The sequence below is a fragment of the Halorubrum halodurans genome (assembly GCF_002252985.1).
Lineage (GTDB): Archaea > Halobacteriota > Halobacteria > Halobacteriales > Haloferacaceae > Halorubrum > Halorubrum halodurans.
In genome coordinates this window covers 1-52277 of sequence record NZ_NHPJ01000107.1, presented here as the reverse complement: position 1 = coordinate 52277, position 52277 = coordinate 1, and the positions used below count along the sequence as shown (strand labels likewise).

The 52277-nt window shown below is 68.2% G+C and carries 56 protein-coding genes, 1 tRNA gene and 4 pseudogenes; 39 read left to right on the top strand and 22 right to left on the bottom strand.

Annotated features, from left to right (window positions below; translation table 11 throughout):
- The 5 genes from DJ70_RS12640 to DJ70_RS12620 form a co-directional block, all read right to left on the bottom strand.
- Nucleotides 1-1416 (bottom strand): bacterio-opsin activator domain-containing protein (locus DJ70_RS12640; protein WP_094533542.1); only part of this gene is annotated, 1416 nt, incomplete at its 3' end.
- 165 nt (nt 1417-1581) lie between these two features.
- Nucleotides 1582-1989 (bottom strand): PIN domain-containing protein, encoded by a 408-nt coding sequence (locus DJ70_RS12635; protein ID WP_094533540.1) that lies wholly within the window; start codon nt 1987-1989, stop codon nt 1582-1584.
- Nucleotides 1986-2216 carry an antitoxin VapB family protein gene (locus tag DJ70_RS12630; RefSeq protein ID WP_094533538.1) on the bottom strand — a complete coding sequence of 77 codons (231 nt, stop codon included), beginning with the start codon at nt 2214-2216 and terminating at the stop codon, nt 1986-1988. Before DJ70_RS12630 ends, DJ70_RS12635 begins: the two co-directional genes overlap by 4 nt.
- Before the next feature lie 63 nt (nt 2217-2279).
- The gene (gene acs / locus DJ70_RS12625) at nt 2280-4238 is read right to left on the bottom strand and encodes an acetate--CoA ligase (protein ID WP_094533536.1); all 1959 of its coding nucleotides are present in this window, start codon (nt 4236-4238) and stop codon (nt 2280-2282) included.
- Between the two features lie 102 nt (nt 4239-4340).
- A complete protein-coding gene (locus DJ70_RS12620; protein ID WP_094533534.1) occupies nt 4341-4805 on the bottom strand; it encodes an MGMT family protein in 465 nt (154 codons plus the stop codon).
- A gap of 119 nt (nt 4806-4924) precedes the next feature.
- On the opposite strand from DJ70_RS12620, the pseudogene trpC reads away from it, so the two are divergent.
- From trpC to DJ70_RS12585, 8 genes and pseudogenes are all read left to right on the top strand, one after another.
- Nucleotides 4925-5769 (top strand): annotated as a pseudogene (gene trpC, locus DJ70_RS12615) (indole-3-glycerol phosphate synthase).
- Nucleotides 5766-7070 (top strand): tryptophan synthase subunit beta, encoded by a 1305-nt coding sequence (trpB, locus tag DJ70_RS12610; RefSeq protein WP_094533532.1) that lies wholly within the window; start codon nt 5766-5768, stop codon nt 7068-7070. Before trpC ends, trpB begins: the two are co-directional and overlap by 4 nt.
- 1 nt (nt 7071) lies before the next feature.
- A complete protein-coding gene (trpA, locus tag DJ70_RS12605) occupies nt 7072-7998 on the top strand; it encodes a tryptophan synthase subunit alpha (protein ID WP_094533530.1) in 927 nt (308 codons plus the stop codon).
- 124 nt (nt 7999-8122) lie between these two features.
- Nucleotides 8123-8914, top strand: a complete 792-nt coding sequence (locus DJ70_RS12600) for a 2-amino-3,7-dideoxy-D-threo-hept-6-ulosonate synthase (protein WP_094533528.1) — start codon at nt 8123-8125, stop codon at nt 8912-8914.
- A gap of 92 nt (nt 8915-9006) precedes the next feature.
- A complete protein-coding gene (locus tag DJ70_RS12595; protein WP_094533526.1) occupies nt 9007-10179 on the top strand; it encodes a 3-dehydroquinate synthase II in 1173 nt (390 codons plus the stop codon).
- Nucleotides 10180-10273: 94 nt separating this feature from the next.
- On the top strand, nt 10274-10450 hold the full coding sequence (locus DJ70_RS17480) for a hypothetical protein (RefSeq protein ID WP_179234054.1): 177 nt from the start codon (nt 10274-10276) through the stop codon (nt 10448-10450).
- Between the two features lie 4 nt (nt 10451-10454).
- Nucleotides 10455-11270: a creatininase family protein gene (locus DJ70_RS12590; protein ID WP_245810843.1), complete on the top strand. Its 816-nt coding sequence runs from the start codon at nt 10455-10457 to the stop codon at nt 11268-11270.
- A gap of 28 nt (nt 11271-11298) precedes the next feature.
- Nucleotides 11299-12405 (top strand): NAD(P)/FAD-dependent oxidoreductase, encoded by a 1107-nt coding sequence (locus DJ70_RS12585; RefSeq protein ID WP_094533524.1) that lies wholly within the window; start codon nt 11299-11301, stop codon nt 12403-12405.
- Here the strand turns inward: DJ70_RS12585 and DJ70_RS12580 are convergent.
- The gene (locus DJ70_RS12580) at nt 12402-13928 is read right to left on the bottom strand and encodes a carboxypeptidase M32 (protein WP_094533522.1); all 1527 of its coding nucleotides are present in this window, start codon (nt 13926-13928) and stop codon (nt 12402-12404) included. The two genes, DJ70_RS12585 and DJ70_RS12580, sit on opposite strands and share 4 nt — an antisense overlap.
- Nucleotides 13929-14041: 113 nt before the next feature.
- Between DJ70_RS12580 and DJ70_RS12575 the strand changes: the two genes are divergently transcribed.
- Nucleotides 14042-15091, top strand: coding sequence for a threonine aldolase family protein (locus DJ70_RS12575; protein ID WP_094533520.1), 1050 nt, complete (start codon nt 14042-14044; stop codon nt 15089-15091).
- 21 nt (nt 15092-15112) lie between these two features.
- Here the strand turns inward: DJ70_RS12575 and DJ70_RS17970 are convergent.
- A pseudogene (locus tag DJ70_RS17970) lies at nt 15113-15518 on the bottom strand (hypothetical protein).
- 104 nt (nt 15519-15622) lie between these two features.
- Between DJ70_RS17970 and nth the strand changes: the two are divergent.
- The 6 genes from nth (at nt 15623) to DJ70_RS12540 (ending at nt 20059) form a co-directional block, all read left to right on the top strand.
- Nucleotides 15623-16306: an endonuclease III gene (nth, locus tag DJ70_RS12565; protein ID WP_094533518.1), complete on the top strand. Its 684-nt coding sequence runs from the start codon at nt 15623-15625 to the stop codon at nt 16304-16306.
- Between the two features lie 148 nt (nt 16307-16454).
- Complete coding sequence (locus tag DJ70_RS12560; RefSeq protein WP_094533552.1) at nt 16455-17009, top strand: DoxX family protein; 555 nt, start codon at nt 16455-16457, stop codon at nt 17007-17009.
- Between the two features lie 156 nt (nt 17010-17165).
- On the top strand, nt 17166-18278 hold the full coding sequence (locus tag DJ70_RS12555; RefSeq protein ID WP_094533516.1) for a glutamate--cysteine ligase: 1113 nt from the start codon (nt 17166-17168) through the stop codon (nt 18276-18278).
- Nucleotides 18279-18371: 93 nt separating this feature from the next.
- Nucleotides 18372-18974 carry a winged helix-turn-helix domain-containing protein gene (locus tag DJ70_RS12550; RefSeq protein WP_094533514.1) on the top strand — a complete coding sequence of 201 codons (603 nt, stop codon included), beginning with the start codon at nt 18372-18374 and terminating at the stop codon, nt 18972-18974.
- 84 nt (nt 18975-19058) lie between these two features.
- The gene (locus DJ70_RS12545; RefSeq protein ID WP_094533512.1) at nt 19059-19553 is read left to right on the top strand and encodes a phosphopantetheine adenylyltransferase; all 495 of its coding nucleotides are present in this window, start codon (nt 19059-19061) and stop codon (nt 19551-19553) included.
- Nucleotides 19550-20059 carry a hypothetical protein gene (locus tag DJ70_RS12540; RefSeq protein ID WP_094533510.1) on the top strand — a complete coding sequence of 170 codons (510 nt, stop codon included), beginning with the start codon at nt 19550-19552 and terminating at the stop codon, nt 20057-20059. The genes DJ70_RS12545 and DJ70_RS12540 overlap by 4 nt, the downstream gene beginning before the upstream one ends.
- A gap of 5 nt (nt 20060-20064) precedes the next feature.
- Here the strand turns inward: DJ70_RS12540 and DJ70_RS12535 are convergent, their stop codons facing one another.
- Together DJ70_RS12535 and DJ70_RS12530 are read right to left on the bottom strand one after the other, a co-directional pair.
- Nucleotides 20065-21492: an FAD-dependent oxidoreductase gene (locus DJ70_RS12535; RefSeq protein WP_094533508.1), complete on the bottom strand. Its 1428-nt coding sequence runs from the start codon at nt 21490-21492 to the stop codon at nt 20065-20067.
- Between the two features lie 84 nt (nt 21493-21576).
- Nucleotides 21577-23037, bottom strand: a complete 1461-nt coding sequence (locus tag DJ70_RS12530) for a DHH family phosphoesterase (RefSeq protein WP_094533506.1) — start codon at nt 23035-23037, stop codon at nt 21577-21579.
- 206 nt (nt 23038-23243) lie between these two features.
- On the opposite strand from DJ70_RS12530, the gene DJ70_RS12525 reads away from it, so the two are divergent.
- From DJ70_RS12525 to DJ70_RS12440, 17 genes and pseudogenes are all read left to right on the top strand, one after another.
- Nucleotides 23244-23317 (top strand) — tRNA-Lys (locus DJ70_RS12525).
- A gap of 73 nt (nt 23318-23390) precedes the next feature.
- The gene (locus tag DJ70_RS12520) at nt 23391-23732 is read left to right on the top strand and encodes a hypothetical protein (protein WP_094533504.1); all 342 of its coding nucleotides are present in this window, start codon (nt 23391-23393) and stop codon (nt 23730-23732) included.
- A gap of 100 nt (nt 23733-23832) precedes the next feature.
- Complete coding sequence (locus DJ70_RS12515) at nt 23833-24300, top strand: hypothetical protein (protein WP_094533502.1); 468 nt, start codon at nt 23833-23835, stop codon at nt 24298-24300.
- Between the two features lie 268 nt (nt 24301-24568).
- On the top strand, nt 24569-25081 hold the full coding sequence (locus tag DJ70_RS12510) for a hypothetical protein (RefSeq protein WP_094533550.1): 513 nt from the start codon (nt 24569-24571) through the stop codon (nt 25079-25081).
- Nucleotides 25078-25314: an AbrB/MazE/SpoVT family DNA-binding domain-containing protein gene (locus tag DJ70_RS12505; protein WP_094533500.1), complete on the top strand. Its 237-nt coding sequence runs from the start codon at nt 25078-25080 to the stop codon at nt 25312-25314. The genes DJ70_RS12510 and DJ70_RS12505 overlap by 4 nt, the downstream gene beginning before the upstream one ends.
- Complete coding sequence (locus tag DJ70_RS12500) at nt 25307-25669, top strand: hypothetical protein (protein ID WP_245810839.1); 363 nt, start codon at nt 25307-25309, stop codon at nt 25667-25669. Before DJ70_RS12505 ends, DJ70_RS12500 begins: the two co-directional genes overlap by 8 nt.
- Nucleotides 25669-26520: a hypothetical protein gene (locus tag DJ70_RS12495; RefSeq protein ID WP_094533498.1), complete on the top strand. Its 852-nt coding sequence runs from the start codon at nt 25669-25671 to the stop codon at nt 26518-26520. Before DJ70_RS12500 ends, DJ70_RS12495 begins: the two co-directional genes overlap by 1 nt.
- Before the next feature lie 7 nt (nt 26521-26527).
- The gene (locus DJ70_RS12490) at nt 26528-27049 is read left to right on the top strand and encodes an HNH endonuclease (protein ID WP_094533496.1); all 522 of its coding nucleotides are present in this window, start codon (nt 26528-26530) and stop codon (nt 27047-27049) included.
- 96 nt (nt 27050-27145) lie between these two features.
- Nucleotides 27146-27355 carry a hypothetical protein gene (locus DJ70_RS12485; protein WP_094533494.1) on the top strand — a complete coding sequence of 70 codons (210 nt, stop codon included), beginning with the start codon at nt 27146-27148 and terminating at the stop codon, nt 27353-27355.
- Between the two features lie 78 nt (nt 27356-27433).
- Complete coding sequence (locus DJ70_RS12480) at nt 27434-27712, top strand: hypothetical protein (RefSeq protein WP_094533492.1); 279 nt, start codon at nt 27434-27436, stop codon at nt 27710-27712.
- Nucleotides 27702-27929, top strand: coding sequence for a hypothetical protein (locus tag DJ70_RS12475; protein WP_094533490.1), 228 nt, complete (start codon nt 27702-27704; stop codon nt 27927-27929). Before DJ70_RS12480 ends, DJ70_RS12475 begins: the two co-directional genes overlap by 11 nt.
- Nucleotides 27926-28351, top strand: coding sequence for a hypothetical protein (locus DJ70_RS12470; protein WP_094533488.1), 426 nt, complete (start codon nt 27926-27928; stop codon nt 28349-28351). The genes DJ70_RS12475 and DJ70_RS12470 overlap by 4 nt, the downstream gene beginning before the upstream one ends.
- Before the next feature lie 110 nt (nt 28352-28461).
- Entirely contained in the window at nt 28462-29169 is a 708-nt protein-coding gene (locus DJ70_RS12465) for a DNA methyltransferase (protein WP_094533486.1), read from the top strand.
- 225 nt (nt 29170-29394) lie between these two features.
- Nucleotides 29395-30006, top strand: coding sequence for a tyrosine-type recombinase/integrase (locus DJ70_RS12460; RefSeq protein ID WP_094533484.1), 612 nt, complete (start codon nt 29395-29397; stop codon nt 30004-30006).
- A gap of 191 nt (nt 30007-30197) precedes the next feature.
- Nucleotides 30198-30449 carry a toxin-antitoxin system TumE family protein gene (locus tag DJ70_RS12455; protein ID WP_245810837.1) on the top strand — a complete coding sequence of 84 codons (252 nt, stop codon included), beginning with the start codon at nt 30198-30200 and terminating at the stop codon, nt 30447-30449.
- The gene (locus tag DJ70_RS12450; protein WP_094533480.1) at nt 30442-30903 is read left to right on the top strand and encodes an HVO_A0114 family putative DNA-binding protein; all 462 of its coding nucleotides are present in this window, start codon (nt 30442-30444) and stop codon (nt 30901-30903) included. Before DJ70_RS12455 ends, DJ70_RS12450 begins: the two co-directional genes overlap by 8 nt.
- Nucleotides 30904-31449: 546 nt before the next feature.
- A pseudogene (locus tag DJ70_RS12440) lies at nt 31450-31614 on the top strand (tyrosine-type recombinase/integrase); the annotation flags it as partial.
- A 176-nt stretch (nt 31615-31790) separates the two neighbouring features.
- Here DJ70_RS12440 and DJ70_RS12435 read toward each other — a convergent pair.
- Complete coding sequence (locus DJ70_RS12435) at nt 31791-32558, bottom strand: IclR family transcriptional regulator (RefSeq protein ID WP_094533478.1); 768 nt, start codon at nt 32556-32558, stop codon at nt 31791-31793.
- A gap of 236 nt (nt 32559-32794) precedes the next feature.
- Between DJ70_RS12435 and DJ70_RS12430 the strand changes: the two genes are divergently transcribed.
- From DJ70_RS12430 to DJ70_RS12420, 3 genes are all read left to right on the top strand, one after another.
- The gene (locus tag DJ70_RS12430; RefSeq protein WP_094533476.1) at nt 32795-33526 is read left to right on the top strand and encodes an acetoacetate decarboxylase family protein; all 732 of its coding nucleotides are present in this window, start codon (nt 32795-32797) and stop codon (nt 33524-33526) included.
- A gap of 138 nt (nt 33527-33664) precedes the next feature.
- Nucleotides 33665-35164: a sodium/proline symporter gene (locus tag DJ70_RS12425; protein WP_094533474.1), complete on the top strand. Its 1500-nt coding sequence runs from the start codon at nt 33665-33667 to the stop codon at nt 35162-35164.
- 368 nt (nt 35165-35532) lie between these two features.
- Nucleotides 35533-36399 carry a GIY-YIG nuclease family protein gene (locus tag DJ70_RS12420; RefSeq protein ID WP_179234053.1) on the top strand — a complete coding sequence of 289 codons (867 nt, stop codon included), beginning with the start codon at nt 35533-35535 and terminating at the stop codon, nt 36397-36399.
- A 484-nt stretch (nt 36400-36883) separates the two neighbouring features.
- Here the strand turns inward: DJ70_RS12420 and DJ70_RS12415 are convergent, their stop codons facing one another.
- A complete protein-coding gene (locus DJ70_RS12415) occupies nt 36884-37264 on the bottom strand; it encodes a RidA family protein (protein ID WP_394338458.1) in 381 nt (126 codons plus the stop codon).
- A 115-nt stretch (nt 37265-37379) separates the two neighbouring features.
- Nucleotides 37380-38516 carry a C45 family autoproteolytic acyltransferase/hydolase gene (locus tag DJ70_RS12410; RefSeq protein ID WP_094533472.1) on the bottom strand — a complete coding sequence of 379 codons (1137 nt, stop codon included), beginning with the start codon at nt 38514-38516 and terminating at the stop codon, nt 37380-37382.
- Between the two features lie 99 nt (nt 38517-38615).
- Here DJ70_RS12410 and DJ70_RS12405 point away from each other — a divergent pair, with 99 nt between their 5' ends.
- Complete coding sequence (locus DJ70_RS12405) at nt 38616-39485, top strand: aldo/keto reductase (protein WP_094533470.1); 870 nt, start codon at nt 38616-38618, stop codon at nt 39483-39485.
- A 73-nt stretch (nt 39486-39558) separates the two neighbouring features.
- Here DJ70_RS12405 and DJ70_RS12400 read toward each other — a convergent pair whose 3' ends face one another.
- Together DJ70_RS12400 and DJ70_RS12395 are read right to left on the bottom strand one after the other, a co-directional pair.
- Entirely contained in the window at nt 39559-40716 is a 1158-nt protein-coding gene (locus tag DJ70_RS12400) for a DUF63 family protein (protein WP_094533468.1), read from the bottom strand.
- Nucleotides 40717-40824: 108 nt separating this feature from the next.
- Nucleotides 40825-41274, bottom strand: a complete 450-nt coding sequence (locus DJ70_RS12395) for an Lrp/AsnC family transcriptional regulator (protein ID WP_094533466.1) — start codon at nt 41272-41274, stop codon at nt 40825-40827.
- A gap of 127 nt (nt 41275-41401) precedes the next feature.
- On the opposite strand from DJ70_RS12395, the gene DJ70_RS12390 reads away from it, so the two are divergent.
- Nucleotides 41402-42427, top strand: coding sequence for a hypothetical protein (locus tag DJ70_RS12390; protein ID WP_094533464.1), 1026 nt, complete (start codon nt 41402-41404; stop codon nt 42425-42427).
- A 24-nt stretch (nt 42428-42451) separates the two neighbouring features.
- Here DJ70_RS12390 and DJ70_RS12385 read toward each other — a convergent pair whose 3' ends face one another.
- Nucleotides 42452-43210 carry a 4-phosphopantoate--beta-alanine ligase gene (locus tag DJ70_RS12385; protein WP_094533462.1) on the bottom strand — a complete coding sequence of 253 codons (759 nt, stop codon included), beginning with the start codon at nt 43208-43210 and terminating at the stop codon, nt 42452-42454.
- A gap of 151 nt (nt 43211-43361) precedes the next feature.
- Here DJ70_RS12385 and DJ70_RS12380 point away from each other — a divergent pair, with 151 nt between their 5' ends.
- Both DJ70_RS12380 and DJ70_RS12375 read left to right on the top strand, forming a co-directional pair.
- A complete protein-coding gene (locus DJ70_RS12380; protein ID WP_094533460.1) occupies nt 43362-43598 on the top strand; it encodes a hypothetical protein in 237 nt (78 codons plus the stop codon).
- 48 nt (nt 43599-43646) lie between these two features.
- Nucleotides 43647-45287 carry a potassium channel family protein gene (locus tag DJ70_RS12375; protein ID WP_094533458.1) on the top strand — a complete coding sequence of 547 codons (1641 nt, stop codon included), beginning with the start codon at nt 43647-43649 and terminating at the stop codon, nt 45285-45287.
- Nucleotides 45288-45325: 38 nt separating this feature from the next.
- On the opposite strand, the gene DJ70_RS12370 is transcribed toward DJ70_RS12375, so the two are convergent.
- From DJ70_RS12370 to DJ70_RS17965, 7 genes and pseudogenes are all read right to left on the bottom strand, one after another.
- Entirely contained in the window at nt 45326-46168 is an 843-nt protein-coding gene (locus tag DJ70_RS12370) for a universal stress protein (RefSeq protein WP_094533456.1), read from the bottom strand.
- A gap of 86 nt (nt 46169-46254) precedes the next feature.
- Complete coding sequence (locus tag DJ70_RS12365) at nt 46255-46695, bottom strand: universal stress protein (RefSeq protein WP_094533454.1); 441 nt, start codon at nt 46693-46695, stop codon at nt 46255-46257.
- A gap of 62 nt (nt 46696-46757) precedes the next feature.
- Nucleotides 46758-48293, bottom strand: a complete 1536-nt coding sequence (locus DJ70_RS12360) for a TrkH family potassium uptake protein (RefSeq protein ID WP_094533452.1) — start codon at nt 48291-48293, stop codon at nt 46758-46760.
- A 93-nt stretch (nt 48294-48386) separates the two neighbouring features.
- Nucleotides 48387-49892, bottom strand: coding sequence for a TrkH family potassium uptake protein (locus DJ70_RS12355; RefSeq protein WP_094533450.1), 1506 nt, complete (start codon nt 49890-49892; stop codon nt 48387-48389).
- A 4-nt stretch (nt 49893-49896) separates the two neighbouring features.
- Nucleotides 49897-51234, bottom strand: a complete 1338-nt coding sequence (gene trkA, locus DJ70_RS12350; RefSeq protein ID WP_094533448.1) for a Trk system potassium transporter TrkA — start codon at nt 51232-51234, stop codon at nt 49897-49899.
- A 79-nt stretch (nt 51235-51313) separates the two neighbouring features.
- Complete coding sequence (locus DJ70_RS12345) at nt 51314-52192, bottom strand: mechanosensitive ion channel family protein (protein ID WP_094533446.1); 879 nt, start codon at nt 52190-52192, stop codon at nt 51314-51316.
- A pseudogene (locus tag DJ70_RS17965) lies at nt 52192-52277 on the bottom strand (YhbY family RNA-binding protein); the annotation flags it as partial. The gene DJ70_RS12345 and the pseudogene DJ70_RS17965, both read right to left, overlap by 1 nt.

The window sequence follows — 52277 nt, the reverse complement described above, 5'->3', positions numbered from 1 at the left end:
CTCCCGGAGGTCGTCGGCGATCGGCCGGACGTCGGTCCCGTCCGGCAGGTCGGCGACGACCCGCACCCGACCCTCCTCGGCCACCGCCTCCCGGACCGCCGCGCCGTGGCCCGTCAGCGCGCGGACGATCGACCCGCCGGTCGCGCGAGCCGACACCGCACAGCCGTCCTCGCGCGTCTCGATCACGCGCAGTTCGGCGACCCCGTCCGCGTCGTCGACCGCGTCCGCGACCGCCTGCGGACCCGTCCCCGTCACGGCCAGGTACCACCGCGAGGCCGATCCCGACACGGCGACCGTGGACTCGAGCTCGATCCGACAGTCGAGCGCGGCGCTCGCGGCCGCCAGGAACGCGTCGGTCGCCGCGGTGTGGAACTCGACCTCGGTGACCGCGTCCGAGTGGAGCAGGTCCCGCCAGCGCCCGGCCGTGACCGTCCAGCCCAGGCACCGGCCGAGCGCCTCCGCCTCCCGACGCTCCGTCGGGCGCGCCGGTTCGCCGTCGGCGAGCAGCCACAGCGTCCCGTAGGTGGTCTCGCGGTGACCGACGGGGACGGAGAGCCACGGGGCGTCCCCGTCGACGTCGTCCGGCCTCTCGGCGGACGACCCGCGGCGGATCCGCGCCTCCCGCCACCGATCGGCCTCGGCGATCCGGTCGACGACCGTCTCGAAGGCCGTCTCCCGGTCCGACGCCTCCGCCGCCGCCTCGAACGCGGGCACGAGCGTGAGGGCCGGCTCCCGCTCCTCGCGGTCGGCGGGCCCGTCACGCTCCGCGGTCGGGCGACCGCGGCCGCCGCCGTCGGGGTCCCCCTCGCCGCCGGACTCGCCCGCGACGGCCGCGGCGATGGCCTCCCCGTCGAGCGGGTCGAGATGGGCGTCCAGCGCGTCCAGCGTCTCCCAGCCGCCGGCCTCGCGGACGACGTGCGGGTCGACCCCGCGGTCGACGAGGAGCCGGCGGGCGAAGGTCCGCCGGAGCGTTCGCGGCGTGACCGACGACAGCGCCGGGTCGTCGCGGTGCTCCCGCGCCCGCTCCGCGGTCTCGCGCACCAGCATCTGGACGCGGCGCGGCGAGACGCCGACGAGGGGGTCGGCGGCGGCGAGCCCCTCGCTCTCCGCGTATCGTCGGAGGTCGGCCGCGAGCGACGCCGGAACGACCGTCTCGCGGTCGATCGGGACGGCGTCGTCCGCCGCGTCGATCTCCGTCTCCGCGCGTTCCGGTTCCGCGGCCCCCTCCGCCGGTACCGCGAGGAGGAACGTCCCCTCGGCCGCCGGCGACTCCCCGAGGTCGCACGGGCGGACGCGCGGGATCTCGGCGGTCCGCAGGCCGGCCTCTCCCGCCAGTCGGACGACGACCGCGGCGCGGTACGTCCCCGCCGCCGTCACGAGCGCGTCGTACGAGTCGGCGGGGAGCGCCTCGCTCATGGTTTCGTATTCGTTCGAAAACGCGAAACGTAGTTCTTGCGGTGGGGGTTGAAACGGCGAGTTTCGCGCCAGTACGGAGACGTCTCGACGACCATGTTTCGGTCTTTCTCGACGTACTCGTTCGATCTCGGGCCGTGTTTCGGATATTTTCGTGAAGACGAAACGCTATCGATACGTTTCGTGTGTGACGCCCGCGACGTCTCCGAAATGCCGGTCACCGGCGAGAACGGGCTCGTCACGCTCCAGCGCGGTCGCGGCGATCACCGCGTCGGCTTTTCCGATCCCCGACTCCTCGTCGCCGTCGGTATCGGCCATTTGCTCGCCGAGCAGCCGTCCGGCACGTCGGGAAATACTCGGGGTCAGATCCACGAGCGGGTAGGAGTCGAGCACGGCCTCCACCCTTCGACGCTCTTCGCGTGTGCCGGCGACCTTTCCGACGCCGATGTACAGTTCCAGCACGGTCATCGACGGCACGACGAGCGGAACGCCTTCCGCTTCGAGCTCGCGCTCCTTCATGACGGCCGCGTCGACGTCGTCGATGACGTCCAAAACGAAACTCGTGTCGACGATCATTCGAACCGCTCCGCAACGTCGCGAACTTCGTCGCGGTCGGTCCGGTCGGCCGCCTCGATGGCGTCCCGCATTTCGGTCACTTGGTCTTCGTCGAAGACGCCGCGAAGGTCTCGGAGCGATCGTCCACCGATCAGCCGTTTCACGGCGTCGCTGAATGATTCGTCGTCGCGTTTGTTGGCCTTGATCCGTTCGTACACGTCGTCGTCGAGGCGGATCTGGTGTGACATCCGTGTTGACGGCGTTGACGCTTCGACGGAATCAATATTTGGGTGGACCGCGTCGGAGGAACCTCACTCCTCGCGGACGGTCGACTCGATCTCGCCGACGACCTCGGGGTTCCGCAGCGCGCTCACGTCGCCGAACTCCTCGCCGCGGGCGATGTCCTCCAGCAGGCGGCGCATGATCTTCCCCGAGCGGGTCTTCGGGAGGTCGGGAGTGAAGACGATCCGGTCGGGGCGAGCGACCTCGGCGACGACGCCGGCGACCGCGGTCGTGATCGCCTCCCGCAGACCGGCGTCGGGCTCCACGTCGCTGCGGGTCGTCACGTACGCCACGACGCCGCCGTCGTCGTCGCCGACCACGGCCGCCTCGGTGACGCCGTCGACGGAGACGATCGCCGACTCCAGCTCGGCGGTGTTGAACCGGTGGGCCCGGACGTTGATCACGTCGTCGACGCGCCCCAGGATCGTCACGTAGCCGTCCTCGTCGACGGTCGCGCCGTCGCCGGTACGGTAGCGCCAGCCGTCCTCGCCCTCGATCCAGTACTCCCGGCGGTAGCGCTCGTCGCCCTCGCGCAGCCCCCGGAGCATCCCCGGCCACGGCGACGCGATCGTCAGGTAGCCGGTCTCGCCCGGCTCGACGGGGTCGCCGTCGCGGTCGACGACGCGGGCGTCGACCCCCGGCAGCGGCGGGCCGACCTTGCCGGGTTTCATCGGCGTGACGCCCGGCAGCGTCGCCAGCGTGATCGCGCCAGTCTCCGTCTGCCACCAGGTGTCGACGACGGGCGCGTCGCCCCCGCCGACGTGCTCGCGGTACCAGCGCCACGCCTTCGGGGTGATCGACTCGCCGACGGTCCCCAGGAGGCGGATCGACGAGAGGTCGTGGGCCGCCGGGTACTCCGCCCCCCACTTCATGAACGAGCGGATCGCGGTGGGGGAGGTGTAGAAGACGCTGACCGCGTTGCGCTCGATCAGGTCCCACACGCGGTCGCGGTCGGGGTAGTCGGGCGACCCCTCGTACAGCACCGTCGTCGTGCCGACCGAGAGCGGGCCGTACACCCCGTAGGAGTGGCCCGTGATCCAGCCGATGTCGGCGGCACACCAGTAGGTGTCGTCGGGGCGCACGTCGAGGACGTTCCGCGTCGTCCACGCGACGTGCGCGAGGTAGCCGCCGGTGGCGTGTTCGACCCCCTTCGGCCGGCCCGTCGTCCCCGAGGTGTACATCACGAAGAGGAGGTCGGTCGCGTCGCGGGCGACCGGCTCGACCGTCTCGCCGTCGTGGGCGTCGACCAGCGAGCCGTAGTCGTGCTCGTCCGCGCCGAGGGGCGTCTCGAGGGCGTCGCCGAGCCGGTCGACGACCACCGTCGCCTCGAGGTCGGCGTCGGCCCGGATCCGGGCGTTGTCGGCGCGCGACTTCTGGTTGAACGCGTCCTCCCGGCGGTAGTAGCCGTCGCAGGTGATCAGGTACGCCGAGTCGGCCGCGTCGATCCGGGTCGCGAGCGCCTCCGCGGAGAGCCCGGCGAAGACGACGTTGTGCGGCGCGCCGATGCGGGCGCACGCCAGCATCGCGACCGGCAGCTCCGGGACCATCGGGAGGTAGATCGTGACGACGTCGTCCTCGCCGACGCCCAGCTCCCGCAGGCCCGCCGCGGCGGCGTTCACCTCGCGGTGGAGGTCGGCGTAGGTGTACGACCGGCGCTCGCCGCGCTTGCCGAACCAGCGGATCGCGAGCTGGTTGCGTCGCTCCGCGAGGTGCCGGTCGAGGCAGTTGGCCGCGGCGTTGAGTCGACCGTCGGGGAACCACTCGTAGAAGGGCGGATCGTCGTCGTCGAGCACCGTCTCGGGGTAGCGGTCCCACTCGAGCAGGTCGGCGGCCACCCGCCACGCGTCGGGCCAGTCGGCCGCGAACGAGTCGTACACGTCCGGATCGGCGACGGCGGCCGACTCGCGGAACGCCTCCGGCGGGTCGATGGCGCGGTCGTCGCCGGACGTGCCGCCCGCGTGCCGGCCGTCGGCCCCGGCGTCGTCCATGGCCGTACTCCAGACCGGAGGACCGTATACTTTGTCCGACCGGCGGGACTCGCTCGTTGCCCCCTCCCCGCGCGCTCGGTCACGTCCCTTCCGCGCGTCGGATCACAGCCCCTCCGCCTCCCGGAGCCGCTCGCGCACCTCGGCGGGGGTCGCGTACGGACCGCCGGCCACGCGGTGGTCGGGGACCACGATCGGGAGCGGGTTCTCGCGCAGTGCCTCCTTCACCAGATCGAGGTCCTCGGCGTCGTCGTCGTCGAGCCCCGCCAGCCGCGTGAGCCGGCTCACCGACGACGACTCGCCGACGGGAAGCTCGCGGAGCGCCTCGAGCACCCGGCGCCGGTCGGTCGGGACGGTGAGCGCGATCTCGACGTCGTCGAACGACTCGGGCTCGCCGCGGAGCGCGTCGCCGATCCGATCGAGGAGGACGTGGTCGGCGTCCGCGTCGTCCGGGACCGTCGCCGGAAACGACACCGCGATCACCCGTCCGCCGGCGAAGCCGACCTCGACCGCCCGCCCGATCGCGTCGTACTCGCGCGCGAAGACGCCGGAAGTGCCGCTCGTGGCCATGTGCTCCGGTGCGTCCCCGCGACGGTTAAACGAACCGAGGGACCGGTCCGACGGGGAACCCGTCCGCTGCCGCCGGCCCCGCAAGTCTTATGTACAGATACGTTCATTAGTGTACAGTAATGGTCGATACAGCGGAGTTGGATCCGGCGGTACGGTCGATCCTGGCCGCGGCCCGTGACCGGGCGGGGGCGGCGGCGAGAGGGACGGCGGGGCGAACGGCGGCGGGCCGGGCGACGCGAACCGCGTCGCCGTCGACCCGCGCGACCTGCGCGCCGCGTTCGAGCGCGCGGCGGCCGACGGCCGGGTTCCGGTGATCGCGGAGGTCAAGCCGACCAGCCCGACCACGGCGGGTACCCGCGATGACGACCCGGTCGCGCTGGCCGAGTCGATGGTCGCCGGCGGGGCGGCCGCGCTGAGCGTGCTCACGGAACCCGAACACTTCGGCGGCAGCACGGAGACGCTCGAGCGCGTGCGGGAGGCGGTGGACGTGCCGGTCCTCCGCAAGGACTTCGTCGTGGCTGAGTCGCAGCTCGACGCCGTCGAGAGCGACGTCGTCCTGCTCATCGCCCGGTTCGTCGGCGACGACCTCCCCGACCTGCTCGCGGCCGCCCGCGACCGCGGATTCCAGGTCCTCGTGGAGGTCCACGACCGGGAAGAGCTCGCCGCCGCCGTCGACGCGGGCGCGACGACCGTCGGCGTGAACAACCGCGACCTCGCCGAGCTGACCGTCGACCTCTCGACCTTCGAGTCCGTTGCCCCGGCGGTCCCCGAGGACGTGACGCTGGTCGCCGAGAGCGGGATCGCCTCCCCCGCGGACGCCCGCCGGATGCGGGCGGCCGGCGCGGACGCCCTGCTCGTCGGCAGCGCGATCATGGACGGCGACGTCGAGGCGAACACGCGGGCGCTGACCCGAGCGGAAACCGACACCCACACCATCGACGACACCCCGGAGACACGTATATGAGCGAAACCGAACCCACGACGACCGACGCGCCGGAGCCCTCGCGCCGACCGGGTCGCGAGCGCGGCCGCGACGACGGGAAGTTCGGGCGCTACGGCGGCCAGTTCGTCCCCGAGGCGCTGATGCCCGCGATCGAGGAACTGACCGACGCCTACGAGCGCTACGTCCTCGGCAACGAGGACGGCTTCATGGACGAGTTCCGCGAGCGGCTCGCGGACTTCGGCGGCCGCCCGACCCCGCTTCAACGCGCCGACCGGCTCTCCGAGCGCTACGGCCGGGAGATCTACCTCAAACGCGAGGACCTCCTTCACGGCGGCGCCCACAAGCTGAACAACGCGCTCGGCCAGGTGCTGCTCGCGAAGTACATGGGGAAGGAGCGGATCGTCGCGGAGACGGGCGCGGGCCAGCACGGCACCGCGACCGCGATGGCGGCCGCTCACCTCGACATGCCCTGTGAGATCTACATGGGCGAGCGCGACATCAACCGCCAGCGCCCAAACGTCTTCCGGATGAAGCTCAACGGCGCGGAGGTGAACCCCGTCACCGCCGGCCGCGGCACGCTGAAGGAGGCCATCTCCGAGACGATGCGCGACTGGGCGACCACCGTCGAGAACACCCACTACGTGATCGGCAGCGTCGTGGGACCGCACCCGTTCCCGGTGATGGTCCGGGACTTCCAGGCGGTCATCTCGGAGGAGGCGCGCGCCCAGGCGATCGAGACGACGGGCGAGCTCCCGACCGACGTGGTCGCCTGCGCGGGCGGCGGCTCCAACACGATGGGGTCGTTCGCGGGGTTCGTCGACGACGACGGGGTCGCGCTCCACGCGATCGAGGCGGGCGGCTCCACGCTCGAGGTCGACGAGGAGGCGGGCGTCGCGCCCAACTCCGCGTCACTTTTCGCCGGCGAGGAGGGCGTGCTCCACGGCGCGCGCACCAAGCTGCTCCAGGACTCCCACGGCCAGATCATGGAGAGCCACTCCGTCTCCTCCGGGCTCGACTACGCCGGCGTCGGCCCCGAGCTCGCCTACCTCGTCGACGAGGGCCGGGTCACGCCGGTCGCGGTCGACGACGACGCCGCGCTCGAGGGGTTCCACCGGCTCTCGAACACGGAGGGGATCATCCCGGCGTTGGAAACCGCCCACGCCTTCGGCTACCTCGAGGAGCACGCCGAGGACCTCGGCGAGCGCGTGGTCGTGACCGTCTCCGGCCGCGGGGACAAGGACCTCGACGCCGCCATCGAGGAGACCGACAAGCGCGACGTCCCCGGCGCGCCCGAGATGTCGATGTTCACGGGGGGGATCTGAGATGGCGAGACGCACCGCGGGAGGGGACGGGACCGCGACGACCGGCAACAGCGAGGCGCTCGCGGCCGCGTTCGCGGACGGTCCCGCCTACGTCCCGTACCTCGCCGTCGGCGACCCCGACTACGAGTCGTCGCTCGCGTACGTCGAGGCGCTCGACCGCGGCGGCGCGGACGTGATCGAGCTGGGGCTTCCCTTCTCCGAGCCGATCGCCGAGGGGCCGACGATCCAGGGCGCGGTCGTGCGCTCGCTCGAGGGCGGGATGACGCCGGACCGCTTCTTCGAGTTCGTCGAGGACCTCGACGTGGACGCGCCGCTCGTCTGTATGACCTACTACAACCTCATATACCAGTACGGGGACGGCGAGGCGCGGAGCGCCTCGGAGACGAGCGACGATGCCGCGAGCGGCGGCCCCCGCGCCTTCGTCGAGAAGGCAGCCGAGGTCGGTCTGGAGGGGTTCGTCGTCCCCGACCTTCCGGCCGAGGAGGCCGACCCGCTGCGGGAGGCCTGCGACGAGTTCGGGCTCGACCTCGTCTTCATCGTCGCCCCGACCACCAAAGGCGAGCGGCTCGAGCGCATCATGCGCCGGGTCTCGGGGTACGTCTACGTCCAGGCGCGGCTCGGGACGACCGGCGCGAAGAGCGACGTGGCCGACAGCACGACCGAGAGCCTCGACCGCCTCCGCGAGTACGACGTGCCGAAGGCGGTCGGCTTCGGCATATCGACCGGCGAGCACGCGGAGCGCATCGTCGCGGGCGGGGCCGACGGGATCATCGTCGGCTCGGCGCTCGTGGACGTCGTCGCCGACGGGGTGGAGGAGGACCTGCCGACGGAGGCGGTCGCCGACCGGCTCGAGTCGCTCTCGCGGGAGCTGAAGGCGGGCGCGGAGCGCGGCCACGCGGCGCGGACCGGGACGGCCGAGTCGCGCTGAGCGGGACGGCGCGGCGGTCCGAGCCGGACGGCACCCGGCTCGCCGCCGGGATCGGAGCCAATTCCTCCCGGAACGAAACCCACTTACCTCCCTTTGACACAGGGTCACATAAGACCGATCCACAATGACAGCAGGACTCTCGGCACGACTCGACCGGATCTCGACGAACGATCGCTACCTCATCGTCCCGATGGACCACGGTATCACGATGGGCGCGGTGAAGGGTCTCGTCGACATCGAGTCGACCATCGACGGCGTCACGAGCGGGGGCGCGGACGCGGTGCTCACCCAGCGGGGGATCGCCCCGCGCGTCCACGACAACAAGAACGGCGCGGGGTACATCGTCCACGTCAACGCCTCGACGACGATCGGCCCCGACGAGCAGGACAAACGCGTCACCGCGAGCGCGGAGGCGGCGGTCCGCGCCGGCGCGGACGCGGTCTCGTTCCACATCAACGTCGGCTCCGACCACGAGCCCGAACAGATCGAGGAGCTGGCGGAGCTCACGGACGAGGCCTCGCGGCTCGGGCTCCCCGTGCTCGCGATGGCGTACGCGCGCGGCCCGGGCGTCGACAGCATGGACCCGGAGTCGCTCGGGCACGCGGTCCGGCTCGCCGAGGAGCTCGGCGCGGACGTGGTGAAGACCGGCTACTCCGGTGACGGCGACACCTTCGGACGCGTCACCGAGTCGACCCGGCTCCCGGTCGTCATCGCCGGCGGGTCGAAGGGCACGGACCGCGAGACCGTCGAGATGGTCCGCGGCGCGATGGACGGCGGCGCGGCCGGCGTCTCGATGGGGCGGTCGATCTTCCAGCACGACGATCCCGAGGGGATCGCGAGCGCGGTGTCGGCGGTCGTCCACGACGACGCCGACGTGGAGGCGGCGCTCGAGGCCGGCGGGTTCCTCGAGGCCTGAGTCCGGGAGAGCGGGGTCGAACGGGGCGGCGACCTCGTCGCCCGCATGTCCCTTCCGCAGTTTTCAAGCACCGTCCCCGTGAGGTTCCGGTAATGACACGCACGGTCTGGGTCAAAGCCGACGGCGCGGTCGGCGACTGGGAGGCGCGGAAGCGACGGATCACGACCGCCATCGAGGCGGGCGCGGACTGGGTGCTCGTCGACGAGGCGGACGTCGCGAGCGTCAGGGAACTGGGCGACGTGAACGTGGCGGCGTTCCTCGCGGACGCCGACGTCGTCGACGGCGACGGCGACGAGGCGGAGGCGGACGCCTACTTCGTCGGCAAGGGCGGCGAGGGCGACGGCACCATCGACCTCCCCGACGACTTCTCCGGATCGGCCGACCTCACCACGCTCCGCCGGCGCGACGACCGTGCGCAGGGCGCGTACGTCCGCGTGCTCGGCACCGAGTACGAGGCGTTCGCCGAGGAGGCGGCGGACGCGGCCGACTTCACCGTGGTCGTCGGCGAGGACTGGTCGATCATTCCCCTCGAGAACCTCATCGCGCGCGTCGGCGAGGAGACGCACCTGATCGCGGGCGCGACGACCGCCGCTGAGGCGCGGACCGCCTTCGAGACGCTCGAGATCGGCGCGGACGGCGTGCTCATCGACGCCGACTCGCCCGACGAGATCCGCGGCGCGGTCGAGGCCCGCGACGCGGCCGACCGCGAGACGCTCGAGTTGCGGCACGCCGAGGTGACCGCGGTCGAGGCCACCGGCATGGCCGACCGCGTCTGTATCGACACCGGGTCGCTGATGGACGGCGACGAGGGCATGCTGGTCGGGTCGATGTCCCGCGGGCTCTTCTTCGTCCATGCGGAGACCGCGGAGTCGCCGTACGTCGAGTCGCGACCCTTCCGCGTGAACGCGGGCGCGGTCCACGCCTACGTGCGCAACCCCGAGGGCGGCACGAACTACCTCGCGGAGCTGTCGAGCGGCGACGAGGTCCAGGTCGTCGACACGGACGGGCACACCCGCGAGGCGATCGTCGGCCGCGTGAAGATCGAGAAGCGACCGATGTTCCGGATCCAGGCCGAACTCGAGACCGACGACGGGGTCGACCGGATCGAGACGCTCATCCAGAACGCCGAGACCGTGAAGGTCGCCACGAGCGAGGGGCGGAAGGCGGTCACGGACCTCGAGGCCGGCGACGAGGCGCTCGTCTACTACGAGGACGTCGCGCGCCACTTCGGCGAGGCCGTCGAGGAGAGCATCATCGAGAAGTAGGTCGACCGCGGCGGAACCCGGTCGTCGCGGAGCGCGCTCCGGACCGCGCCCCCACACACCACAGCTATTTCACCCCGCCACCGGACGGTGTGCCATGGCCAACGCAACCGGAGCCGTTCCCTCGGAGGTCGCCGACCTGCTCACCCCGTATCCGGGGTACAACGTCGCCGTCGACGACGGCGACACCGACCTCGTGGACGTGGACTACTTCGCGCTCGACCGCTTCGCGGAGGACCCGCGGGGCCACGGGAAGCCCGCGGACAACATCTGAGACCGTGTCCGGAACCGACGAAGGGGCCGTCTACCGGCTTGCGGACATGACGTGGCAGGAGGTCGAGGCCGCGATCGAGGAGACCCGGACGCTGTTGCTCCCAGTCGGCAGCACCGAACAGCACGGCCACCACATGCCGCTCGGCGTGGACGTCTACATGCCCGAGGCGATCGCAGAGCGCGTCGCCGAGCGCACGGGGTGTCTCCTCGCGCCGCCGATCTGGTACGGCGTCAGCCCGCATCACACGTTCAAGCCGGGCACGTTCACGGTCGAGAGCGAGACCTTCCAGCGCTACGTCCGCGACGTCTGTACGTCCGCGGCGGAGTGGGGCGTCGAGAACGTGCTGCTCGTGAACGGCCACTACCTGGTACAGGACCCCGAACTCGACGTCGTCGCCCGGAAGCTCACCACCGAACACGGGATACGGGCGTTCCACGTGCCCCTGGTCTCCGTCTTCGAGGACGCCGCGACCGCCGTCCGGACGAGCGAGGTCTCCTTTCACGCCTCCGAGTTCGAGACCAGTCTCATGCTGTCGCTGTTCCCCGGTCTCGTGGAGATGGATCGTGCGGAGGCCGTCGACGTGCCCGACGACGCGCTTCCGCTGACGGACTACGACGCGTACGGCGACAACCGGGTCGGCTGGGCGCTGTCGGCGGAACGCATGGACGCGCTCACGCACACGGGGAACCTCGGCGACCCGACCGTCGCGACGCGCGAGAAGGGCGACGAGCTGGTCGCCGACGCGGTGGCGAACGTCGCCGAGCTCGTGAACGCGCTGGACGGGATCGACGCCCCGGAGGGCGACCCCGACAACTGTTAGCCCCTCGCGTCCGTACCGCCGACACGAGATGACCACCATCGGCATCATCGGGGCGGGCGCGGCCGCGGCGGCGGCGACGCACGTCCTCGATTCGACCGTCCCCGACGCGGAGGTGACCGTCCTCGAGAAGTCGGGCGGGCTCTGCGGCCGGGCCGCGACCCGTCGAAACGACGACCGGGACCTAGTGTACGACTACGGCGCGAACTACCTCAAGTCCGACGACGACCGGGTCGTCGACCTCGTGACGGAGACGCTCGACGGGGAGGGGATGGTCGACGTGACGGAGCCGATCCACACCTTCGAGGAGTCGGGCGAGGTGTCGCCCGGCCGCGACGCCGACGGGCACAAGTGGAGCTACCGCACGGGACTCACCCAGATCGCGAAGCGGCTGTTCGGCGGGACGGACGCGACGGTCCACCGCCGGACCCGCGTCGAGACGATCCGGCGGGAGGGAGGGGATGGCGACGGCGGTGACGGCGACGACCGTGGCGACGCGTGGACCCTCGTCGACACCGACGGCGACGCGTGGGGTCCCTTCGACGTCCTCCTCGTGAACCCGCCGGCCCCCCAGACCGCCGACCTCCTCGCCGACGCCGAGTGGGCGTCGCCGGCCCGCGAGTCGCTTCGAGCGGCCGCCGCCGACGTGCCGTACCGCACCGTCTGGACCGCGGTCCTCCACTACACCTTCGCGCTCGACCGGCCGTACTACGGCCTCGTGAACACGGACAAGTCGCACGCGGTCGGCTGGATCTCCCGCGAGGAGTGTAAGGCGGGGCACGTCCCCGACGGCGAGTCGCTGCTCGTCGTCCAGGCCGGCGGCGAGTGGTCCGCGGAGCGCTACGACGCCGATCCCGCCGACAACGTGGCCGAACTCGCCGGTCACGCCGCCGAGATCGTCGGCGACGACCGCCTGCTGGACCCCGACTGGACGGACCACCAGGGGTGGCGCTACGCGATCCCGGAGGGCGGGATCGAGCGCGATCCGGCCGACGGGGCTGACCCGGTCGACGCCGCGGCGCGCGAGAGGCTGTACGTCTGCGGCGACTGGGTCGCCGGGGAGGGACGGCTCCACGCCGCGCTCGCGAACGGGCTCGACGTCGGCGAGCGGGTCGCGGGCGATCTCGGGGACGACTAGAGGTCGTACAGCTCGCCGTACTTCCCCTCGACGTACGCGAGGAACGCGTCGGCGGAGAACTCCTCCCCGGTCGCCCGCCTCACCAGCTCGTTCGTCTCGTAGCGCGAGCCGTGGCGGTGGACGTTCTCCGAGAGCCACTCGTGGAGCGGGTCGAAGTCGCCGTCGGCGATCGACCCCTCGAGGTCGTCGATCCCGTCTTCGGCGGCCGCGTACAGCTGGGCGGCCATGACGGAGCCGAGCGAGTACGTCGGGAAGTAGCCGAAGTTGCCGTGGCTCCAGTGGATGTCCTGGAGACAGCCCTCGGCGTCCGTCTCGGGGCGGATCCCGAGGTACTCCTCGTACTTGTCGTTCCACGCTTCGGGCACGTCCTCGACCGCGAGGTCGCCGCGGACCAGGTCGCGTTCGATCTCGAAGCGGACGACGATGTGGAGGTGATACGTGAGCTCGTCGGCCTCGACCCGGATGAGGTTGTCCTCGTACACCTGGTTTACGGCCTCGTAGGCGTCCTCGACGGTCGCGTCCGCGGTGTCGGGGAAGCGGTCCTGGAAGGTCGGCAGGAAGCGTTCCCAGAACGCCCGGCTCCGCCCGACGTGGTTCTCCCAGAGCCGCGACTGCGACTCGTGGACCGAGAGGTCGCGCGACTCGCCGAGCGGCGTCCCCCAGTGTTCCTGCGGCAGTCCGAGGTTGTACTGGGCGTGGCCGAACTCGTGGATCGTCGAGCCCACCGCGGCGAGCGGGTCGGACTCGTCGAACCGCGTCGTCACCCGACAGTCGAACTGGTTGCCGGAGGTGAACGGATGCGAGGAGACGTCGAGCCGGCCGCGGTCGAAGTCGTACCCGACCAGCTCCAGGGCGTCGCGCGCGAGCGCCTCCTGGTCGTCCGTCGGGAAGCTCCCCTCGAAGGTGTCGACGGCGAGGTCGCGGTCGGACGCGCGGATCGCGTCGATCATGGGGACGAGCGCCTCGCGGAGCTCCTCGAGGATCGCCTCCGCGCGGTCGATCGAGAGGCACGGCTCGTACTCCTCGAAGAGCACCTCGTAGGGGTCCCGATCGGGGTCGACGTGCTCCGCGTACTCGCGTTTGAGCTCGACCTGTCGCTCCAGATGCGGCGCGAACGCCTCGAAGTCGTCCTCGGCTCGCGCCTCCTCCCAGGCCGCGAGCGCCTCCGAGCTCGCCTCGGAGATCCGCTCGACCAGGTCGACCGGAACCGCGTCGGCGCGCTCGTGCTCCCGGCGGATCTCGCGGACGACCGCGGACTGCTCGTCGGTCAGGTCGGCGTCGGCGAGCTCGGCGAGGCGGGCGGCGGTCTCGTCGTCGGTCAGCATGTCGTGGCGAACCGACGAGAGCGCGGAGAGCTGTTTCGAGCGGGCGGGGGTGCCGCCTTCGGGCATCATCACCTGCTGGTCCCAGCCGAGCACGCCGGCGGCGCTGCCGACCGCGTTCCATCGTTTCGCCCGCTCGAGGAGGGCGTCGTACGCGTCCGGGGCGTCGGACCCGTCGTCGGATGTGGCTTCCGTTGCCATATCCCGTGAAACGGCCGGCCGCGTTAAGAAGGACGCGCTCGCGGACTCCCGAGACCGGGTCGGTTCCGCGAGCGCGAGCTATTTGACGCCGGCCGCGAAACGCCGGGGCAAGGATGTCCACGGACGACGACTTCATCGACATGCGGTCCGACACCGTCACGAAGCCCTCCGAGGCGATGCGGGACGCCGCCCGCGACGCCGACGTCGGCGACGACGTGTACCGCGACGACCCGACGGTCAACGAGCTGGAGCGCCGCGCGGCCGAGGCGGTCGGCATGGAGGCCGCCCTCTACACGCCGAGCGGGACGATGGCGAACCAGATCGCGATCAACGTCCACACCGAGCCCGGCCAGGAGATCCTCCTCGAGCGTGAGTCGCACGTCTATCGGTGGGAGCTCGCGGGCGCGTCGGCGCTCTCGGGGCTCCAGACCCGGACGATCGACGCCGGCGATCGGTGCGTCCCAACCGCCGAGCAGGTCGAACGGGAGGTGATCGAGGAGGACCTCCACCGGCCGGGGACCGGCCTCCTGAGCCTCGAGAACACCCACAACTATCGGGGGGGAGTCGCGGTGCCGAAGGCGCGGCTCGACGCGGCCGCGACGGCCGCACACGACGCGGGCGTCCCGGTTCACCTCGACGGCGCACGCCTGTTCAACGCGAGCGTCGCGCTCGACACCCCCGCGCCCTCGCTGCTCGAGACGGTCGACAGCGTCACCTTCTGTCTCTCGAAGGGGCTCGGCGCGCCCGTCGGCTCGATCCTCGCCGGCGACGAGGCGTTCATCGACGAGGCCCGACGGGTTCGCAAGCTGTTCGGCGGCGGGATGCGGCAGGCCGGAATGATCGCCGCGCCCGGCCTGCTCGCGCTGGAGAACGTCGACCGCCTCGCCGAGGATCACGCGAACGCCGCCGACCTCGCCGCCGGGCTCGACGCGCTTCCGGGCGTCTCGGTGCCCGAACCGGACACGAACATCGTCGTCGCCGACACCGAGGCGGCCGGGATCGAGGCGAGCGACTTCGTCGAGGCCTGTACCGACGCCGGCGTCGGCTGCGGCGAGTTCGACACGTACACGACGCGGTTCACGACGAACCTCGGGATCGACGGCGAGGACGTCGACGACGCGATCGACCGGGTGAGCGAGGTCGTCGAGGGGCTGTCGGCGTAGTCCGGTCCCCTCGTTCCCGGCTCACGTCGCGACCCACATCAGCCGGACGTTCGACGCGGTGAGATAGAGCCCGAGGGCGGTCAGAAGGACGGGCGGGAAGTAGTACAGGAGCCCGTCGCCGTCGCGGGCGCCGNNCATGCTGTGGATAAGCGTCGCCGTCGCGGGCGCCGACGACGCTTATCCACAGCATGAGGAGGTACACCACGATCTTGAGCGCGACGAGCCCGGCGAGCCCGAACGAGTCGAGCGCGAGGGCGACGACCGGGTTCGCCTCCTCGATGGCGGGGACGTACGTGAGAAAGGCGATCGTCGAGACGACGTCGCCGACGCCGTACGTCGACGTGGCGGCGATCCAGAGGCTGTAGAACTCGTCGGGTCGCCGGAGGTACGCCGGCCGTTCACGGGACCGATCGCCGGGGCGTGACACGTCGGTTCGACGTCCGGAGCGAACCTCAAGCTGTCGCTCCGGCGCGGGTCTCGGGGTACCGCCGGTTCCGGATCGCTTTATGCCGGCCGGCGACTGTGCCGCGTATGGGAACGCCGCTCGAAACGCGCGAGGCGCAGGTCGAGGAGGTTCTCGAGAGGCTCTACGAGGAGTACCCCGACTCGACGATCTCGCTCAACTACTCGAACCGGCTGGAGCTGCTGATCGCCGTGATACTCTCGGCGCAGTGTACCGACGAGCGCGTCAACGCGGTCTGTGCGGAGCTGTTCGAGACCTACGGGACGCCCGAGGAGTACGCGAACGCGCCCCAGGAGGAGCTGGCCGAGGCGATAAACTCCATCACCTACTACAACAACAAGGCGACGTACATCCGCTCGGCGTGTGCGGACATCGCGGAGAAACACGACGGCGAGGTCCCCGACACCATGTCCGATCTCACGGACCTCGCCGGCGTGGGGCGGAAGACCGCGAACGTCGTCCTCCAGCACGGCCACGACGTCGTCGAGGGGATCGTCGTCGACACGCACGTCCAGCGGCTCACGAGGCGGCTCGGGATAACCGAGGCGGAGCGGCCCGAGGCGATCGAGGAGGACCTCCTCGGGATCGTTCCGGAAGACGACTGGCAGCAGTTCACACACCTCATGATCGACCACGGCCGCGCCGTCTGTACCGCCCGAAACCCGGACTGCGGGGAGTGCGTGCTCGCCGACGTCTGCCCCTCCGCGAAACCGGACGCAGCGGTCGATCTGGCGAGCGGCGAGGAGTGGTAGCCCGGTCGGAGCCGGGAGTCGGCCGCGACCCGGCCGGTTATAAAGACCCCGCCGAACGGGGGGATCGGCGATCCCCTTCCCCGCCGCGTGGAACGCGCTTCTCCCCTTATGTGCTCGCCAGGCGTATCCGTAAGTGGAGAGAGACACCATGTCCACCAACACAACCAACGAGTTCGGCGGGGAGTTCGGCGGAATCACGCTGCTGGGGAGGGCGCACTCGCTGTCGGCGCTGTTCATCGTCGTCCTTCGGGCGTTCATCGGCGGGATGATCCTGTTCGCGGGCATCGGGAAGGTGCTCGAGTGGCCGTTCGACGCGAGCGGCTACCTCGCGAACGTCGACCCCGCGAGCCCGGTCAGCGGCCTCTACGGCGCGATGGCGTCGATGCCGGCGCTCATGGAGGTCGTCAACGTCGTGGTCCCGGTCACGCAGGTGCTCATCGGCGTGGCGCTGATCGCCGGCGCGTTCGTCCGGCTGGCCGCCCTCGGCGGGGCCGTCCAGATGGCGATGTTCTACCTCGGCGGCTGGGCGGGCGAGTTCCTCGCGCTGTTCGACTCGACGCTGATTTACGCGGCCGTGTTCCTCACGGTCGCCGCCTTCGGCGCGGGCCGGATCCTCGGCCTCGACGCCTACATCGAGCGGATCGAGGTCGGCGGGACGCCCCTGATCGAGCGGTTCCCGGCCGCCCGCTACCTCCTCGGCTGAGTCGGGGAACCGACCACGCCGACCCCCCGCTCGGCTCGTCGTTCCGACCCGCCGCCGGGCTCGGCCGCTCGAGGCGCCTCGGAACGTCACGGAACCGCCACGAAGCGATTTCCCCCATCCAATCCTTATAATAACGCACGGGCTAATCGGCTCGTAATGGAACTCGGTTCGCGGGACGCGTTCACCCGGACGGGAACGCTCGGCATCGAGGAGGAGTTCTTCATCGTGGACGCCGACGGTCGACCGACCTCCGGGACCGACGACCTCGTGTACGGCCGCGACCCGCCCGCGGCCGTCCCCGAGGGGTTCGACCACGAGCTGTTCAAGTGTACGATCGAGGCGCAGACGCCGCTCATCGAGGACCCGGACCGGGCCGGCGACGCGCTCCGGGAGGTCCGGGAGGCGCTCGTCGACCACGCCGCCGCCGACGGCTACCGCATCGCGGCCGCCGGATTACATCCGGCCGCGCGGTGGCGGGAGCTGGACCACGCCGAGAAGCCGCGGTACCGCTCACAGCTCGACCGGATCCAGTACCCTCAACACCGGAACACGACGGCGGGGCTCCACGTCCACGTCGGCGTCGACGACGCGGACAAGGCGGTGTGGATCGCGAACCGCCTCCGCTGGTACTGTCCGGTGTTGCTCGCGCTGTCGGCGAACTCCCCGTTCTGGAACGGCCACGACACCGGGCTGGCGTCGGCGCGCGCGAAGATATTCGAGAACCTCCCGAACACGGGGATCCCCTCGGCGTTCGCGGACTTCGAGTCGTTCGACCGATTCGAGCGCCGCATGGTCGAACAGGGGTCGATCGAGGACCGCGGGGAGCTCTGGTTCGACGTGCGCCCCCACACCGGCCACGGCACCGTCGAGGTTCGTGCGCCGGACGCCCAGCGCGACCCGGAGCGGACGCTCGCGTTCGTCGAGTACGTCCACGCGCTCGTCGTCGACCTCGCGGAGCGGTACGACGACGGCGCGGCCGGCTCCGGACCCGAGACCGGCTCCGAACCCGATCCGGCCCTCCGGCGCGAACTCCTGGACGAGAACAAGTGGCGCGCGATCCGCCACGGCCACGACGCGTCGTTCGTCACGCGCGACGGCGAGGGAACGGTCGCGCTGGGCGAGGTCGTCGATCGGGAGTGCGACCGGCTCGGCGTCGACGGGATCCGGGACGTGTACGACGCCGAGAGCGGGACCGAGCGGCAGCGTCGGATCCGCGAGGAGGACGGCCTCGACGCGCTCCGTGCGGACCTCGTGTTGGACGGGAGTTGAACCCGCGGGGCGCGCGGGGGTCGTTCCGGTCGAGTTCCGTCGGAACGAAAGCGACGAGAAACCCTTTTCAGCGCGCGGAGCGAGGTTTCGGGCATGACAAGGGACGACGACGCCGAACGCGGAGACGACATCGTCGGCGACGGAGAGGACGGATCGCCGGCGGAGCGGACCAAAGAGGAACTCCGGAAGACGCGCGAGCGGCTCGGCGAGGGAGCCGACAAGGCGGTCAAGGGGTTCGACGACAACGTCGTGGACCTGTTGGCGTGGCTGCTCGACACCGAGACGCGGGCGCGGATCTACGTCTACCTCCGCGAGAACCCCGAGAGCACCAGCGACGAGGTCGCCGACGGGACCGGGCTCTACCCGAGCACCGTCCGGGAGGCGCTCGCGGAACTCCACGAGGAGGGGACGGTCTCGCGGGGGAAACGCGAGGCCGACGGCGCGGGCAACAACCCCTACGAGTACGAGGCGATCGCGCCGAGCGAGCTGGTCCGCGGCGTCGTCGGCGACGTTCAGGCCGAGCTCAACGCCGTCTTCAACCTCGACCGGCGGCTCGGCGGCGAGTCCGCCGAGGGCGACGACGAGCCGGTCAAGATCTCCGTCGCCGGAGCGGACGCGGACGCCGAGGGTGCGGACGCGGACGCCGACGCGAACGGCGACGAGGGGACGGACGCGGACGACGGCGCCGACGAATAGTCGAACCGACCGAGACCTACCGAGACCGGCCGATCCCGCGGCCGGTTCGGGATGATTTAAGTCCCGGCCGCGCAACGCACGGACATGAACGTCGCGCTCGGCGGCACGTTCGACCCCGTCCACGACGGCCACCGGAAGCTGTTCGAACGGGCGTTCGAGCTGGGTGACGTGACCGTCGGCTTGACCTCCGACGAGCTCGCCCCGAAGACCCGACACGTCGAGCGGTACGTCCGCCCCTACGAGGGCCGGAAACGCGACCTGGAGGCCGAACTCGAACCCCTCGCCGCGGCGCACGACCGGGAGTTCACGGTCAGGAAACTGGAGGAACCGACGGGGATCGCCGTCGAGCCGCGGTTCGACGCGCTGATCGTCTCGCCGGAGACGAAGGCGGGAGGAAAACGGATCAACGAGATCCGCGAGTCCCGCGGCCACGACCCCCTCGAGATCGTCGTCGTCGACCACGTTCCCGCCGCCGACGGCGACCGGATCTCCTCGACCCGCATCGTCGCCGGCGAGATAGACGAACACGGAAACCTCACGCCCGACCGGGAGGGCCGGGGCGCGACGCGACCCGAATGACGCGGCTCGCGCGGGTCCTCCTCGGAGAGGCGGGGTTCGAGCGTGCGGCCGTCTGGAGCGCGACCGGGTTCGCGCTCTCGCTCGTCGCCGTGCGGGCCGCGCCGTCGACGGGGACGGACCCGGTCACGGTGGCGGCCGTCTGTACGGCCGTGACCGTCCTCGGCGTCGCGGGCCTCACGCGGGTCGGCGGCGGCCTCCTCCCGAGCGTCCTCCTCGCGTACGGACCGGTCGCGGCGGCGCTCCTCGAACTCCTCGGTCCCCGGATCCGTCTCGTCGCCGGCGGCGGGATCGCGGTCGACGCGGGCAGTGCCGGGACGGGTGGTGCGGCCGACGGTCCGCTCTCGACGGTCCTCGCACTCGCGGAACCCCTCGCGATCGCGGTCGCCGGCGCGATCGCGCTCGGAACCGTCGGCTTCCTCGTCGGCCGCGGGCTGGCGGCGATCGGCGGAACGGGTCCGGACGCGGGATCCGAGTCCCGCTCCTCGAGCACCGACGCGGACGACTGAGTCACTTATCCTTCGAGCGACCCGTTCAACACCTTCGCCGCGACCAGTACCGGGTCCCACACCGGGCTGAACGGCGGCGCGTACGCGAGATCGAGCCGTTCCAGTTCGGGAACGGTGAGGTCCGCCTCGATCGCGGTCGCGAGGGTGTTTATCCGGACGGCCGCCCGATCGGGACCGACGATGCTCCCGCCGATCAGCCGCCTCGTGTCGCGGTCGGCGACGAGCGTCACGTCCGTCTCGGCCGCGCCGGGGTAGTACCCCGAGCGCGACCCCGCGGTGACCGTCTCGCGCACGGGATCGAAGCCGGCCTCGACGGCCGCCTTCTCCTCGACGAGCCCGACGCGGCCGCACTCCTGGTCGAACGCCTTGACGACGGCCGTCCCGGCGATCTCGCCGACCGGGGTCGGGTCGCCGGCGACCGTCGCGCCGATCGCGCGGCCGGACCGGTTCGCCGTGAGCCCGAGGGGCATCCACGCCTCCTCGCCGGTGACCGCGTGGGTCGCCGTCGCACAGTCGCCGGCGGCGTACACGTCCGGGAGGCTCGTCCGCCCGTACTCGTCGGTCCGGATCGCGCCCCCCTCGCCGAGTTCGACGCCGGTTCCGGAGAGCAGCTCCGCGTTCGGCTCGATCCCGACGCCGACGACCGCGAGGTCGACGGCGATCGACTCGTCGTCGAACGCGACCGCCTCGATCCGACCGTCGCCGACGAGTTCCTCGACGGGACTTCCCGTGTGGACGGTTACGCTCCGTCCCTCGAGTTCCGCCTCGACGCGCTCGCCGACCGCCTCGCCGAACGGCGGGAGGAGGTGTGCGGAGCGCTGAAAGAGGTGGACGTCGAGCCCGCGGCCGGCGAGCGCCTCCGCCATCTCGACGCCGACGTAGCCGCCGCCGACGATCGCGGCGGTCTCGGGGGCGGGCAGGGCCGCGTTGCGGTCGACGCGCTCGCGGTCGACGGCCGGGGCGTCGGCGCGGCCGGGGTCGTACTCGTCGGGATCGGCGACGTACGCGTCGATCGCCGCCGCGGCGCCCATGTCGTGGAGCGTGAACGCGCCGTCTACCCCCTGTACGTCGAAGGGGCCGGTGACCGCGCGGCCGCCGGTCGCGACGAGCAGGTTCCCGTACGCCTGCTCGACCCGGTCGCCGTCGGCGGTCTCGACCGCGACCCTTCCGTCGTCGGGATCGACGCCGACGACCTCGTGGCCGCGTCGGAGGTCGATCCCGCGCTCGTCCACCTCGCTCGGCGACAGCGAGAGCAGGTTCGAGATGCGCTCGATCCGTCCCTCGATGAAGTACGGCATCCCGCAGTACGCGAAGGAGATCCAGCGACCCTTCTCGAGGACGACGACGTCCCGGTCGGGGGCCTCGCGGCGGAACTTGCTGGCGGCGCTCAGCCCGGCCGCGTCGGCACCGACGACGACGAACGGATCGGTCATGCCAGTGGAATCGCCGAGCGTGAACAAAAAGCCGTCCCCGGCGTGTGTGACGGACGCATCGGCTCGCGAGGACGCGGACGCCGCCTACGACCCGTTTCCGCCCTCCGTCGCGCCCTCGACGCCGAGCGCGTCGAACAGCTTCCGGCGGACCGCCTCCTCGGTCAGGTGGAGGAGGGTGTCGCGGTTCCCGCCGCTCGCCTCGATTCCCGTGAAGATGCCGAGCGGGATCTCGACGGAGCCCTGCGTCGAGTGGCCGGCGGCGTCGCCCATCTCCGCGAACGCCTCCTGGAGGACGTTCCCGATGTTGAGCCGGATGTCCTTCGAGCGGGCCGCGAGGTAGATGTGGTCGTCGGCGATCCCGAGGACCGCCGTCGTCGTGATCCCCTCGAGGTTCAGGAGGTGTTGGGCCGCCTGCGCGAGCGCCTCGCGGTCGCGGATGAACCCGGCCGTCGAGAAGAGGTGGCTCCCCTGGACCTGCCGGTTCTGGATCGCCTCGGCCAGCACGTCGAGCGTCTCGGGGCTCATCGACGGCGACTCCACCTGCTCGAGCGTGTCGTGGTTGGCGAACGGGTGGAGGTACGCGGCCGCGGTGAGGTCCGCAGGCGTCGTGTCGCGTTTGAAGTCCAGCGTCTCAGCACGGATCCCGTACAGCAGGGCGGTCGCGACCGCCTCCGTCGGCGACTGGTCGAACTCCTGGAGGTACTTCGTGAGGATCGTCGACGTCGAGGAGACGTTGGTCCGGACGTCGACGAACCGCGCGTCCGGGGGCGCGTCCGATTCGAGGTGGTCGATGTAGACGTCGATCCCCGTCTCTGGGTCCACGTCGTCCTCGGCGGACTTCGCGAGGTCGACCGCGGCGACCGTGTCGTACTCCGAGAGCGGCGGCGCGTCGGCCCGCGAGCGCAGGTCGATGCCGAGCAGGTTCACGAACGCGCGGTTCTCCTGGTGGCCCACGTCGCCGGAGTAGAGGATGTCCGCCTCGACGCCGAACGCGTCCGCGATCGCCTGGAGCGCGGTCGCCGACGCGATCGAGTCCGGCTCGGGGTTGTCGTGGGTGAGGATCGCCATCCGGTCGCCGCCGCCCTCGATGATCTCCGCGAGCTGGCGGGCCATGTACTCCAGCTCGCCCGTCTCGAGCGACTGGAGCGCGCTGTCGGCGATCACCGTCGAGGGGTTGATCACCACGTCCGCGCCCCGCTCGCGCAGCTCGTCCTCGCTCACCGGGTCGGACGCCCGCACGACGACGTACTGGTCGCCGTCGACCTCGCGGATCGCGGAGACCGCGGCCTTGTTGGCCTCGACGTCGGAGGCGAGGATCAACACGATGTCCCGGTCGTCGAGCGCGTCGACGACGTCGGGCTCCGCGATGTCCTGGACGCGGGCGTTGAGGTCCTGGTCCCGCAGCGCCTCGACGCGGCTCTCGTCGCGGTCGAGGATGAGCACGTCCTTACCGCGTTCGGAGAGCGACTCCGCGACCGCGTGGCCGACGCTCCCGCAACCGAGGATCGCGTATCGCGTGCGTGCCGAGCCGGATGCGCCACTCATTGGATCCGATTTCCGCGGGCCGACACTTAACGAGTGCGCTCTCGCTGCGACCGCGCAGACGCCGAGAACGCCGTCCTCGTCGGATCCGCGCGTTCTCTCGACCGATCCCGGTAGCGGTCGGTCGGGACGCTGGCGTGCCGCCGTCGCCGGCGCGGTGCTCGACGAATGAAAAGGCCTTTTACCGTGACTCGGGTACGAGAGTTCGAGGGCCGGTAGCTCAGTTAGGGAGAGCGACGGACTCTTAATCCGTCGGTCGCGTGTTCAAATCGCGCCCGGCCCGTTCCGTTAATAAAGGATAGAGACTTCCTAGATGTATTTTTCGGTCGATCCGAGGATCACTCGGAGGTGGCGTCATGAGCAGCGTCGAGCGCCAGATCGACGTCGATCTCGACGCCGACGAGAACGCGGCGAGCGCCGTCGTTGAAGAGCGTCGCGAACTGAGCATCTCGGAGCTGTTCAACGCGAACGGGGAGCTGCGTCTCTGGCAGGACTCCGCCGGCTGGAGCGGGTACGTTCGCGAGATCGTCGACGACGAGACGCGGTACTACGCGGTGAACACGCGGTTCGACGAAGACGAGTGGATCTCGAAGATCCACTGCGGTGAGCGGGCGGTTCACGACGCGATTCGGAGTCACATCGAGGACAGGCACGCGGGTGGCGTGGGGAACTTCGTGAAGAGGTGTTCGCCGCCATGAGGTACTGTCCGGACTGTGGAGCGAAGCTGACCCGGACTTCGAAACCCGGCAGCGCGATCCCCTACGACGCGTGCCCCGAGTGTAGCTACGGAGGTGCGCTATGAACGCCGAGACCGCGGTCGACGAGCAGCGCAAAGCGATCGCGAACCGGCTCGGCGAGCCCGACCGTCTCCAGTTCCCGGATGGATGGACCATGTCCTCCAGTTGGCGGCGCGCACAGGCGGCGCCGTCGACGGTCGGGGCCGTGAACCCGGCAGAGTTCGACGTGTTGCTCGGTCGTGAGAACGACGAGACGGCGCTCTCACGGCACCGCGTGCTGTTCGCGGTCTACGAGGGTGACCTCGTCGCCGAATGCGACTGCGACGGCTACCGGTTCCGAGATTGGTGCGCTCACGTCGCGCTGCTGTGGTGGCACTGGAGCCGCGACGACCTCGGCGTCACCGACCTCGACACCGGTCGAACCCACCTCTCGCCGCCCTGGTGGCTCACCGTCGACGACGTCGACCACGATCGCGTCGACGCTGATGCGAGTCAGCCGGTCGCGGCCGACGGAGGTGTCGAGCGATGACCTCCGTTTCCACTGTTTCGTGTGGAACAACTGGAGGGTACGACTCGTACGACTCCGCGACCCCGTCGTACGACACCGATTCGTCGAATATCTCGGCTTTCGAGGCTTCTCGAACCGGATTTAGAAAGTCGTACGAAGGTACGGGGGTGTGTCGGAATCGATGCCTACGTGACGCACCCGTGCGACGGCGCGCGAACTTTACGCGGCGCGCGCGCCGCCGCGCATTATGCGGCCGTGGGTCCGCCCGCAGGCGTTGGGGGGTGGGCCGATGAGCGACTCTCGAGTCGCGAAGGCGACGATCCGCGACACGGACCTGCTGGCGTCGCTGGAGGAAGCGGAGGAAGAGCACGGGTCGCTGGCGGACGCGGTTCGACACGCGGTCGCGACGACGTACGCCGGCGACGACGACACCGGAGAGGTTCACGAGGAGAGCGGGCTGCCGGTGAAAGCTCGGGAAGGACATCGGAAGCTCGTCGAGTGGACCGGGATCGGCGGCCGGATCGAGCTGGGAACGGCCGAATCAATCCTCGCGAACCACTTGAACATCCAGAAGGGCGCGGTTAGGAAGGTGGTGATCAAGCCGCTGAAGCGCGAAGAGGTGATCGCGCTCCACCAGGGCGTTCACCACGTCTCGATCGTGGTCGGGTCACTTCAGGACGGGCCGATCGACGCGGACACGACGTCCGAACCGGAGACGACGACGTCCGGTGAGGCGGTCGCGGACGGTGGGTCGGTTCGTGAGAGACTTGACGAGCTGGCGAACGCGGAGGTAGAGCGATGAGCAAATCTGGCGGGTACAAAGCGGAGGGGATCACGCGGTTCATGGCCGAGGGACGGCGGATTCAGGAGGGTGACGGGAGTTTCACCGTGACGATCCCGCGGTCGCTGGCGATGGAATGGGATCTTGAACACGGTGACGACCTCCTGTTTACGGCTGAAGAGGGGTCTTCCAAAGCGACGATCCACAAGCCCGGCAGCGAGGGCGGCTTTTCGGTGGAGGTGGCCGATGACTGACCGTCCTAGCGGGGCAGCACAGGACGGCGAGACGGTCGCAACGAATAGGGGAACGGCGGCAGGAGAGACGCCGCTGACGGCGGCCACGGAACACCCGGCAGTCCTCGACATCGACGTAGTCGGCGACCGAGCCCTAGCGAGCGTCGAGAAGGGCGACGTCTCGATTCTCGTCGAAGCGCCGGCCGGAATCTCCGCTGACGAGTTGGAGGCAACGCTGAACGGCGTGCCGGAGAGTATCGAGCAGACGACTGAGCGATTCGCGGAGACACCGCCCATGAGTGACGACACCACCGAGAGCGACGGGAGTACTGACGCCGAAGACGTGATCGACGACGACCTCGGAGGTGGTGCGTGATGGCGGCCGCTGACACGGAAGACGCGGCTGGAGACGGCGACGGGACGTCGACCTCAGGAACCGAGACGATCGACAGCCTCACGGTCGTCATCCGTGCGGAAGTGCTCCAGCAGGTGGTCGACCAACTGCTGACCGTCGTTGACGAGGCGATCTTCCGGCTCGGTTACGACGGGCTCTCCGTCGCGGCCGTCGACCCGGCGAACGTCGGCATGGTCAACGTCGAGGTGGAGGCCGGCGCGTTCGAGTCGGTCGGTGACGGGATGTTCCCGATCGGGCTGAATCTCCAGCGGCTCGACGACTACATCGGCGGCGCGAGTGGGGCGGAATCGGTGACGCTCACGTACCGGCCGGAGACCCGGTCGATCGAGATCGAGCACACGAACGTCGAGGTGGAGATGTCGGGGATCGACCCGCAGACGATCCGCGGCGAACCCGATATCCCGGAGATAGATCACTCGGTGGAGTTCGTGACCGATGCGAGCGTGTTCACTGACGCGATCGAGAACGCGGAGCTGGTGAGCGACCACGTCGAGCTCGAATCGTTGGTCGACGAGGAGGCGTTGGCTGTTCGCGGTCACGGGGATACTGACGACATCCAGACGGTTCTCGGCTCGGAGGAACTGCCGACAGCGACGTTCGACGCGGACGCGGTGGGGATGTACTCGCTGCCGTACCTGGTCGGCGGTTCGACCAGCGGCAGCAAGTACGCGGGAATCCTGAAGCCGCTAGGAAGCGGCACGGAGCTTCGCGTGGAGTTCTCCGAGGAGATGCCCGTGAAGCTCTACTACGACTTCGCGGACGGTCTCGGTCACGTGATGATGATGCTCGCGCCGCGGATCCAGAGGAAGTGATGAGGGTGTGCCGAGCTATCATCACGGTTCGAACCGCGTACAGGGGTACGCTCGGTTCGAACACGCGAAGGCGGGCGACGGCAGCGGAGCCGGATACGAGCGGTGGCGCTCTACCGAGCACCGCCCGCACACGCCAGGAGAGCGACGCGAGGACGTCTACGTCGCACATCATCGGCTGCTCGCACTCGTCGAGTGCTACTCGCTCGAGGAGCCGATCGAGTCAGTCCTCGACGATCTCGCCGAAAAGGACGTCCACCACCGCAACGGGGTCAAATGGGACAACCGGGGAGAGAACATCGAGCCGGTCGACCACGCTCGCCACGCGTCGATCACGCAGCAACAGGTCAGAGCGTGGGCGGAAGACGAGAAGCGCGAGCGAGAGCGCCGTGCGGCCGGCATCGACGCCGCCGATGTTTGCGACGGCTGCGGGGAAGCTGTGGAGTTGCTCGCGACGTCGCCCGGCTTCGCCGGCGAGCGGTGCCTGGAGTGTGCGAGACGAGAGTGCGACGGCGAGCCGATCGAAGTCTAATAGATCGACAGTGAGCGACGAGAACAACGAGCGGACGGAAGGGACGACGGAGCCGTTCGATGGACCCGTCACGGACGGTTCTGGAGGTGGTGAGGCGTGAGAGTAGCCGACGAGCAGGTGCTTCACCACGCGCCGATGCTCGCGGCGCTGGGTGGGCTCGTCGCCGGGTATATCGCCGCGATAGGAGCGGGGCGGTATCTGGCGTTCGCCGGGACGCTGGCGGCGTTCTTCGGTGGCTACGCGCTGTGTGTTGCGTATCTACGAACGATGTCACGGTCAACGGAGCGTGATCTCCTGTGGAACTGACCGAACCCGTCTATTTCGAGCGCGGCGGACGGATCTCTGAGTGTACCGCTATCGACCGGAACGGTCTGGAGGTGACCGATGGCGAGTGAGGAACTCTCGGATGCGTTCGTCGCCATCGTGGACGGCGCACGCTGCGATATCGCGTACTTGCGGAACGAGTGGCGGCAACGGACGGCCTACGGCCGAGTTCGGCTCACGCCACTGCTCGTGGTGTATCCGTTCCTCGCGACGGTGTACCTCGTCGCGGCGAGCTTGATGTACGGGCTCTTCCGAGGAGCAGAGATCACGGTAGCTGGCTGGCAGCGCCTGTGCGACACACGAGAGCGTCTCGAGCCAGAGGTGTACGATGGAGAGTGACGAAGTCGACGGAGAGATCGATCGGTACTACCTCTGTGTGACCTGCGGCCGGCTCAAGCACGAGGACCTCTACGCGGAACAGGGGAACTGTACCTGCGATGACTGCCACGAGGCAGATCGCCACGAGATCAACTACCGAGAGGCACCCGACGGGAACGGATACGTCTCTGAGAAGAGCCCGCAAACTGACCGCGACTGCTACGAGGCAAACCGATGACTGACACTGACAACAACCCGCTCGACCGGATTTTCGTTGAGGAGCCCGAAGACCATCCCGACGAGATCGTCGTTGACGAACTGACGACGATGGACACGACGGAGTTCGTGGAGCGGCTGGAGTCGCTCGCAACGGCGGCCGAGGCCGTCGAGACGCTGTCTCAGGACCTCGAACGATTGCGGGAAACCGGGCTGTCCGACGCGGACGCTCGGGATCTCATCTACGGCCGGAACAGCGGGCTCGCAAAACGCGACATTGAGGCGATGTTCGACGCCGTCGACCAACTCGCCGACGATCGCGCTGATCGCCCCGTCGAGCGTCTTCTATCCGAACTCTCGGGCCTGAATCTCTCCGAGACAGCGGAGTTAATGGACGAACTCGACCGTCTGAGCCGGCGGTACGGGGGTCTCAACAATGAATGATCGAGCTGGAGACGGGCCCCATTGCGACCCTCGCGACGGAGAGAGTCACGACGGTTGCGGTGGGATCCGCCCGGTTCCGCCGGGAGTTCCGAACACACCGGAGGACTACGATGGCGAATAAGCTGCCGTCGGACTCTATCGTTCATGGTAACGCGTTCGACGCGCTCGCTTCCCTCGAGGAGGACGCTGGCCACGCGGCGATCGTCGATTATCCGTGGAAGTTCGAGGCACAGAATGGAACGGGCCGGTTCGGGAACGACGGTGATCACGGCTTCGATGCCTACCGGACCGAAGACCACGAGCGACTCGCGGACGTGCTCGCCGAGCTGGCGGAGTCGTTGGTCGACGGTGCGTGGGTGTTCGTGTTTGCCGACGACGAGACGAGCCCGGAGTTCCGCCGGCTCGTGGAGGACTCGCCGTTTACATACCGGCGAACGTTGGTGTGGGACCGTGAGAAGTTCGGGATGGGAACGTACCACCGGGTTCAGCACTACCCGATCATCGCGGCGACGAACGGCGAGACCGAGCGGTACGTCAAGAATCGAGGAACCGTGTTCCGGGCGATGAAGCATGACGGGACGCCGTCGACCAACGACTACCCGACGGCGAAGCCGGTCAAACTCTACCGGCAGCTACTCTGTCCACCAGTCCTCGAAGAAGGAGAGCGCCTGCTCGAACCGTTCTGCGGGAGTGGCCCAGGAGCCGCGATCGCCGCGGAACGCGATCTCGACTATTGGGGCGTCGACGCTAATCCGGACGCCGTCGACCAAGCTCGCGAGCGTCTCGAACAGCAGCGGATCGGACAGGTGACGCTCTGATGCCGGCTCCGATCGCCCGTGAACACCTGCTCGGTGCGACGATTTGGGCTTACGGAGGTGGGGCGGCACGTGTTCGACCGTGGACACAGACGAGGCAGTTCACGAGGCTCCGGAGGGTGTGACAACGCCTCAGACGAGCTTGGGATTCTCTGTATTGAATCCCAAACTCGCGGCTTCCCTTCGCTGTATCACTTATAAACGACCCACCGCGAAAGACACGGAACTATGGAAACCCAAACTCAGGAGAAGGCGACGGTCTGGCTGAAGCCGGACCAGGTCGACGAGATGCGGAGCGCGACCGTCGAGACGAGCGCGACGTACCTCGCCGCCCGGAACGACGCACTGATCGCGACGTTGTACGATACGGGGCTTCGCGTGAGCGAGGCGATCGCGCTTGACGTCGACGACCACCTCGATCTCGACGATAGCGTGATCGCGTTGCCGGCGGACCTCCAGAAAGACTACCCGACCGACCGGTCGCCGAGCTACACCGAGATCGAGCTGGCCGACGAGACCGTGCGGACGCTTCGAATGTACCTCGCGAGCCGGTGGAAGGAGACGGCGGCGCTGTGGCCGTCACGGCAGGCCGACCGGATGTCGACCGAGTCGGTTCGGAACGTCGTGAGAGACGCGGCTGTCGCCGCCGACGTGCGTCCGCTGACGCTCACCGGGCGAGGAGGCCCCGAAGACGTGACGCCGCACACGCTGCGGCACAGCGTCGCGTATCGGATGCTCAACGTCGAGGAGGGGAACACGTTCTACGACGTGCGGAACCGGCTCAGACACGCGAGCATTCAGACGACCGAACGCGTCTACGACCACATCGACCGCGTCTGAAGAGGAGCTGTATCCGGGTCTGGTTCCAGTTCTTCCGAGAAGTCCTCTCGGAAGACGATCACTGATTACTCGTCGTCATGGTCGTCGTCGTTCGTCAGTAGACTTATGTTCTATTGGGTCATAGGTCATAGTACAGCGAGATGCCGGGTCATCGTCCGATCGAGTTGAACCGCGCCGTCCCTGGTGGACGCGTGGAGATATTCGCGATCCGCGACGACGACTACCCGGACGGGTGGTTCTACCGGTTTCAGTACTACCACCCCGAGACCGGCGAACTGCTCCGGTACGACGACGCACACGACGATGACGATCTCGGCTGGCATCACCGGCACGTCCGGTTCGGCGATGACACCGAGATCGAGTTTCACGGAATTGCGGCTCACGTGACCCGGTTCCTGAACGAGATCGCGACGCTCACGGACACGGAGAACACCCATGACTGAATCCGACTACGACGGCTGGCCCGACAAGTACAGCGACCCTCGCGACCGGCCGCACCCCGACGTCCTCCGTATCACCGTCGAATCGTTCGACGAGGCGTTCGAGGACACGATCGCGGCGATCGATGCGGCGGCCGACGGGGAGGAACAGCCAGCGGTGGTGTCGTTCGCGACGGTCGGCGAGCTGCGGAAGATCCTCACCGACCGGCGGATCGAGATCCTCCGGACGCTGATGAACACTGACGGTGCCGCCGAGAGTATCAGCGCGCTCGCCGAGACGCTCGAGCGTGACTACCGGACGGTTCACGACGACGTCACGCTGCTGGCAGACTACGGCATCGTGTTCATCGTGGAGGACGACGACCGCTCGAAGCGTCCGTACCTCCCGTACGAGCGCATCCACCTCGACGTGGAACTCACCGCGATCGACACGGGAGAGGAGCCCGCGACGGCGTGAGACCGCTCTCTTCCCGGTGATACCACTTCGACGGTCGCGCTGGCGACCGCCGAGCACGTCGAGGGGACGCTTCTAGTCGGTGGTGACGACGACGACGACGAGATCGCCGACGTGCCGATCGATCGGTTCCGCGACGGATCCGCGTAGCTCCAGTTCGGTCGTTCGAATCGCTCGCGAGCCGCGAACCGACGGTTCACTCGTCGTGAGGCGTCTTTTGTGAGCGGAAGTGCGTTTTTTCGGAACTTGACGGTCGTTCGCTCGAGATATCGATTTCTCTCGCCGTTGGACCCTTACGCACGCGCGTGTGTGGAAGTGAAATCACAGGGGGGGACCCCCACCACGTCACGATCGACTGTGGAACGGTAGTGAAGACGAGTTCGCCCGTCAGCAGCTAAAGCGAGCGAACAGCTCGACATCGATAGCGTTGAAATCGGAGAGCGAGCGCTGCGGGTGCTCGAAAAGGATTCGTCGAATCGAACGACCTCGACATCGGCGTGATCGCGCTGCCGACCGCCCTCCAGAAGGGCTACCCGACCGATCGCTCACCGAGGAAGCCCCGGAGACGTGACACCGCACACGCTGCGGCACAGCGTCGCGTACCGGATGCTCAACGTCGAGGAAGGAAACACGTTCTACGACGTGCGGAACCGGCTCAGACACGCGAGCATCCAAACGACTGAACGCGTCTACGACCACATCGACCGCGTCTGAAGTGCTCTGTTGAATCCGCAGAGGACGTCAGGATCAGGTCACTCTACCTTCCGTTCAGTGAAGCTGTCGAGATCCCCTATCGCCATCGCATTCAACAGAACACAATTGTACATGGGGGATCAACTAGAACTAAGTTGATATCTTCGAGCTACCCTCTGGACTACCGTTGCTGTATATTATGGGTCAGTTCGAACCGCCTCAATACGCGATTCTAATAATTCAACGGCATCCAACAGTGGCCTAACCGTTTGGTCTATTGTGTCTTGGCTGAGTCGGTACGTCGGCCCTCCAATACTGATCCCACCGAGTGGATCACCAGTTGGTTCTCGAACAACCGTCCCGACTGAGTATAGACCCTCCGTAATTTCTTGATTGTTGATTGCGTAGCCTTGTTCCCGTATCTCTTCAAGCTCCTCAAACAGCTTTTCTCGATTGGTAATCGTGTTCTCCGTCTGCTTTGGCATTCCCCAGTTATCAAGAATTTCGTGAATTTGTTCTTCTGGAAGTGTAGCAAGTGTCGCTTTACCGGTAGCAGAGCTGTGCATGTAGTAGTACTCTCCAACATTAAAATCAGTCTCCTCATTGTTTTCCATGACGTCGTACAGCGAGATCATTCGGCCACCATCTTCTACGAGAAAGTCCGCTTCACTGTTCGTGGTTTTAGCGAGATCCCAGATTGTCTGTCGTGCTAAATCGTAGACGGGATCGTACGTCCGTGCGCATTCACCGAAGTGAAAGAGCCGAACGCCTAGGTGGTACTTTCGACCATCCTTGCTCAGTATTCGGTGGTCAAGAAGTGTAGAGAGATGGTTATGGGCAGTACTGTTGGCAATGTCTAGTTCGTTTGCAATCTCTGTCAGGGTTACACCATCTTCACAAGCCACGTAATCGAGGATTGAGAGTGAAATTGTGGTTGCACGAACCCCCCTGTCGGAACGTGTCATATACGAGGATCAGACAACTCCCCTATATACTTTCGGGAGAGACGAAAAAGATTCCACTCTGTGAAAAGGCAATATTCGACTTGCGCCAGATTTTCGCCACAGGGGAAATATATAACACATATCCAAATCTAAATCGAGTATTTTGAGCCCTATGACTAATGAATTCGGCATATTAGTAGTTATTATATATGGTAAATATTTATAAACCAATCTTCTCTTGATGGCACTGTAGCACTATGTTACCACAACACGCGCCGTTGTACCCAGAACTACCATACGAGTACTCCGGATACAAACGGGTCAGTCTGTTTGGCCACGCTAATGAGGACGCGATTCGGCGTTTACTCCCACCTTCGCTCGAATATGTCTCGAATGAGTTCGAGGCATTCGTACTCTCTGCTCCCGACGTAGAGGGCCTTTCACCATATCATGAAGGTGGACTTGTTGTCAGCGCAGGCTACGATGATATCGATGGTGCACACATGCTTTGCGAATATGTGGACGACGATGGTGCGGTGGCGGCAGGTCGCGAAATTTGGGGCTATCCTAAGAAGATGGCCGATGTCACTCTGACTGAACGGGATGACGCTGTCAGGGGAACGATCTCGCGGAATGGAACAGACATTCTTGAGATCTCGTTCAAGGATGCGGATGTTAATCCAACACGGCCCCAGCTGTTCCCAAGGCTCCAAAACAAACAGATTCCCAGCGCAGATGGATCCGGTTACGACGTGAATCAAATCGTGAAAATGTCATTCGAGGGAGACAGTTCCGACTTTGATGCGGATAGTGTCCGTGAGCGTAGGACAGGGACCGGGGACCTCACACTGAACTCAACTGATACCGATCCACTACAGGAAATAGAACCATTCGAAGTAACCGGTGGTATGGTTACCTATGGTGACTTCTCTCTCGGTACTGGAGAAGTTATCGCTGACTTCACCCAGGGAGAATCGACCGATGTCTGAGTTCTCGATGCCGCTCCTCGGTTGGTTCCTCTATGTTGGCGTCCCCATCATAATGTTGGGCGGAACGTTCACTTGGTACTGGCTTCGTCAGGGTACGCCAAGTGCTGACTCTCCGCGTTCCGAAGGAGGTGGTTCAGTATGATGGTTGAAATATTTGCGATCTACCTTGGCGTCGTATTCCTTATCGGCATAGTCGCCGGACGATTCTCGTCGACAAGCGAGGAGGGATACTTCTTAAGTGATCGTGACCTCGGACCGGTGGCGACTGCGCTCAGTGCTGGAGCAAGCGACTCTAGTGGATGGATCTTTATCGGTGCAGCCGGGTTCGCGTACTCAACAGGTATTTCAACGATGTGGATGCTTCCTGGCTTTGCAATCGGGTACGCTATAAATTATCTCGTTGTGGGACCACGCCTCCGCAGATATACGGCAAGAAAGGGCGCCATCTCAATTCCAGATTACCTTGAAGAGAGATTTAATGACAACTCTAACATATTACGGGTCCTCTCTTCGGTAATTATTGTTTGCTTCTTCTCCGCCTACGTAGCCTCGCAACTCACTGCTGCCGGTAAAGCGTTCGACGTTCTACTTAGTGTCAACTACCAGGTTGGTGTACTCATCGCGGTCGCTTTCACTACTTTCTACACCCTGTTCGGCGGGTTCAAGGGCGTTGTGTGGACTGACGTTGCCCAAGGTTTCATAATGATGATTGTACTCGTCGTATTCCCTCTGTATCTCATCTTTTTCCAGCTCGGTGGCTGGAGTCCATTTATAAATCAAGTCGGACAGAGTGATCCAAAACTCCTCTCTGCAATGGGAAGTGAGTCCGGAGCGGCCGTGTTTGGCTTTGTTATCGGGCTGCTTGCGCAAGGATTGGGTGAGCCGGGACAACCTCACATTCTACAGCGGTTCATGGGGTCTAAAAGTGACAAGAGTATGGAGGGCGCGACCGTCATCGCAATGATTTGGCTGGTTATCGTCATGACGGGATCGAATCTTCTGGGACTGATCGGTCGAGTCCTTCTTCCAAATCTCAGTAACACGGAATATGTATTCCCGATGCTCGTCTCTGATTATATGATTCCCATCGCGGCAGGGATTGTCCTTGCTGCGATCTTCTCAGCAATCATGTCAACGACGGACTCACAGATGATTCTCGTTTCCCAGACTGTTTCTCACGACCTGTTTAATGAGGTCTTCTCAGCTGACATCTCACAAGAGCGTATGGTGTGGATTGGTCGTATTGTTGTGTTGGGTATTGGAGCTCTCGGTGCCGTCGTTGCAATGCAGGAAGCGCGCGCAGTATACTGGTTCGTACTGTATGCGTGGGCGGGACTCGGTGCGAGCTTTGGGCCAGTCCTCATTATTAGCCTCTACTGGGAGGGTGTAACTAAGTGGGGCGCTATTGTGAGTCTTGTAAGCGGAACAGTTACTACAATTATTTGGGCCGAAATACCCGCTCTTAGTGCTCTCATCTACGAACTGGTTCCGGCAGCCGCTGTTAGTATCACTAGTTTGGTGCTCGTGAGTCATTTAACGAAGGCACCAGAGAGCGCCGCAGAGGAGCTGGCAATTGCATCGTCAGACAATCCAAAGAACAACACCAATAACGAGTCTTCCCCGACATTAGATGATTAATCGTAGATCCTAGCTGGAGTGCTTCGCTGAATTCGTAGAAGGCGTCGGAATTCGGTCACGCTGTTCGTGATCCAGACGCTCCGTATTTAGCACGTCCGTGGAGCCGATCACCGACTGAGGGCTCTGTAAGGATTTTTTCGGACTCTGACGGTCGTCCGCTCGAAATGTCGATCTCTGTCGCAGTCGGACCCTTACGCACGCGCGGGTGTGGAAGTGAAATCACAGGGGGGGACCCCCACCACGTCGTGAACTACCGTGAGACGGGAACGGAGACGAGCTCGCCCGTCGAGCAACTGATGCGGGCGAACGATCCGACGTCGACGTGACGCCCAATACTGAATAGTGATCGACGAGCGATCCATCACTACGTGACGACACTCAACGAATCCGACTACTACGCCGCGGATTGGATGGGGTTCGAGTGGTCGCCGTGGCGGAGCCTGAATCCGGCCGACGGCGACCTTTCGCGGATCGCCACCGGTCCCGGCATCTACCGCGTTCGACACCTGGAGCGCGACGGGCTGACGTACATCGGTCAGACCGGCCGCAGCCTCCGCGGACGCTTACGAGCCCTCGCGGGGTGCTACGACGAGGAGATGCCGTACACGGACCCGCACGTGGCGGCACCGAGCCTCTGGGCGGTACGCCAGGAGTACGGTCCCGACTTCGAGGTGTCGGTGATCGAACCGGACGACGTCGACCAGCGACAGCGCCGGCTCGCGATCGAGGAGGCGCTGATCGCGGTGTACCGTCGCGAGTCGGGCGAGAACACGACGGCGAACTTCGCCCGGATCATCGACGGCTACAAGCGGTCGAACAGGCGCGCTGACGGCTTTACCGGTGGCGAGCTTGCCGAGGGGGAGACGGAACCGAACACGGCACCAGGCGTCGGCCCGCTGCCGTGGACGGACGCGGACGAGCCGACGAGTCGGTCGTGGATGGGGCTCGAGTGGACGGCTCCGGAGCCGCTCGCGAACGCCTACGGGCTGCCGACCGATTCCGGCGTGTATCGGATTTGGGACGAATCCGAGCCGCTGCCGCTGGAGTACATCGGACAGAGCGGGAACCTGAAGAACCGGCTCTACCGACACCGTCGGAATCGCGACGAGGAGCTACTGTTCAGCTACGCGGTCGTCGACGAGGCAGACGAGCAACACAAGCGCGAGCAGGTCGAGACGGACCTGATCGGTGCGCACTTCCTGGTGACTGAGTCGGCGCCACGGGATCAGTTCTGAGCGGCGGCGGGGTACGAGGTCTAATCAGGAAGGAACGTGACTGACGACGATCGGAGTCTACTCGTCGACGGCGCGATCCTCGAACGCCTCGAGTTCGGCGGTGCTCATGGGTTCCTCCCGCCACTCGGGTCCTGAGTCAGACCGTGGCATTCTGAGCGTATCGAGGATACTGCCTATCAATTGCTGGCTCGTGTGGTGCGATGTTTCCGGCCTTGGGTGAAGGCTTTTGTCCCGTTCGGATAGTGTACGTATCGTGTCGCGTGATGGCTATGAAAACGTCCACATCAAGGGGGTCCCAGGCACCGGCTTCCGGCGTGTTTCGCGTTTCGATACGGGTTCGGGGGAAGTGACTCGGTTCGCAGCGCAGTTACAGAAACCGCATGAACTGGGGAACACGAAACCATCGGCGGCCCGTTTCCTCACCGAACGATTCCGAGTCGTGTCGATCGCACGCCGTCGGGATCGTGCCGGTCCTGCGAACGTTCTACTCGATGGCCGCGACCATCTCGATCTCAACCGTGATGTCGATGGCGAGCGCGGCGACCTCGACGGTGCTCCGTCCGGGGTACGGCTCCGGCATCCGCTCGCGGTACGCCCGGTTGAACGCCTCGATGTCGTCCATGTCCGTCAGGAACGCCGTGGTCTTGACGACGTTCTCGAGGGAGGTTCCCGCCGCCTCGAGGACGGCCTCGAGGTTGTCGAACGTCGCGTGCGTCTGTTCGCCGATCGTCTCGCCGACGACCTCCCGAGTCTCGGGATCCTTCGGGATCTGTCCCGCGGTGTAGACGGTGTCGCCGTGGATCACGCCCTGCGAAAACGGGAAGTCGCTGTCGTAGCCCGCGTCCGTCGTGATGTGTCGCACCATGGGTACCGCACTCACGGACGGGGCATACGTGTTGGGGTCGGCGAAGGCGCCGGAGTGGGCCGACGCGGACGGTCGGTTCCCGCCGGCTCCGAGCGACTCGTGACGTGCCCCCGTCTCAGAGCGCGTACTCGTGGTACTCCCCCGCACAGGGTGGGCCGCGCTGGCCGAGGATCCGCCGCTCCTGGAGGTCGATGACGAGGCTGGCGTTCGTCTGGCCGTGTTCGATCTCGGGGAGCGACTCGTCGACGTGGCTACAGATGCTCGCCGGGCGGCCGAAGTGGTCACGGAGCGCGTCGCGGATCGCCGCCGAGTCGACGCCGTCCGCTCCCGCGCCGTCGCCGTCGGTCTCCTCCGCGAGCAGCCGTCGGAGCCGCTCGGCGCGGTAGAGCGTGCTCGGGCCGCGGCGCTCGTTGACGCTCTCGACCGCGTCGGTCTCGAAGTGGTTCGAGTGCGTGAGCACGCCCTCCTCGGGGTAGATCGTGTTGACGAGCTCGGGTGCCGCCTCGAGGTCGATCAGCTCGCCGTCGGCGTGGCCGACGAGGACGTTCGCGGAGCAGACCCGGTCGGTCTCCAGTATCGGCCGGAGCGCGTCGTCGTATCGCTCGGCGTCGAGCACCTCGCGGAACCGGACGTGGTAGGGCTTGCGAAACCCCTCGCTTCCGTCGTCGCCGGAGATCAGGCCGTTGACCGCGATCCCGATGCCGTGTTCGTTCACGCCGACCTTCCCGCCGACGATGCCCGCCTCCGTCATCGCCAGCACGTCGGGCGCGTCGTCGCGGCGCAGTTCCATCAGGAAGAGCGTGTCCGCGATCGGCGCGAGCCAGTCCCAGTTCTGTCCCACGTAGGTCGTCCCGTCCGTGGTCGCGCAGGGCATCACTCCGAAGCTGGTACAGCCGTCGACCGGGGGTTCGGCTTCGGCCGTGGCCGCCTCGTTCTCCGCTTCGGTTCGTGCCTTCCACGCCGGATAGATCACCTCCCACCGGACGTTGAGCATCGTCACGTCGACGAGGTCCACGCCGCTGCCCTCGGCGATCCCGCGCATCTCGGCGGCGTAGTCGGGGCTCTCGCGTTCGACGTACTCGACGTACTCGGCGGCGTGCTCGCGCATCGCGTCGACGTCGACGCCCTCGTGGGCGAACCGCTCGCGGTACGTCTCGACGTTGGCGGCGACCGCCTCGGCGAACCGCTCGCCGTGTTCGATCCCCCGTTCGCGTGGCGTGCCTGTCAATACCAACCGCTCGAACTCGGCCATGTGCCGACTGCGGCCGGACGCGGCATAAAGCTTCGAGTGGGGGATCCCTCGCGGGACGCCGACCCCCACGGCTTTGTCGGTGGCCGACGAGGTGCCCGTATGCCCACGAAACACGTCGATCCGGACGACACCTTCGACCTCGGCGGCGACCTGACCGTCAACCGGCTCGGCTTCGGCGGCATGCGCGTCACCGGCGGAGACGTCGTCGGGCGTCCGGCCGACGAGCGGGCGGCGAAGTCGGTGATCCGGCGGGCGGTCGACCTCGGCGTCGACTTCGTCGACACGGCCGACTCCTACGGCCCCGGCGTCAGCGAGCGGCTGATCGGCGAGGCGCTCGGCGCGGACGACGACGTCGTCGTCGCCTCGAAGGCCGGGCTGCTCCGGAACCGCGAGGGCGACTGGATCCCCCACGGCGACCCGGACTTCCTCAGGAACCAGGTCCTGTGTAGCCTCGACCGGCTCGGAACCGACGCCGTCGACCTCTACCAGCTCCACCGGCCGGACCCGGACGTCGACTTCGAAGCGTCCGTCCACGCGTTCGCCGAGATGAAGGACGCCGGCCAGATCGACCACGTCGGGCTCTCGAACGTCTCGGTGGAGCAGCTCGAGAGCGCCATGGACATCGTCGAGATCGCGACGGTCCAGAACCGCTACGACGTGGGGAACCGCGACGAGGAGGACGTCCTGCGGGCGTGTGAGAGCCACGGCGTCGGCTTCGTCCCGTGGGGACCGATGTACGCGGTCGAGGAGGACGAGGTCGCCGAGGTGCTCGAGGCGGTCGCCGCCGACCACGACGGCGCGACGCCCCGGCAGGTCGCGCTCGCGTGGCTGCTCGAGCACTCGGAGGTGACCCTCCCGATCCCCGGCACGTCGAGCGTGGACCACCTCGAGTCGAACGTCGCGGCCTCGCGGCTGGAGCTGACCGACGACGACGTGGCGAGACTGGACGGGATCGACCCGCGGGAGTGAGGCGGACTGCGGGCGTGAGTCGACGGCACGTCCGGTTCGGATCGCGCCGGGGCGATCCCGGCACCGCCCGCAGCTAGACCCCGAACGTCGCCCGCAGCATGTCGCGCGTGCCGGGACCGAGCCCGACCGCGAGCACGGTGATGAGCAACAAGAGCGTGTAGCGCGGCGACTCCTCGTAGAGCTCGCCGTTGAACACCCAGACGACGAAGGTCGCGGCGGCGAGCTTGACCAGCAGGAACGGCCAGGCGTCGCCGGTGACCGCGAGCACCGACTCGGGCAGCACCCGGCCGGTCACGTTCACGACCAGCTCGTTGACGACGTGTTTCGGGACGAGGTTCGCCGTCCCCGTCAGCGCCGGCATCCAGTCGAGGCCGATCACGTTCGCGACCCCGTCGATCGCGTGCCCCCAGACGATCACGAGGCCGACGAGCCCCGTCCCGCGGTTGATCGAGGGCTCGAACCGCTCGATCAGCCCCCACGTGATCGCTGCCGCTACGCTCGCGATCAGGAGGATCGACCCGATCACCTGCGGATAGAAGGTCACGTAGTCGGTGGTGGCCGCGAGGTACGCCAGGTAGCCGACCGAGAGGGCCAGCGCCAGCGATCCGGCTCCGAACAGCGGCGGGGCGTAGTCGTCGACGATCCCGCGGTCCTCGAGCGCGTACGCCGCCATCACGCAGAGCAGCGTCACCCCGAAGACCGTGAAGTAGATGAACGGACTGATGATGAGCGCGCTCCAGGGGAAGGGGATCAGGGGATCGACGCCGGCCCGGATCGCCGCGATGCCGGCGTCCTCGACGGTGCGGAGCGCGCCGCCGAACAGCATGAACGGGAACAGCGCGTAGAAGAACCGGAACTCGGTGGCGATGTCGAGCCGCCGGAGCAGGAAGACGACCCCGATCAGCATCGCGAGCAGGACCACGATGTAGCTCACCGTGGAGACGGTGGTGTAGCCGGGGTACGCGACGACCTCGCCCGCCGCGGCCGCGTCGGCACACGCGGCCGCGCTCGTCAGCAGCTCCGTCCCGCCGTCGGCGGGGCGGACCGCGCACTGTGCGACCTGTCCGTCGGCGGCGACCGGCCCCCAGAAGTACCGCCAGAGGAACCGGTCGTACACGACCCGCGGGAGGAGTACGGATCCGACGACGAGGACGGCGGCGACCGCGGCGACCGCCGCCGCCCACGCTCGCTCCGCCGAGAGCCCCAGCCGGTCCTCGAACCGTGCGCTCATACCAGGGGTTCGGAGGGTTCGCGAGTTGAGGGTTCCGGTCGAGACCGGCGGGAACCGGCGTCGGGTCCTCCCCGCGACGCCGCCTTCCCGTCGCGGCGGTCGGGCGGCTCAGATCGGCGGGCCCTCGGCCTCGTAGTCGGTTCCGAGGATGATCATGGTCTGTGACCGCGAGAAGCCGTCCATGTTCGCGATCCGGTCGAACATCAACTCCCGAAGGCGGTCCGTGTCCTCCGCGACCACCCGCAGGATCACGTCCCACTCGCCGGTGGTCAGGTGGATCTCCCGGACGCCCTCGATCTCGCGGAGGCGCTCGAGGGCGTCCTCCTCGCGGCCCTGTTCGACGCGGAGCCCGACGAGCGCGCTGACGCCGTAGCCGACCGCCTTGGGGTCCACCGAGGCGTGATACCCCTCGATGACGCCCGCCTCCTCCATCCGGCCGACACGGTCGTGGACCGTCGCGCTCGACATGTCGATCCGTCGCGCGATCTCCGAGAACGGGGTCCTGGCGTCCTCCTGGAGGATCCGGAGGATCGCTCTGTCCGTGTCGTCCAGTTCCATGGCGGGCAGTAGTCGCCCGAGGACTTTGAAGTTGCCCCCGTCGGCGCGCCGGCCGCACTACCGCTTCCGTGAGCGGTTCGTCCGCCGAACTCGGTGAATTAAGTACCCCGCGAGCGACCGGCAAACGATGCCCTCCAGACGCGCGCTGCTCGGACGTCTCGCTACCGTCGGACTCCTCGGAACGTCGGCCGCCGGAGTCTCCTCCGGCTCCACGGCCGCCGCGGCCGCCCCGACCGACGCGATCCCCCCCGTCGACGGCGACACCGTCGCCACCGCCGTCGTCGACCCCGCGGCCGTCCAGACGGTCGGCCTCCCCGAACCGTGGTCGGCGCGGCTCTCCGCCGCGACGGCCTGTGCGGACGTCTCCCTCGACGACGTCAACTCGGTGACCGGGAGCCTCGCCCTCTCCCAGGACGGACCCGAAGGGGCCGTCGTCGTCCGCGGCTCCTTCGATCCGGACGACCTCTCCGCCGCCGTCGAGCGTCGCGGCCGCTGGTCGGCGACGCGCACGCGCCGGGGCGGCCGGACGGTCCGTCGCCTCCGCGCCCGCGGGGAGCCGTACGCGGTCGCCGTGACCCGGAACGCGCTCGTCGTCGGACACGCGCCCACGGTCGACCGGGCGGGGTCCCACGTCGACGCCGCGGTCGACCGTGTGGACGGCTCGGGAGCCGACGACCCGCTCGCCCGCTACGGCTCGCTCCCCGCGATCGCCTCGGGTGACGCGGCGGTGTACGCCGACCTCGGCGAGGCGGGGCGAACTCGCCTCGAGTCCGCCCTCTCCGGCGCGCCGGCGGCGCTCCGGGCGAGCGTCGAGGCGGCCGGCTCGATCGGCGTCGCGCTCGACGGCGACGCCGGACGCGGCGACGAGGCCGGCCTCCGGTACGCGGCGACGCTCGATCCGACGCGGCTCACGCGCGAGCGCCTTCGCCGGCTCTCCGGCGGCGTCGACGCCGAGGGCGCCCTCGACGGCGCCGCGGTGCGCCTCCGCGGCCGAACCGTCGTCGTCGACGCGACGCCGACCCGCGAGGAGCTGTTCGCCGTCCACGACGACATCCTGTCCGGCCGCGACGACTTTCCGTCCAACCGCGACGGTTCGGCACCCGACCGGAACGGTCCCGCCACCGACGACGCCGGTTTCGAGTCCGGACGATGACCCTCGAGCTCGCTCCCGGCCCGCTCAGCTCCCGCCGTCGAACGATCCCTCGCGGATCGCCCGCTCGGCCGCCTCGAGCGCCGCGTCGGGATCGAACTCCTCGACGATAGCGCGACGCTCCGCGGCCGTGGCGTCGGCCAGGTCGCGGGCGTGTGCGGTCACGTTCGGGACAGCTCGGAGCACGTTGTCGACGATCGGGATCGCGGCGGTTCGCGGCGAGCGGCTTCCGGGGTTGAGATCGATCACGATCTCGGTCTTGCCCGCCGCGGCGAGCGCCTCCGCGCGGTCGCCGTCCTCGAGCGGCACCACCACGACGTCGGCCGCGCCGATCCCGTCGGCGTCGACGGTCCCGCGGGCGTGTTCGAGTCCGGGGATCTCGCCGTCGCCGGTCAGCCCCTTCACCTCCTCGGCACCGTGCTCGCGGAGGTGGTCGGCGATCGCTTCCATCCGTTCGTCGGTCCGGTTGAACAGGTTCACCTCGAGGTCGGCGCCGACGACGTCGGCGAGCTCGACCGTCTCCTCGGGGACCAGCGCGGCGACGTTCCCGTTCACGGAGAACACGGGGTGCTCCGCGGAACGCAGCGCCGCGGCCGCGGCGCGGGCGGCGGCGTCCGCGCTCGGGAGGGTTCGCTCGCCGAGCAGGTAGTCGAACGCCTCGCCGCGCCCCTGCGCGATGAGCCCCTGTTTCGAGGTGATCCCCTTCTCGACGCCCGCCTCGATGCGGTGTCTGGTGAGAAGCGACGCGTGTCTGGGGTGATCCTCGGGGATCTCCGTCCCGGTCATGGCCAGGGTTGACGCCGCGGCGAGTAAAGTGGCCCGTTACTGCGGCGGGGGGATGCCCGTCGTCACGCCGGGCGGGACGTCGCCCACATGCCGGGCGGATTCGTGTCCCCGGTCGAATACTAAGTGGTTCGAACCCGTAGCGTCGACCGTGATGGACCGGACCGGCAAGTACACCGTCGTCAAGGCGTGTAACGAGCACGGAACCATCACGCTCCGGGAGCACCCGCGGAACGGAACGCTGTACGTCGTCGAGTACGACGACCCGGAACTCGAAGCGGAGCTGTCGGAGCTGGACGCCGGCTCCATCGTCCGCCTCGACCTCCGACGGACCGGGCGTCGCGGCAACGCCTGGTGCGCGGAGGCGGCGCAGCCGGTCGAGGTCCGGTGACCGGCGCCGACGGCTCACGTTTTTCACGGCACCGTCCCTTCCGTGGGTATGAACGGATGGCAGCGGCGGGTCGTCGGCTACCTCCTCCTGCTCTGTCTGGCGCTCGTCGGCACGGCGCTCGCCTATCGGTGGGGGATGGCGGTCTACGAGGGACGGCCGCAGACGCTCCTCGACTCGCTTCAGTTCACCGTCGAGATGTTCACCACGACCGGCTTCGGCGGGGACGCCCCCTGGCACAGCCCGCAGATGCAGGCGTTCATCGTCGTGACCGACCTGCTGGGGATGGTGCTCCTCGTCGGCGCGCTGCCGGTCGTCGCGACGCCGGTCCTGGAGGCGGCGTTCACCGAGACCGCCCCGACGAGCCTCGAGAGCGACGTCACCGGACACGTGATCCTCTGTTCGTACACGACGCGTGCGGAGGTGCTCATCGAGGAACTTGAGGCACACGACGTTCCGTACGTGCTCGTCGAGTCGGACCGCGAGCGGGCGAACGAACTGTACGGCGAGGGTCACCGGGCGATCCGCGCCGACCCGGAGTCCGCCGAGGGGCTGACCGCGGCGCGGCTCTCGGAGGCGCGCGCGCTCGTCGCCGACGTCTCGGACCAGGTGGACGCGAGCATCGTCCTCGCCGCGAAGGAGCTCGCCGAGGACGTCCCCGTCGTCAGCGTGGTCGACGACCCCGATCTGGAGCGGTACCACCGCCTCGCGGGGGCCGACCACGTCCTCTCGCCGCGGCCGCTGCTCGGTCGGGGACTCGCCGCGAAGGTGACGACGGCGCTCCGGACGGAGATCGACGAGGCGGTCGCCATCGACGGTGACCTCCGGCTCGCGGAGGTGTCGGTACGGCACGGCGGCGACCTGGCCGGCTCGACGCTGGCGGAGAGCGGGATCCGCGAGCACGCCGGCGTCAACGTGGTCGGGGCCTGGTTTCAGGGCGAGTTCGACGCCTCTCCCTCGCCGGACGCGACGCTGGCGCGCGGGACCGTCCTCCTCGTCTCCGGCCACCCCGACCAGCTCCGGCGGCTCGTCGAGATGACCCAGTCGTCGGTGCGCCGGTTCGCCCCCGGACGGACGGTGATCGCCGGCTACGGGCAGGTCGGTCGGACCGTCGCCGCGGAGCTCGACGAGGCCGGGATCTCCTACACCGTCGTGGACGACTCCGAGGGCGAGTCCGCGGACGTCGACGTGGTCGGCGACGCGACCGAACCCGAGACGCTCAGGGAGGCCGGCGTCGACACGGCCGACACCGTCGTGTTGGCGCTCCCCGACGACACCACGACCGAGTTCGCCACCCTCGTGGTCCGCGACGCCGCGCCCGACGCGGAGATCGTCGCCCGCGTCGACGAACACGCGAACGTCTCGAAGACGTATCGGGCGGGGGCCGACTACGTCCTCTCGCTGGCGACCGTGACCGGACGGATGTCGGCGGCGCGGCTCCTGGAGGACCGCGACGTGCTCTCCGTCGAACGGCAGGTGGAGGTGGTGCGGATCGGGGCCGACCGGCTCGTCGGTCGGACCCTCGGCGAGGCGAACGTCCGCGAGCGGACGGGGTGTACGGTGGTGGCGATCGAGCGGGACGACCGGGTCGTCACGGACGTGGGGCCGGCGACGGTCGTGGAGCCGGCCGACGAGCTCGTCGTCGTCGGGACGGACGAGGGGATCCGCGAGTTCGAGCGGGCGTTCGTGTGAGCCACGAAAGCGGCGTCGCCGCCGTCACTCCGATCCCCTCAGAGCAGCCGGTCCCACGGCGACCGCCCGGACGGTCGCTCCGCGAGCAACGCCGGCGTGTCGAGCGTCTCGATCGCGTCGACCGCGAGCGACCCGCGGACGACCCGCGAGAGCAGCCCGCGCTCCGTCGCGCCGACGATCACGAGGTCGTACCCCTCGCCGAGACGACCGATCGTCTCCCCGACGTCGCCCGCCTCGACGCGCAGCCGCGCGTCGGCCAACCCGTGGCCGTCGGCCCAGTCGGCGAGGAACCGACGGCCGGCCGCCTCGTCGCCGGGCTCGACGACGTGTAGCAGCGAGACGTCGACGCCGAGCACGTCCCGGAGGGCCGCGGCGACCTCGGCGGAGAGGTCGGAGGACGGCCCGCCGGCGGTCGGGACGAGCACGTTCGAGAGTTCCAGTCGCCGCCCGTCGAGGACGAGGAAGTCACACGGGAGATCGCGGGCGATCTCGTCCAGCCACCCCTCGACGCGGCCGCCGACGAACCGGGCGCCGCCGTATCCCATCACGACCACCGCCGCGTCGTGCGCCCGAGCCGCGTCGAACACCTCCCCGATCCCGCGATGTGAGAGGATCGTCCGGGTCTCGATCGGCACGTCGAACGCCGCCGCGTCGGTCGCCGCGGCGGCAAGCAGCTCATCGGAGGCGGCGTCGAGCGCGGCCCTGCTCTCGGCCGCCTTCTCCAGCGCCGTCTGGTCCGGCACGGTCACGACGTGCGTCGCGAGCACGCGACCGCCGGCGTGTTCGGCGAGCGCGCCGGCGAGCGTGACGAGCGCGCTCTCGGTCCGCGGATTTGAGAGCGCGACCAGGACCGTCGGTCCGTCGTCCTCAGCGCGCTTCATGGGACGAGCCGCGAGTCATCCCGGAGGCGGGCGCTCCGTTCCCCCGGCGACGCTCATTCGTCCGCCCTCGGTGGGGACGGCGACGCTCATCCGTCCACCTCCTCGGCGGGGAGCGCGACCACGGGGACGTCCGCGTTCGTCACGAGCTTCACGGTTCGGTCCCCGGAGAGGAACTGCATGAGGCGACTCCCCCCGCGGGACCGATAGGCGATCGCGCTCGCGCCGATCTCGTCCGCGGCGGCGAGGATCGCCTCGACGACGTCCCGGTCGTATGCGGTGTGCTCGTCGGCGTCGGGGAACACGGAGCGGACCGCGGCGTACGACTCGGCCGCGAGCGCCTCGGACTGCTCGACGGGCGTCTTGTCGGGGACGCCGTCGCCCTTCTCGACGACGTGGAGCGCGGTCACCCGCTCAGGCTCGTACGGTTCGAGCGCCCGCGCCGTCGCGAGCGCGTCGTCCTCGTTGGCGACGGGAAGGATCACGTGGTCGAGGAGGTTCCGTCGGGAGGTGGTGTCGGTTCCGGTCACGTCTACCAGTTGCTCCGGCGGCGCTTAAGAAGATACCCCAGCGGGGGTCGTCGGGGGGCGCGTCACCGGTCGTCGACCGCCGAGATGAACACCGCGAGCACTGGAACGATCTCCAGTCGGCCGAGCCACATGAGCACGACCATGAGCAGCTTCGTCGTGTCGGGCAGCCACTCGTAGGTCCCGAACGGGCCGAGCGGGCCGAGCCCCGGCCCGATGTTGCCGATCGTCGCGAGCGACGCGGCGAGCGCCTCGATGCCGGTGAGCGGCGCTCCCGCTCGGGTCGTGTCCAGCTCGATGAAGACGGCGGAGAACGCGAACACCAGGAAGTACAGCAGCGTGAACACCAGGATTCCGCGGATCACCTCCTCGTCGACGACCTCCCCGCCGAGCCGAACCGGCCGGACCACGTCGGGGTTCGCGGTCGTGTACAGCTCGCGCCGGAGCGTCTTGAACAGGATGAGCCACCGGATCACCTTGATCCCGCCGCCTGTCGACCCCGCGGAGCCGCCGACGAACATGGCGAACAACAGGAGGAACTGGGTGTGCGTCTCCCACCGGGCGAAGTTCGCGGTCGCGAAGCCGGTCGAGTTCAGCAGCGAGGCGATCTGGAACACGCCCTGACGGAGGGCGTTCTCCGGGACGCCCGCCGTGACGCCCCCGAGCTCGGTCGGCGGGGCGCCGCCGCGGAACAGCGCGGCCGCGAGCACGGCGCTCAACAGCGCGACCGCCCCGACGTAGACGCGGAACTCGGTGTTCCCGAACAGTTCCCTCGCCTCGTCGCGGAGGACGTACCAGAACAGCGCGAAGTTCACGCCCGCGAGGACCATGAACGGGACGAACGTCCACTGGACGACCGGCGAGAACGCCCCGATGCTGTCCGCCTCGGGGGAGAACCCGCCGGTCGGCAGCGTCGAGAAGCCGTGGGCGATCGCGTTGTACAGGTCCATGTTCGGCGCGAGTCCGCCGAGGTGGAGCGCGTACAGGACGACGATCAGCGCCGCCGTGAACCCGACGTAGATGACCCAGAGCGCACGGGCCGTCTCGGCGATGCGCGGCGTGAGCTTCTGGAGTTCGGGACCCGGCGCCTCCGAGCGCATGAGCTGTGCGCCGTTGACCGCCAGCTCCGGCAGGATCGCGATCATCAACACGATGATCCCCATGCCGCCGAGCCACTGGGTGAGCTGTCGCCACATCAACACGGCGTGTGAGTGTCGATCGAAGCTGATCTCGGCGAGCGCGGTCGCGCCCGTCGTGGTGAACCCGCTCGTCGACTCGAACAGCGCGTTCACCGGGTGTCCGAGCGCCGACGCCGTGCCGTAGCCCGCGAGCACGTACGGGACCGCGCCGAGGACCGCCGCCGCGAGCCACGCGAGCGCGACCACCGCGAGCCCCTCGCGCGGCCCCAGGTCGGGGTCGGGATCGAGCCGCTCGAGCGCGGCACCGACGGCGACGCCGATCGCCATCGACGCGGCGAACACCCATGCGTCCTCCCCGTAGACCGCGCCGACGAGCAGCGGGACGAGCATCGCGGCCGAGAGGTACTTGAGGATGCTCCCGATGTAGCTGAGCGTCGCCCGCGTGTCGATCGTTCGTGTCATGCGTGGTGGTCGGCGCGGACGTCGCGAGCGGCGTCCCCGGCCGTGAAACGTATCGAGTGTGGTCGAGAGTTCCGTAAGAACCCGTCGATACCGTCACGACGTCCAGAACGCCCTCGTGAACAGGACGAGCACGGGGATGATCTCGATCCGGCCGATCCACATCAGGACGATCATCACGCCGCGGGTCGTCATCGAGAAGGACGCGAACGTGCCGTAGGGTCCGGCCTCGCCGAACGCGGGGCCGATGTTGAGGAAGGTGGTCGCGGCCGCGCCCATGGCCTCGAACTCGGAGACCCGAAGGTCCGCCCGCTCGGCGTCGACGACGATCACGACGGTGAGCAGGAAGAATATCACGATGCTCAACAGGAGGTACGCGTAGATGTCGCGGATGGCGTTCTCCTCGACCGGCTTGCCGGTGACCCGAACCGGCCGCACCGCGTCCGGATGGATCGTGGTGTAGAGGTTCCGCCGGAACGCCTTCAGGGCGACGAGCCACCGCAGCGACTTGATCGAACACGTGGTCGATCCCACCATGCCGCCGACGAACATACAGGCGAAGAGCATGTGCTTCGCCGCCGGCGCCCACAGCACGTAGTCCGTGCTGGCGTATCCCGTCGTGGTCACGATGGAGGCGACGTTGAAGACGGCGTGTCGCAGGGTGGCCTCGGTCCCGAAGGTCGTCGCCGGGTCGAGGAACAGCGTGATCGCGACGATCGACGAGAAGACGCCGAGCACGCCCAGATAGAAGTGGAACTCCTCGTTTCGGAGCAGCCGCATCGGCTCGCCGTTGATGAAGAAGTACAACAGGACGAAGCTCGTCGACCCCACGACCATGAACGGGACGACCGCCCACTGGACGACCGGGTGGAACGCCCCGACGGAGAGCGGCTCGGGCGAGAATCCGGCGGTCGCGACGGAGGTGAACGCGTGGGCGATCGCGTTGTACAGGTCCATCCGCGGGTCGAACGCCAGGCCGAGCACGAAGTAGGTCGCGGTCGCGAGGACGGTCAACCCCAGATACAGTCCCCAGATGAGCCGGGCGGTCTCGGAGATCTTCGGGGTGAGCTTGTTCACGTCCTGGGTCTGTGACTCCGTCTCCATCAGCTGGGCGCCGCCGACCCCGATCTCCGAGAGCACCGCTGTCGCCAGGATCAGGATCCCCAGCCCGCCGAGCCACTGGATCACCTGCCGCCACATCAACACGGAGCGGGAGTGAACGGAGAAGTCACGCAGCACGGTCGCGCCGGTCGTCGTCAGCCCGCTCATCGCCTCGAACATCGCGTTCACGGGGTGGGCGATCGTCCCGACGCCGGCGACGACGAACGGGACCGCGCCCACCGCGGCGACGAGCAGCCAGATGAGCGCCACCGCGAGGAACGCCTCCCGCGGGCCGAGGTTCACCTCGGAGTCGCCGAGGCGTCGGAACAGCGTCCCGACCGCGAGGGTGACGGCGATGGCGGCGAGGAAGGGGAACAGCGACTCGCCGTAGTAGAGGGCGACGAGGAGCGGGAACGACAGCGGAACGACGAGCGCCGTGAGGACGTCGCCGACCAATCCGACGCTCGCCTGCCAGCCGACGCGGATCCTGGCTCCCGCCACGGTCTCAGGCCATCGAGGCGATCTCGCTCACGGCGTCCGAGTCCACGAGCAGGACCACGTGGTCGCCGGGCTCGAGCACGGTGTCCCCCCGCGGCGTCACGAGCGCGTGGTTCCGGGTGATCGCGCCGATGACGAACCGGGCGTCGATCTCGTCGACCAACTCCGCGATCGTCCGGCCGGCGAAGCGACACCCCTCCGTGAGTTCGAGCTCGAGCACCTCGGCCTGGTCGTTCTCGAGGACCGCGATGTTCTCGGCGATGCTCTCGTAGGTGAACCGGGTGATCTCCTCGGCGGTGACGGTGCGGGGGTTGATCGCGATGTCGATGCCGATCTCCTCGAAGACGGTGACGTAGTCCGGGCTGTCGACGACCGCGATCACGCGATCCGCCCCGAGCCGCTTCGCGAGCACGGAGACGAGCAGGTTCTGTTCGTCGGAGCCGAGCGCGGCGACGACGATGTCGGACTCGTCGACGTGTTCCCTCGAGAGGAACTCCGTGTCGGTCGCGTCGTGTTCCATCACGACCGTGTTCGGCAACTCCTCCGCGAGGGTGCGCGCGCGGTCGCCGTCCCGCTCTATCAGCCGCGGCGTGAACTCCCGTTCCTCGAGCAGCCGAGCGGTCTGGTAACCGATCTCGCTGCCGCCGACGATCACGATCTCGTCGGCGCGGTCGGGCGTGGTGTCGGGCGCGACGTCGTTCGCGAACGAGTGGACGCTCTCGGGGCTGCCGATCACCACGGCGCGGTCGCCCGCCCCGATCGGCGTGTCGCCGCGCGGGATGATCATCTCCCCGTCGCGGAAGATCCCGACGAACGTCAGCGACTCGAAGCGGTCGGCCTCCGAGACGGTCTGTCCGGCCACCGGGCTCTCCGCGTCGATCTCGAACTCCGCCATCTGGACGAGCCCGCTCGCGAACGGGTCGACGTCGACGGCCGCGGGAAGCCCGATGACGCGGACGATGTTCTGTGCGGTCAGGAGATCGGTACACACCATGAAGTCGACGCCGAAGGCCCGCTCGGTTCCCTCCCACGTCCGGAGGTACTCGGTGCTCTTCACCCGCGCGATGGTGAAGCCGTCGCCGAGCGTCTTCGCGGTCCCGCAGGTCACGAGGTTGGTCCGGTCGTCGTCGGTACAGGCGATGACCATGTCCGCGTCCCCCACGTTCGCGGCCGTCTGGATCCCGGAGGTCGTCCCGTCGCCGGCGATCGTGAGCACGTCGAGCTCGTACTTGAGCTGTTCCGCGCGGTCGGGGTCGACGTCGACGACGACGACCTCGTGGTCCGGTGCGAGGCTCGCGGCGATGCTCGTGCCGACCTCCCCGGCCCCGACGATGACCACGTGCATGGGGCCACCCACTGGGCGGACTTACAAGTGGATTTCCATCCGTGACGAGGGGCCGGGCGGACGAGTGACGGCGGGCGGCCTACGGGTCGGCGCCGAACGACGCCGGCTCGGACCACGCGTCGCGGCCCGAGACGGTGCGCTGCGGGAACGGGATCGTGATGTCCTCCTCGTCGAACCGCTCCTTGACGCGCTGGACGTACTCGGCGCGGATCCGCACGAAGTCCGACCGCGAGGGGTCGTCGATCCAGATCCGCGACTGGAGCCCGACGTACGAGTCGGCGAGCTCGTTCAGCCGCACCGACGGCGCGGGGTCCTCGAGGATCCCCTCGTGTGCCTCTGCCTCCTCGACGATGATCGCCGTCGCCGCGTCGACGTCGTCGTCGTAGTCGATCCCGAAGACGAACTTCAGGCGGAGCTTCCCCTTCGCGACGGGGTTCTTGATCACGCCGCCGGTGAGCACGTGGTTCGGCACCGTGAGCAGCTCGTTGTCGAACGTCCGGACGCGGGTGACGCGGAAGGAGATGTCCTCGACGACCCCCGAGTTCCCGTCCCACTCGATCCAGTCGCCGATGCGGAACGGCTTGTCGGTGTAGATGAAGACGCCGGCGACGAAGTTCTTGAGCACGTCCTGCATCGCGAGGCCGATCGCGAGCGTGGCCGCGGCGGCGATCGTCGCCACCGACCGCAGGAAGTCGCCGTAACCGGCCACGCTGAACCCGACCGTGACGCCGGCGAAGAGCACGACGAAGGTGACGATCTTCCGGAGCGGGCGGCGGGCGTGGTCGTCGAGGCCCTGTCGGTCGAACACGCGCGAGAGGACGGGGCCGACGGCGGCCTTGTTGACCGCGTACGCCACGACGACGACCGCGAGGAAGGTCGCCGCGGAGAGCACGACGTCGGTCGCCGGGCCGAGGTACGGCTCCAGCGCCCCGGAGACGACGGGTATCGATCCCGCCATCAGTGGAAGACGGCCGTGTTCCCCCGCGTCTCGACCAGGTCGGCGTCGACCGCCTCCGCGAGCTCGTCGGCGAGCTCGTCGGTCG

Bases quoted from the DNA above. Each gene is read 5' to 3' on its own strand.
- DJ70_RS12460 (WP_094533484.1), top strand. From the start codon at position 29,395: ATGGAAACCCAAACTCAGGAGAAGGCGACGGTCTGGCTGAAGCCGGAC.
- DJ70_RS12410 (WP_094533472.1), bottom strand. From the start codon at position 38,516: ATGGCCGAGTTCGAGCGGTTGGTATTGACAGGCACGCCACGCGAACGG.
- nth (WP_094533518.1), top strand. From the start codon at position 15,623: ATGGGAACGCCGCTCGAAACGCGCGAGGCGCAGGTCGAGGAGGTTCTC.
- acs (WP_094533536.1), bottom strand. From the start codon at position 4,238: ATGGACGACGCCGGGGCCGACGGCCGGCACGCGGGCGGCACGTCCGGC.
- DJ70_RS12480 (WP_094533492.1), top strand. From the start codon at position 27,434: ATGGCGAGTGAGGAACTCTCGGATGCGTTCGTCGCCATCGTGGACGGC.
- DJ70_RS12515 (WP_094533502.1), top strand. From the start codon at position 23,833: ATGAACGCCGAGACCGCGGTCGACGAGCAGCGCAAAGCGATCGCGAAC.
- DJ70_RS12395 (WP_094533466.1), bottom strand. From the start codon at position 41,274: ATGGAACTGGACGACACGGACAGAGCGATCCTCCGGATCCTCCAGGAG.
- trkA (WP_094533448.1), bottom strand. From the start codon at position 51,234: ATGCACGTGGTCATCGTCGGGGCCGGGGAGGTCGGCACGAGCATCGCC.
- DJ70_RS12535 (WP_094533508.1), bottom strand. From the start codon at position 21,492: ATGACCGATCCGTTCGTCGTCGTCGGTGCCGACGCGGCCGGGCTGAGC.
- DJ70_RS12370 (WP_094533456.1), bottom strand. From the start codon at position 46,168: ATGAAGCGCGCTGAGGACGACGGACCGACGGTCCTGGTCGCGCTCTCA.
- DJ70_RS12465 (WP_094533486.1), top strand. From the start codon at position 28,462: ATGGCGAATAAGCTGCCGTCGGACTCTATCGTTCATGGTAACGCGTTC.
- DJ70_RS12470 (WP_094533488.1), top strand. From the start codon at position 27,926: ATGACTGACACTGACAACAACCCGCTCGACCGGATTTTCGTTGAGGAG.
- DJ70_RS12520 (WP_094533504.1), top strand. From the start codon at position 23,391: ATGAGCAGCGTCGAGCGCCAGATCGACGTCGATCTCGACGCCGACGAG.
- DJ70_RS12450 (WP_094533480.1), top strand. From the start codon at position 30,442: ATGACTGAATCCGACTACGACGGCTGGCCCGACAAGTACAGCGACCCT.
- DJ70_RS12375 (WP_094533458.1), top strand. From the start codon at position 43,647: ATGAACGGATGGCAGCGGCGGGTCGTCGGCTACCTCCTCCTGCTCTGT.
- DJ70_RS12585 (WP_094533524.1), top strand. From the start codon at position 11,299: ATGACCACCATCGGCATCATCGGGGCGGGCGCGGCCGCGGCGGCGGCG.
- DJ70_RS12545 (WP_094533512.1), top strand. From the start codon at position 19,059: ATGAACGTCGCGCTCGGCGGCACGTTCGACCCCGTCCACGACGGCCAC.
- DJ70_RS12380 (WP_094533460.1), top strand. From the start codon at position 43,362: ATGGACCGGACCGGCAAGTACACCGTCGTCAAGGCGTGTAACGAGCAC.
- DJ70_RS12620 (WP_094533534.1), bottom strand. From the start codon at position 4,805: ATGGCCACGAGCGGCACTTCCGGCGTCTTCGCGCGCGAGTACGACGCG.
- trpA (WP_094533530.1), top strand. From the start codon at position 7,072: ATGGCGAGACGCACCGCGGGAGGGGACGGGACCGCGACGACCGGCAAC.
- DJ70_RS12495 (WP_094533498.1), top strand. From the start codon at position 25,669: ATGGCGGCCGCTGACACGGAAGACGCGGCTGGAGACGGCGACGGGACG.
- DJ70_RS12360 (WP_094533452.1), bottom strand. From the start codon at position 48,293: ATGACACGAACGATCGACACGCGGGCGACGCTCAGCTACATCGGGAGC.
- DJ70_RS12415 (WP_394338458.1), bottom strand. From the start codon at position 37,264: ATGGTGCGACACATCACGACGGACGCGGGCTACGACAGCGACTTCCCG.
- DJ70_RS12430 (WP_094533476.1), top strand. From the start codon at position 32,795: ATGTTACCACAACACGCGCCGTTGTACCCAGAACTACCATACGAGTAC.
- DJ70_RS12510 (WP_094533550.1), top strand. From the start codon at position 24,569: ATGAGCGACTCTCGAGTCGCGAAGGCGACGATCCGCGACACGGACCTG.
- DJ70_RS12575 (WP_094533520.1), top strand. From the start codon at position 14,042: ATGTCCACGGACGACGACTTCATCGACATGCGGTCCGACACCGTCACG.
- DJ70_RS12540 (WP_094533510.1), top strand. From the start codon at position 19,550: ATGACGCGGCTCGCGCGGGTCCTCCTCGGAGAGGCGGGGTTCGAGCGT.
- DJ70_RS12630 (WP_094533538.1), bottom strand. From the start codon at position 2,216: ATGTCACACCAGATCCGCCTCGACGACGACGTGTACGAACGGATCAAG.
- DJ70_RS12580 (WP_094533522.1), bottom strand. From the start codon at position 13,928: ATGGCAACGGAAGCCACATCCGACGACGGGTCCGACGCCCCGGACGCG.
- DJ70_RS12595 (WP_094533526.1), top strand. From the start codon at position 9,007: ATGACACGCACGGTCTGGGTCAAAGCCGACGGCGCGGTCGGCGACTGG.
- DJ70_RS12400 (WP_094533468.1), bottom strand. From the start codon at position 40,716: ATGAGCGCACGGTTCGAGGACCGGCTGGGGCTCTCGGCGGAGCGAGCG.
- DJ70_RS12505 (WP_094533500.1), top strand. From the start codon at position 25,078: ATGAGCAAATCTGGCGGGTACAAAGCGGAGGGGATCACGCGGTTCATG.
- DJ70_RS12475 (WP_094533490.1), top strand. From the start codon at position 27,702: ATGGAGAGTGACGAAGTCGACGGAGAGATCGATCGGTACTACCTCTGT.
- DJ70_RS12500 (WP_245810839.1), top strand. From the start codon at position 25,307: ATGACTGACCGTCCTAGCGGGGCAGCACAGGACGGCGAGACGGTCGCA.
- trpB (WP_094533532.1), top strand. From the start codon at position 5,766: ATGAGCGAAACCGAACCCACGACGACCGACGCGCCGGAGCCCTCGCGC.
- DJ70_RS12425 (WP_094533474.1), top strand. From the start codon at position 33,665: ATGATGGTTGAAATATTTGCGATCTACCTTGGCGTCGTATTCCTTATC.
- DJ70_RS12560 (WP_094533552.1), top strand. From the start codon at position 16,455: ATGTCCACCAACACAACCAACGAGTTCGGCGGGGAGTTCGGCGGAATC.
- DJ70_RS12635 (WP_094533540.1), bottom strand. From the start codon at position 1,989: ATGATCGTCGACACGAGTTTCGTTTTGGACGTCATCGACGACGTCGAC.
- DJ70_RS12405 (WP_094533470.1), top strand. From the start codon at position 38,616: ATGCCCACGAAACACGTCGATCCGGACGACACCTTCGACCTCGGCGGC.
- DJ70_RS12550 (WP_094533514.1), top strand. From the start codon at position 18,372: ATGACAAGGGACGACGACGCCGAACGCGGAGACGACATCGTCGGCGAC.
- DJ70_RS12530 (WP_094533506.1), bottom strand. From the start codon at position 23,037: ATGAGTGGCGCATCCGGCTCGGCACGCACGCGATACGCGATCCTCGGT.
- DJ70_RS12345 (WP_094533446.1), bottom strand. From the start codon at position 52,192: ATGGCGGGATCGATACCCGTCGTCTCCGGGGCGCTGGAGCCGTACCTC.
- DJ70_RS12435 (WP_094533478.1), bottom strand. From the start codon at position 32,558: ATGACACGTTCCGACAGGGGGGTTCGTGCAACCACAATTTCACTCTCA.
- DJ70_RS12390 (WP_094533464.1), top strand. From the start codon at position 41,402: ATGCCCTCCAGACGCGCGCTGCTCGGACGTCTCGCTACCGTCGGACTC.
- DJ70_RS17480 (WP_179234054.1), top strand. From the start codon at position 10,274: ATGGCCAACGCAACCGGAGCCGTTCCCTCGGAGGTCGCCGACCTGCTC.
- DJ70_RS12555 (WP_094533516.1), top strand. From the start codon at position 17,166: ATGGAACTCGGTTCGCGGGACGCGTTCACCCGGACGGGAACGCTCGGC.
- DJ70_RS12600 (WP_094533528.1), top strand. From the start codon at position 8,123: ATGACAGCAGGACTCTCGGCACGACTCGACCGGATCTCGACGAACGAT.
- DJ70_RS12385 (WP_094533462.1), bottom strand. From the start codon at position 43,210: ATGACCGGGACGGAGATCCCCGAGGATCACCCCAGACACGCGTCGCTT.